This window comes from Allobosea sp. 05T433 (assembly GCF_056396065.1).
The window spans coordinates 1-56,879 of sequence record NZ_JBFTKS010000016.1; the positions used below are offsets into that span (position 1 = coordinate 1).

The 56,879-nt window shown below is 64.4% G+C and carries 49 protein-coding genes, 1 tRNA gene and 1 pseudogene (1 of these 51 running past the window's edge); 27 read left to right on the forward strand and 24 right to left on the reverse strand.

The window, feature by feature from the left end:
* Nucleotides 1-72 precede the first annotated feature (72 nt).
* Nucleotides 73-1,152: an IS630 family transposase gene (locus AC1DGP_RS21020; RefSeq protein WP_441509221.1), complete on the forward strand. Its 1,080-nt coding sequence runs from the start codon at nucleotides 73-75 to the stop codon at nucleotides 1,150-1,152.
* Here the strand turns inward: AC1DGP_RS21020 and AC1DGP_RS21025 are convergent.
* The 3 genes and pseudogenes from AC1DGP_RS21025 to AC1DGP_RS21035 all read right to left on the reverse strand — a co-directional run.
* Nucleotides 1,152-2,324 (reverse strand): annotated as a pseudogene (locus tag AC1DGP_RS21025) (O-acetylhomoserine aminocarboxypropyltransferase); the annotation flags it as partial. The gene AC1DGP_RS21020 and the pseudogene AC1DGP_RS21025 overlap by 1 nt on opposite strands.
* Nucleotides 2,325-2,391: 67 nt before the next feature.
* Nucleotides 2,392-3,621, reverse strand: a complete 1,230-nt coding sequence (locus AC1DGP_RS21030) for an FAD-dependent oxidoreductase (RefSeq protein ID WP_476776356.1) — start codon at nucleotides 3,619-3,621, stop codon at nucleotides 2,392-2,394.
* 25 nt (nucleotides 3,622-3,646) lie between these two features.
* Entirely contained in the window at nucleotides 3,647-4,177 is a 531-nt protein-coding gene (locus AC1DGP_RS21035; protein ID WP_476776357.1) for a CoA-binding protein, read from the reverse strand.
* 149 nt (nucleotides 4,178-4,326) lie between these two features.
* Here AC1DGP_RS21035 and AC1DGP_RS21040 point away from each other — a divergent pair, with 149 nt between their 5' ends.
* Complete coding sequence (locus AC1DGP_RS21040; RefSeq protein ID WP_441508359.1) at nucleotides 4,327-4,758, forward strand: hypothetical protein; 432 nt, start codon at nucleotides 4,327-4,329, stop codon at nucleotides 4,756-4,758.
* A gap of 103 nt (nucleotides 4,759-4,861) precedes the next feature.
* Here the strand turns inward: AC1DGP_RS21040 and AC1DGP_RS21045 are convergent, their stop codons facing one another.
* Nucleotides 4,862-5,677, reverse strand: a complete 816-nt coding sequence (locus AC1DGP_RS21045) for an enoyl-CoA hydratase (RefSeq protein WP_476832498.1) — start codon at nucleotides 5,675-5,677, stop codon at nucleotides 4,862-4,864.
* Nucleotides 5,678-5,780: 103 nt separating this feature from the next.
* Here AC1DGP_RS21045 and AC1DGP_RS21050 point away from each other — a divergent pair, with 103 nt between their 5' ends.
* From AC1DGP_RS21050 to argC, 7 genes are all read left to right on the forward strand, one after another.
* On the forward strand, nucleotides 5,781-6,197 hold the full coding sequence (locus tag AC1DGP_RS21050) for a PaaI family thioesterase (RefSeq protein ID WP_476770806.1): 417 nt from the start codon (nucleotides 5,781-5,783) through the stop codon (nucleotides 6,195-6,197).
* A gap of 284 nt (nucleotides 6,198-6,481) precedes the next feature.
* A complete protein-coding gene (gene rplM, locus AC1DGP_RS21055; protein WP_113516586.1) occupies nucleotides 6,482-6,943 on the forward strand; it encodes a 50S ribosomal protein L13 in 462 nt (153 codons plus the stop codon).
* A 2-nt stretch (nucleotides 6,944-6,945) separates the two neighbouring features.
* Nucleotides 6,946-7,425, forward strand: a complete 480-nt coding sequence (gene rpsI, locus AC1DGP_RS21060; RefSeq protein WP_043232079.1) for a 30S ribosomal protein S9 — start codon at nucleotides 6,946-6,948, stop codon at nucleotides 7,423-7,425.
* A gap of 96 nt (nucleotides 7,426-7,521) precedes the next feature.
* Nucleotides 7,522-8,280: an SDR family oxidoreductase gene (locus AC1DGP_RS21065; RefSeq protein ID WP_476832499.1), complete on the forward strand. Its 759-nt coding sequence runs from the start codon at nucleotides 7,522-7,524 to the stop codon at nucleotides 8,278-8,280.
* Between the two features lie 71 nt (nucleotides 8,281-8,351).
* Nucleotides 8,352-8,672, forward strand: a complete 321-nt coding sequence (locus tag AC1DGP_RS21070; RefSeq protein ID WP_162768255.1) for a hypothetical protein — start codon at nucleotides 8,352-8,354, stop codon at nucleotides 8,670-8,672.
* Nucleotides 8,673-8,693: 21 nt separating this feature from the next.
* Complete coding sequence (gene speB, locus AC1DGP_RS21075) at nucleotides 8,694-9,653, forward strand: agmatinase (RefSeq protein WP_476776359.1); 960 nt, start codon at nucleotides 8,694-8,696, stop codon at nucleotides 9,651-9,653.
* Between the two features lie 347 nt (nucleotides 9,654-10,000).
* Nucleotides 10,001-10,933: an N-acetyl-gamma-glutamyl-phosphate reductase gene (gene argC / locus AC1DGP_RS21080; RefSeq protein WP_476770802.1), complete on the forward strand. Its 933-nt coding sequence runs from the start codon at nucleotides 10,001-10,003 to the stop codon at nucleotides 10,931-10,933.
* 372 nt (nucleotides 10,934-11,305) lie between these two features.
* On the opposite strand, the gene AC1DGP_RS21085 is transcribed toward argC, so the two are convergent.
* Nucleotides 11,306-12,154: a fumarylacetoacetate hydrolase family protein gene (locus AC1DGP_RS21085; RefSeq protein WP_441508362.1), complete on the reverse strand. Its 849-nt coding sequence runs from the start codon at nucleotides 12,152-12,154 to the stop codon at nucleotides 11,306-11,308.
* A gap of 431 nt (nucleotides 12,155-12,585) precedes the next feature.
* Here AC1DGP_RS21085 and AC1DGP_RS21090 point away from each other — a divergent pair, with 431 nt between their 5' ends.
* Nucleotides 12,586-13,947, forward strand: a complete 1,362-nt coding sequence (locus tag AC1DGP_RS21090; protein ID WP_476832500.1) for an OmpP1/FadL family transporter — start codon at nucleotides 12,586-12,588, stop codon at nucleotides 13,945-13,947.
* Between the two features lie 81 nt (nucleotides 13,948-14,028).
* Here the strand turns inward: AC1DGP_RS21090 and phaC are convergent, their stop codons facing one another.
* Nucleotides 14,029-15,852, reverse strand: a complete 1,824-nt coding sequence (gene phaC, locus AC1DGP_RS21095) for a class I poly(R)-hydroxyalkanoic acid synthase (protein ID WP_441490927.1) — start codon at nucleotides 15,850-15,852, stop codon at nucleotides 14,029-14,031.
* 116 nt (nucleotides 15,853-15,968) lie between these two features.
* On the opposite strand from phaC, the gene AC1DGP_RS21100 reads away from it, so the two are divergent.
* The 6 genes from AC1DGP_RS21100 (at nucleotide 15,969) to glpX (ending at nucleotide 22,008) form a co-directional block, all read left to right on the forward strand.
* On the forward strand, nucleotides 15,969-16,319 hold the full coding sequence (locus tag AC1DGP_RS21100; protein WP_441490926.1) for a hypothetical protein: 351 nt from the start codon (nucleotides 15,969-15,971) through the stop codon (nucleotides 16,317-16,319).
* 198 nt (nucleotides 16,320-16,517) lie between these two features.
* Nucleotides 16,518-17,354, forward strand: coding sequence for a class D beta-lactamase (gene blaOXA / locus AC1DGP_RS21105; RefSeq protein WP_476770309.1), 837 nt, complete (start codon nucleotides 16,518-16,520; stop codon nucleotides 17,352-17,354).
* A gap of 188 nt (nucleotides 17,355-17,542) precedes the next feature.
* Complete coding sequence (locus tag AC1DGP_RS21110; protein ID WP_441490925.1) at nucleotides 17,543-18,763, forward strand: LL-diaminopimelate aminotransferase; 1,221 nt, start codon at nucleotides 17,543-17,545, stop codon at nucleotides 18,761-18,763.
* Between the two features lie 77 nt (nucleotides 18,764-18,840).
* A complete protein-coding gene (locus AC1DGP_RS21115) occupies nucleotides 18,841-19,272 on the forward strand; it encodes a hypothetical protein (RefSeq protein ID WP_476770311.1) in 432 nt (143 codons plus the stop codon).
* Between the two features lie 330 nt (nucleotides 19,273-19,602).
* Nucleotides 19,603-20,949: a homoserine dehydrogenase gene (locus AC1DGP_RS21120; protein ID WP_441508366.1), complete on the forward strand. Its 1,347-nt coding sequence runs from the start codon at nucleotides 19,603-19,605 to the stop codon at nucleotides 20,947-20,949.
* A gap of 63 nt (nucleotides 20,950-21,012) precedes the next feature.
* On the forward strand, nucleotides 21,013-22,008 hold the full coding sequence (gene glpX / locus AC1DGP_RS21125) for a class II fructose-bisphosphatase (protein ID WP_069881040.1): 996 nt from the start codon (nucleotides 21,013-21,015) through the stop codon (nucleotides 22,006-22,008).
* A gap of 227 nt (nucleotides 22,009-22,235) precedes the next feature.
* Here glpX and AC1DGP_RS21130 read toward each other — a convergent pair whose 3' ends face one another.
* Complete coding sequence (locus AC1DGP_RS21130; protein WP_476832501.1) at nucleotides 22,236-23,129, reverse strand: LysR family transcriptional regulator; 894 nt, start codon at nucleotides 23,127-23,129, stop codon at nucleotides 22,236-22,238.
* A gap of 120 nt (nucleotides 23,130-23,249) precedes the next feature.
* On the opposite strand from AC1DGP_RS21130, the gene ilvD reads away from it, so the two are divergent.
* Together ilvD and AC1DGP_RS21140 are read left to right on the forward strand one after the other, a co-directional pair.
* Complete coding sequence (gene ilvD / locus AC1DGP_RS21135; RefSeq protein ID WP_441490921.1) at nucleotides 23,250-24,923, forward strand: dihydroxy-acid dehydratase; 1,674 nt, start codon at nucleotides 23,250-23,252, stop codon at nucleotides 24,921-24,923.
* Between the two features lie 176 nt (nucleotides 24,924-25,099).
* Nucleotides 25,100-25,654 carry a hypothetical protein gene (locus tag AC1DGP_RS21140; protein ID WP_441490920.1) on the forward strand — a complete coding sequence of 185 codons (555 nt, stop codon included), beginning with the start codon at nucleotides 25,100-25,102 and terminating at the stop codon, nucleotides 25,652-25,654.
* 268 nt (nucleotides 25,655-25,922) lie between these two features.
* Here AC1DGP_RS21140 and AC1DGP_RS21145 read toward each other — a convergent pair whose 3' ends face one another.
* The 3 genes from AC1DGP_RS21145 to AC1DGP_RS21155 form a co-directional block, all read right to left on the reverse strand.
* Nucleotides 25,923-27,368, reverse strand: coding sequence for a bifunctional aspartate transaminase/aspartate 4-decarboxylase (locus tag AC1DGP_RS21145; protein ID WP_476832502.1), 1,446 nt, complete (start codon nucleotides 27,366-27,368; stop codon nucleotides 25,923-25,925).
* Complete coding sequence (aspT, locus tag AC1DGP_RS21150; protein WP_476832503.1) at nucleotides 27,254-28,927, reverse strand: aspartate-alanine antiporter; 1,674 nt, start codon at nucleotides 28,925-28,927, stop codon at nucleotides 27,254-27,256. The genes AC1DGP_RS21145 and aspT overlap by 115 nt, the downstream gene beginning before the upstream one ends.
* 225 nt (nucleotides 28,928-29,152) lie before the next feature.
* Entirely contained in the window at nucleotides 29,153-30,808 is a 1,656-nt protein-coding gene (locus AC1DGP_RS21155) for an FAD-binding dehydrogenase (protein WP_476832504.1), read from the reverse strand.
* A 116-nt stretch (nucleotides 30,809-30,924) separates the two neighbouring features.
* Here AC1DGP_RS21155 and recJ point away from each other — a divergent pair, with 116 nt between their 5' ends.
* Nucleotides 30,925-32,727, forward strand: a complete 1,803-nt coding sequence (gene recJ / locus AC1DGP_RS21160) for a single-stranded-DNA-specific exonuclease RecJ (protein WP_476832505.1) — start codon at nucleotides 30,925-30,927, stop codon at nucleotides 32,725-32,727.
* Between the two features lie 131 nt (nucleotides 32,728-32,858).
* Nucleotides 32,859-32,933: transfer RNA gene (locus AC1DGP_RS21165), tRNA-Glu, on the forward strand.
* A gap of 311 nt (nucleotides 32,934-33,244) precedes the next feature.
* Here the strand turns inward: AC1DGP_RS21165 and AC1DGP_RS21170 are convergent.
* From AC1DGP_RS21170 to AC1DGP_RS21190, 5 genes are all read right to left on the reverse strand, one after another.
* The gene (locus AC1DGP_RS21170; protein ID WP_476832506.1) at nucleotides 33,245-33,919 is read right to left on the reverse strand and encodes an RraA family protein; all 675 of its coding nucleotides are present in this window, start codon (nucleotides 33,917-33,919) and stop codon (nucleotides 33,245-33,247) included.
* A gap of 212 nt (nucleotides 33,920-34,131) precedes the next feature.
* Entirely contained in the window at nucleotides 34,132-35,646 is a 1,515-nt protein-coding gene (locus AC1DGP_RS21175) for a tripartite tricarboxylate transporter permease (RefSeq protein ID WP_476832507.1), read from the reverse strand.
* A 3-nt stretch (nucleotides 35,647-35,649) separates the two neighbouring features.
* Nucleotides 35,650-36,105 (reverse strand): tripartite tricarboxylate transporter TctB family protein, encoded by a 456-nt coding sequence (locus tag AC1DGP_RS21180; protein ID WP_441490913.1) that lies wholly within the window; start codon nucleotides 36,103-36,105, stop codon nucleotides 35,650-35,652.
* Between the two features lie 350 nt (nucleotides 36,106-36,455).
* Nucleotides 36,456-37,424, reverse strand: coding sequence for a Bug family tripartite tricarboxylate transporter substrate binding protein (locus AC1DGP_RS21185; RefSeq protein ID WP_441490912.1), 969 nt, complete (start codon nucleotides 37,422-37,424; stop codon nucleotides 36,456-36,458).
* Nucleotides 37,425-37,473: 49 nt separating this feature from the next.
* Nucleotides 37,474-38,478 carry a hydroxyacid dehydrogenase gene (locus AC1DGP_RS21190; RefSeq protein ID WP_476832508.1) on the reverse strand — a complete coding sequence of 335 codons (1,005 nt, stop codon included), beginning with the start codon at nucleotides 38,476-38,478 and terminating at the stop codon, nucleotides 37,474-37,476.
* Between the two features lie 127 nt (nucleotides 38,479-38,605).
* Between AC1DGP_RS21190 and AC1DGP_RS21195 the strand changes: the two genes are divergently transcribed.
* The 5 genes from AC1DGP_RS21195 to AC1DGP_RS21215 all read left to right on the forward strand — a co-directional run bounded on the left by AC1DGP_RS21195 (nucleotide 38,606) and on the right by AC1DGP_RS21215 (nucleotide 43,491).
* Nucleotides 38,606-39,505, forward strand: a complete 900-nt coding sequence (locus tag AC1DGP_RS21195) for a LysR family transcriptional regulator (RefSeq protein ID WP_476832509.1) — start codon at nucleotides 38,606-38,608, stop codon at nucleotides 39,503-39,505.
* A 613-nt stretch (nucleotides 39,506-40,118) separates the two neighbouring features.
* On the forward strand, nucleotides 40,119-41,288 hold the full coding sequence (locus AC1DGP_RS21200; protein ID WP_476832510.1) for a DUF937 domain-containing protein: 1,170 nt from the start codon (nucleotides 40,119-40,121) through the stop codon (nucleotides 41,286-41,288).
* Nucleotides 41,289-41,343: 55 nt separating this feature from the next.
* The gene (locus AC1DGP_RS21205; protein ID WP_476832511.1) at nucleotides 41,344-41,841 is read left to right on the forward strand and encodes a hypothetical protein; all 498 of its coding nucleotides are present in this window, start codon (nucleotides 41,344-41,346) and stop codon (nucleotides 41,839-41,841) included.
* Nucleotides 41,842-42,052: 211 nt separating this feature from the next.
* On the forward strand, nucleotides 42,053-42,553 hold the full coding sequence (locus tag AC1DGP_RS21210; RefSeq protein ID WP_441490907.1) for a hypothetical protein: 501 nt from the start codon (nucleotides 42,053-42,055) through the stop codon (nucleotides 42,551-42,553).
* Nucleotides 42,554-43,026: 473 nt separating this feature from the next.
* Nucleotides 43,027-43,491 carry a L,D-transpeptidase gene (locus tag AC1DGP_RS21215; RefSeq protein ID WP_441491071.1) on the forward strand — a complete coding sequence of 155 codons (465 nt, stop codon included), beginning with the start codon at nucleotides 43,027-43,029 and terminating at the stop codon, nucleotides 43,489-43,491.
* Nucleotides 43,492-43,574: 83 nt separating this feature from the next.
* Here AC1DGP_RS21215 and AC1DGP_RS21220 read toward each other — a convergent pair whose 3' ends face one another.
* The 9 genes from AC1DGP_RS21220 to AC1DGP_RS21260 form a co-directional block, all read right to left on the reverse strand.
* The gene (locus AC1DGP_RS21220) at nucleotides 43,575-44,285 is read right to left on the reverse strand and encodes a hypothetical protein (RefSeq protein WP_476776365.1); all 711 of its coding nucleotides are present in this window, start codon (nucleotides 44,283-44,285) and stop codon (nucleotides 43,575-43,577) included.
* 871 nt (nucleotides 44,286-45,156) lie between these two features.
* Nucleotides 45,157-45,744 (reverse strand): protein-S-isoprenylcysteine O-methyltransferase, encoded by a 588-nt coding sequence (locus AC1DGP_RS21225; RefSeq protein WP_441490905.1) that lies wholly within the window; start codon nucleotides 45,742-45,744, stop codon nucleotides 45,157-45,159.
* Nucleotides 45,741-46,970, reverse strand: coding sequence for a hypothetical protein (locus tag AC1DGP_RS21230; RefSeq protein WP_476832512.1), 1,230 nt, complete (start codon nucleotides 46,968-46,970; stop codon nucleotides 45,741-45,743). Before AC1DGP_RS21230 ends, AC1DGP_RS21225 begins: the two co-directional genes overlap by 4 nt.
* Nucleotides 46,971-47,304: 334 nt before the next feature.
* The gene (locus tag AC1DGP_RS21235) at nucleotides 47,305-48,033 is read right to left on the reverse strand and encodes an IclR family transcriptional regulator (RefSeq protein ID WP_441490903.1); all 729 of its coding nucleotides are present in this window, start codon (nucleotides 48,031-48,033) and stop codon (nucleotides 47,305-47,307) included.
* A gap of 346 nt (nucleotides 48,034-48,379) precedes the next feature.
* Nucleotides 48,380-50,578, reverse strand: coding sequence for a glycoside hydrolase family 5 protein (locus AC1DGP_RS21240; protein ID WP_441490902.1), 2,199 nt, complete (start codon nucleotides 50,576-50,578; stop codon nucleotides 48,380-48,382).
* A gap of 47 nt (nucleotides 50,579-50,625) precedes the next feature.
* Nucleotides 50,626-51,309 (reverse strand): class I SAM-dependent methyltransferase, encoded by a 684-nt coding sequence (locus AC1DGP_RS21245; protein ID WP_441507054.1) that lies wholly within the window; start codon nucleotides 51,307-51,309, stop codon nucleotides 50,626-50,628.
* 42 nt (nucleotides 51,310-51,351) lie between these two features.
* A complete protein-coding gene (locus tag AC1DGP_RS21250) occupies nucleotides 51,352-52,362 on the reverse strand; it encodes a glycosyltransferase family 2 protein (RefSeq protein WP_441507055.1) in 1,011 nt (336 codons plus the stop codon).
* Nucleotides 52,363-52,396: 34 nt separating this feature from the next.
* The gene (locus AC1DGP_RS21255) at nucleotides 52,397-53,467 is read right to left on the reverse strand and encodes a GNAT family N-acetyltransferase (protein WP_441507056.1); all 1,071 of its coding nucleotides are present in this window, start codon (nucleotides 53,465-53,467) and stop codon (nucleotides 52,397-52,399) included.
* A 76-nt stretch (nucleotides 53,468-53,543) separates the two neighbouring features.
* Nucleotides 53,544-54,866, reverse strand: a complete 1,323-nt coding sequence (locus AC1DGP_RS21260; RefSeq protein WP_441507057.1) for a lipopolysaccharide biosynthesis protein — start codon at nucleotides 54,864-54,866, stop codon at nucleotides 53,544-53,546.
* Nucleotides 54,867-55,055: 189 nt separating this feature from the next.
* Here AC1DGP_RS21260 and AC1DGP_RS21265 point away from each other — a divergent pair, with 189 nt between their 5' ends.
* Nucleotides 55,056-55,787, forward strand: coding sequence for a N5-glutamine methyltransferase family protein (locus AC1DGP_RS21265; protein WP_441507058.1), 732 nt, complete (start codon nucleotides 55,056-55,058; stop codon nucleotides 55,785-55,787).
* Nucleotides 55,784-56,879, forward strand: partial view of a hypothetical protein gene (locus tag AC1DGP_RS21270; RefSeq protein WP_476776370.1) — the 5' portion only. It continues 20 nt past the right edge of the window; the window shows 1,096 of its 1,116 coding nt (coding positions 1-1,096); its start codon is at nucleotides 55,784-55,786; the stop codon falls past the right edge of the window. The genes AC1DGP_RS21265 and AC1DGP_RS21270 overlap by 4 nt, the downstream gene beginning before the upstream one ends.

A 56,879-nucleotide genomic window follows, 5' to 3' on the forward strand; every position in this document is an offset into this window, starting at 1 on the left:
CTAGTGGTCTCTGCCTGACGGAAGAGTCCTGCTTGGGATTCCCCTCGGTCGGCGCGTATGCGAGTCTGGCGCATGCGCACCGGGGTTTCGATCACCATCACGCCGTCTGATCGCCACCGCCTTGAGGCGGTGGCCAAGGACCGCAACGCCGCCCAGAAGCATGCGTGGCGGGCGCTGATCGTGCTGCTGAGCGCGGACGGCATCGGCACCAACGAGATCATGCGCCGGACCGGCAAATCGAAGACCTGCGTCTGGCGTTGGCAGGAACGGTTCATGACGGCTGGCGTCACTGGGCTCTTGCGCGATAAGACCCGGCCCTCCCGGGTCAAGCCGCTCGGACCCGCGGTGGCGGAGCGCGTGGTGGCTCTGACGCTGACCGACCCGCCGGTCGAGGCGACGCACTGGACGGCGGATATGATGGCCAAGGCGGCCGGCATCAGCGCCAGCGCGGTGCGGCGCATCTGGAAGGCGCACGGGCTGCAGCCGCATCGCTGTCGGCAGTTCAAGTTGTCCAACGATCCGAACTTCGTGCCGAAGCTGCGCGACGTGGTCGGCCTCTACGTCGATCCGCCAGCCCACGCCATCGTGCTGTCCGTCGACGAGAAGAGCCAGATCCAGGCGCTCGACCGCACGCAGCCGGGCCTGCCGCTGAAGAAGGGCCGGCTCGGCACCATGACCCACGACTACAAGCGCCACGGCACCACGACCCTGTTCGCCGCGTTGAACGTCCTCGACGGCACCGTCATCGGCCGCAACATGCAGCGCCATCGCCACCAGGAGTTCATCCGCTTCCTCAACGCCATCGAGGCCGAGGTGCCGGCCGGCAAGAGCGTCCACGTGATCCTCGACAACTACGCCGCCCATAAGCACCCGAAGGTCCGCGCATGGCTCAACCGGCACGAAAGGTTCGTCTTCCACTTCACGCCGACCTCATGCTCCTGGCTCAATGCGGTCGAGGGCTTCTTCGCCAAGCTCACCCGACGACGGCTGAAGCGCGGCGTCTTCCGCTCGATCGTCGACCTCCAGGCCGCCATCAATCGCTTCCTGGCCGAGACCAACGCCGATCCCAAGCCCTTCTCCTGGACCGCTGACCCCGACAAAATCATCGCTGCCGTCAGGCGTGGGCACCAAGCGTTAGATTCCATCCACTAGTCCGAGAGCTGGCGATGCGTCGTCGAGGCGGGGTGGATCACCAGCGAGCGCGTATCGCCGATATTGGCGAGATGCGAGAACAGCTGCAGGTTCGAGACCAGCTTGACACCCGCATCGTAGCCGCCCTTCAGGCCGATGGTGAAGACCGCGCCCGCTCCCTTCGGCGAGTAGCGCTTGGCGAGGTCGTGATACTTATCGCCGTCCAGGCCGGGATAGCTGACCCATTCCACCGCCGGATGCGTCGAGAGGTGCTTTGCGACGGCGAGTGCGCTCTCGCAGTGGCGCTGCATGCGCAGCGGCAGGGTCTCGATGCCCGTCAGGATCATGAAGGCATTGAAGGGCGAGAGCGCCGGGCCCATGTCGCGCAGGCCGAGCACGCGGGTCGCAATGGCGAAGGCAAAATTGCCGAAGGTCTCGCCAAGCACCATGCCGTTATATTCCGGCCGCGGCTTGGACAGCATCGGGTAGCGCTCGTCGCCCACCCAGTTGAACGAGCCGCCATCGACGATCAGGCCGCCGATCGAGTTGCCGTGCCCGCCCAGGAACTTGGTGGCGGAATGCACGATGATGTCGGCGCCGTGCTCGAACGGGCGGATCAGGTAGGGGCTCGCCATCGTGTTGTCGACGATGAGCGGAATGTTGTGCTTCTTGGCGATGGCCGCGACGCCGGCAATGTCGACGATCACCCCGCCCGGATTGGCGATCGACTCGATGAAGATCGCCTTGGTGCGCGGGGTCACCGCGGCGGCGAAGCTCTCAAGATCGTCGGAATCGGCCCAGATCACATTCCAGCCGAAATTCTTATAGGAATGGTTGAACTGGTTGATCGAGCCGCCATAGAGCTTGCGCGCGGCGACGAACTCGTCGCCCGGCTGCAGCAGGGCGTGGAAGCAGAGGAACTCGGCGGCGTGGCCGGATGCGACGGCGAGCGCCGCAGTGCCGCCCTCGAGCGCGGCGACGCGCTCCTCGAGCACCGCGTTGGTCGGGTTGCCGATCCGCGTATAGATGTTGCCGAAAGCCTGCAGGCCGAACAGCGATGCGGCGTGGTCGACATCGTCGAAGACGAAGGATGTCGTCTGGTAGATCGGCGTGGCGCGCGCGCCGGTGGCTGCATCAGGCGCTGCACCGGCATGAATGGCGAGCGTATGGAAACCCGGTGAGCGGTCTGACATGGCGTGCTCCCTGCAAATTCTGATCGTGAAACGGTCCCGTTCGATTTAACGAACGCTCTGTGCGGCGTCAATTCGGCCGGACGGGCCTGAGAGCGGGGCCGATATGCTCCGGCCTGATCCCCAGGCCGATCAGCCGTGCCGGCAGGCGGCGCAGCAGCGGGAAGCGCTGCAGGAGGCGCAGCGGCAGCGGCGGCGCCACCGGTCCGCGGCTGGCGAGCAGCGGCGTGATCACCCGGTTCTGGATGGCGATCTGCATGGATTGGGTGAGTTTTGCCGGGAATTCACGGCGATGCTGCACGGCTGCGAGCGCGGTATCCGTCAGCCGCCTCTCGCGGAGCGGCGCTGCCAGCAGGTTGGCCGTTGCGACGGCATCCTGCACCGCCAGATTGATCCCAACACCGCCGATCGGGGACATCGCATGCGCAGCGTCGCCGATGCAGAGCAGGCCGGGCTTCCACCAGCGCGTCAGGCGATCGACCGCGACCGAGAGCAGCTTGATGTCGTCCCAGCTGCGCAGCTCCGCTATCCGGTCCTTGAGAAAGGGCGAGAGCGCGACGACACCGTCCCGGAAGGCCCGCATGCCCCGGACCTGCAAGGATTCCAGCGAACCCTTGGGGATGATGAAGGCGCATTGCCAGTAGTCGCCGCGATTGAGCATGATGAAGAACCGGCCGCCCGCGACCTGGCCGAATGTCTGGTTGCGATCACTCTTGCTGCGCGACAGCCGGAACCAGAGCACGTCCATCGGCGCGCCGAGCACTTTCACCGGGAGGCCAGACGCCGCGCGCAGATCGGAGCTGCGCCCGTCGGCCGCAACCACGAGATCGGCCCTGATCGAAAGCGGGCCGTCGGGCGCCATGGCCGCGACGCCGGCCACACGCCCGTTCTGCTTGATCAGTCCCTCGGCCTTCGTCTGCATCCGCAGATGGAAGGAGGGCTGCTCGCGTCCCCGTTCCGCCAGGAAATCGAGAAAATCCCATTGCGGCATGAAGGCGACATAGGGAGCCTTGACCGGCAAATGGCTGAAATCGGCGAGCGTGATCTCGTCGTCTCCGAAGCGGGCGACGATATGGTCTTCCTTGCTGTGCGGCAGCTTCAGGAAGGCCTCGAGCAATCCGAGTTCATGCATCAGCTCGAGTGTCGAAGGGTGGATCGTGTCGCCGCGGAAATCCCGCAGGAAATCGGCGTGCTTCTCCAGCACGGTGACTTCGATTCCGGCTCGCGCGAGCAGGAAACCGAGCATCATCCCGGCGGGGCCGCCTCCGGCGATGCAGCAAGTGGTCGTTTCCTCGCGCATCGCCGTTCTCCTGGGGATGGCCTGGTCAGGTCCCGGGCCGGTCGATCGACAATTTCTGGAAGCCCTTGCCGGCCAGTTGCGGCTTCTTGTTCGAGATGATGCGCGAGTTGATGCCCTGCCAGCCGATCTCGCCGGAGAGCCGGCCATACTCGATCTTCGGGCAGCGGTTCATGATCACGGTAAGGCCCTTGGCCTCGGCGCGAGCGGCGGCCGCGTCATTGCGGACGGACAGCTGCATCCAGATCACTTTCGGCAGGGGCGAGAGCGCCAAAGCCTCGTCCGTGATCGGCCCGGCGGCTTCCGAATTGCGGAAGATCTCGACCATGTCGACGGGAACCGGAATCTCCTTCAACGCACCGTAGACCGTCTTGCCGAGCAGCGTCTGGCCGGCAAGGCCGGGATTGACGGGGATGACGTCATAGCCGCGATCGAGCAGATACTTGGTGACGATCCAGCTCGGCCGCGCCTCGTTGGCCGAGGCGCCGACCAGGGCGATGGTTTTCACCTCGCGCAGGATGCGGCGGATTAGCGCATCTTCATAGGCCTCATGATTCAAGGTGCTGAATCCTCACGAGAAATACGCGGCGATCATGCCCCAGCATTTTGGCGCCGAGGGGCTGAACCACAGCTTTGCCACTCTTATCTGATTCAATGGAACACAGGGCGAACAACCCCGGTTGTTCCGTCATGAAAGGAGGGTCTACCATGTGCGACTATAGCCTGCACAATGTGATGTCCACTCCCGCCAAAGTGGGCGACGAACTGACGACCACCAGCTTCCCGAATTCGAGCACGCGCGGGTTCTGCACCTCGGCACAGCCGGAGGTTGCGGTCTGCGTGCTGCCCGGCACGGAGCTGGCGTTCGCGAGCGAGATCGAGTGCGATAGGGTGGTCGGCTTCCTGCCGCATCGCAAGATGGCAGCGACGATGGCCCGCTTCCGTCAGATCGATCTCGACAAGCCCTATGCGCATCACGATGCGCTCGAGCTGCCCGACGGGCAGGTCATTCTGCTGACGAACCTGTCTACGGGACAAAAGGCGACCGTTTTGCAGTTGCCAGCCGTGCCGCAGCCGGAAGAAGAGACCAAGGAGCACCTGCAAACCGAGATGCCGGAGCACTTCCCCGCGATCCTCTGAACAGGCGCCTGATGGATAGCTGCACGCGGCGTGTCACGGTTGTCGCCGCGTGCGGCGCTGATTCCGGATTGATGGAGAGGGCCCGACTGAGGCTCCTGAGCCGCTAGTTGCCGTTCCAGACCGGCTGGCGTTTCCCCATGAAGGCGCCGATCCCTTCCTCGGCGTCGCGGGCGAGCATGTTCTCGACCATGACCGCCGATGCGTGATCATATGCTGCGGCGAGGCCCATCTCGCGCTGCTGGTAGAAGGCGCGCTTGCCGACCTTCACCGTGGCAGTCGATTTCGATGCGATCACGCCCGCCAGTCGCAAGGCCTCCGCAAGCGCTGCGCCCGCCGGAACGACCCGGTTGACCAGCCCCATCCGGGCCGCCTCCTCGGCCGGGACCATCTCGCCCAGCAGCAGCATCTCCAGCGCATGCTTCCCCGCGAGGTTGCGCGAGAGCGCCACCATCGGCGTCGAGCAGAACAGCCCGATATGGACCCCGGGCGTGCAGAACCGCGCCTGCGCGCCGGCGACGGCGAGATCGCAGGTCGCGACGAGCTGGCAGCCCGCAGCGGTCGCCGTGCCTTCCACCGCTGCAATGACGGGCTGGGGCAGGGCGGTGATTTGCTGCATCATGGCCGAGCAGCGGCCAAGGATATCGGTGAAATAGGCGCGGCCACGGTCTGGATCGGCGCGATGCGCGCTCATCTCCTTGAGGTCGTGACCGGCCGAGAAGACCGGGCCGGCGGCCGTCAGCACGACGGCGCGCACCGTATCGTCTGCCGCAATGGCCCCGAAAGCCTCGCTCAACGCGGCCAGCATCGCTTCGCCAAGCGGATTGCGCGCCTGCGGACGGTTCAGCGTCAGTGTCGCGATGCCGTCCTGGTCTGCGCGCAGCAGGACCGGGGCGGTGCCGGGCTCGATATGGGCATTCATGGCATGGCCTTTCTCATCCGTGGCTATTGTCGGAGCCCAACCGTCATGCTGCAAGGGGAGGAGTTTCCCGCTGGCATCCGGTTTCCCGCACATGACACCCCGCATGACGATCTCAGAGGTGGAGACCTATCTCGATCAGGTCTTCCCGCAACTCCATTATGGCGGGCGCACTCATTTCATCGAAGATGTCGGCCCGCTGACGGCGCGCATGCGCTGCGACTATCACGAGCGGCATTTGCGCCCGGGGGGCACGATCTCCGGTCCGACCATGATGGCGCTGGCTGATCTCGCCCTCTATGTCGCGATCCTCGGCCAGATCGGCCCGGTCGGCCTCGCTGTGACGACGAGCCTCAACTACAATTTCCTGCGCAAGCCGGGGCCGGTGGCGCTGATCGCGGACGCCAGGCTGCTCAAGCTCGGCAAGCGGCTCGCCGTCGGAGAGGTCGCGCTGTTCTCGCAGGGCGACAGCGAGATGGTCTGCCATGCGACCGGCACCTACTCGATTCCGTCGGAGCGCTAGGAGTCGAGCGCTGGTCCTGGCCGCAGAACCGTCTCCGTGGGGGAATCGGAGCGTCGGGAGAAGCGCAGGGAAAGGGATGATCCTGCCGGACCTCGCAGGATCGCTGGAACGGAATGCGGTATCTAAATACCGTTTTTGCCATTGCACTGAAAACAATGCGATTTTTCGCCTTGGACCGTGATCGTGGTGCTTGACAGTACGGCAGCTTGCCCCTATCCACCGCCCCACACCGCCGCCGGCCTTCCGGCGGCTTGTCCTTTTTCAAGCAACCGAAGGGTGCCGCGATGAAGACCGTCTCGCTCAAGCCCGCCGACGTCGAGAAGAAGTGGGTTGTGATCGATGCCTCCGGGCTGGTCGTTGGTCGTCTCGCCTCCGTTGTGGCGATGCGTCTGCGCGGCAAGCACAAGGCCGCCTACACCCCGCATGTCGACTGTGGCGACAACATCATCGTCATCAACGCCGAGAAGGTGGTCCTGACGGGTCGCAAGCGCGACCAGAAGGTCTACTACCATCACACCGGCTTCCCGGGTGGTATCAAGGAGCGTTCCGCCAAGTTCCTGCTCGAAGGCCGCTTCCCTGAGCGCGTCGTCGAGAAGGCTGTCGAGCGCATGCTGCCGCGCGGCCCGCTGTTCCGCCAGATCCTGGGCAACCTGCGCGTCTACAAGGGCGCTGAGCACCCCCACGCCGCCCAGTCGCCGGAGGCGCTCGACGTCGCCGCGCTCAACAGCAAGAATGCGAGGCTCTGATCATGGCTGAGGTTCTTCAGTCTCTCGAGCAGCTCGGCCAGGTCGCCAAGACGGCTCAGCCCGACGCTCCCGTTCACGTCAAGAAGGTCGATGCGCAGGGCCGCGCCTATGCCACCGGCAAGCGCAAGAACGCCATCGCCCGCGTCTGGATCAAGCCGGGCTCCGGCAAGATCACGGTCAACACCCGCGACCAGGAAGTCTACTTCGCTCGTCCGGTGCTGCGCCTGATCCTGCAGCAGCCGCTGATGATCGTCGACCGCATGACCCAGTACGACGTCGTCGTCACGGTCAAGGGCGGCGGTCTCTCCGGCCAGGCCGGCGCTGTGCGCCACGGCATCTCCAAGGCCCTGACCTTCTACGAGCCGGAACTGCGCGGTCCGCTCAAGAAGGAAGGCTTCCTGACCCGCGACTCGCGCGTCGTCGAGCGTAAGAAGTTCGGTAAGGCCAAGGCCCGCCGCAGCTTCCAGTTCTCGAAGCGCTGATCCGGCTCACGCAGTCTGGCTATGCTTACAGGGCGGCTCGCAAGAGCCGCCCTTTTCGTATTGGCTGCAGCTCCGCACCAGCTGGAGTCGCCGCCGATGAGCGCTACCCGTCCCGTTCTTCTCGTTACCGGAGGCAGCCGCGGCATCGGCGCCGCCATCTCAGTCATGGCGGCCGGTCGTGGCTATGATGTCGCCGTCAACTACCAGCGCGACGCGGCCGCGGCCGCAACGGTTGTCGCGGCCTGCAAGGCCGCGGGCGCAAGCGCCGTTGCACTCCAGGGCGACATGTCTGGTGAGGCGGATATCCTGCGCGTCTTCGCCGAGGCGAAGGGGAAGCTCGGGCCCATCGCCCAGGTCGTCAACAATGCAGGCATCACCGGTAAGTCGGGCCCGCTGGCCGAGGCGGACGCAGAGGTCATTCGCAACTGCATCGACGTGAACGTCACCGGCGCGCTGCTGGTCGCGCGTGAAGCGGCACGGGCGCTGCTCGCTCAGCCGGAGCGGAAGGGCAGGGCGATCGTCAACATCTCCTCGGCTGCGGCAACGCTCGGCTCGCCCGGCGAATATGTCTGGTACGCCGCCTCCAAGGGAGCGATTGATACGTTGACGGTTGGTCTGGCGAAGGAGCTTGCTCCAGCCGGCATCCGCGTCAATGCGGTTGCGCCCGGCATTACCGAGACCGAGATCCACGCCCTGTCGACGGGCGAAGCGAGCAGGGTCGAGCGCATCGCGCCGCTCGTTCCCCTGCAGCGGGCGGCGTCTCCGGACGAGATCGCCGAGGCCGTGCTGTTCCTGCTGTCCGAGGCTTCCGCCTATACGACAGGCGTGGTTCTGCGGGTGGCGGGCGGGCGCTGATAGCGCCGGGGCCCTGAACGACAGATTCGGCTGTGACTGCCGCCCGGCGCGGCTGGATCAGGGCAGCGGCCATGCTAAACCGCAGGCTCACGTCTCCGGTTCCAGCCTCCGCCATGCGCATCCTGCTCGTTCTCATTGCTTTCGGAATGATCGCAGTTCCCGCGCTGCTCGCGCTTGCGCGGACGGGGGAGCCGACCGGGCGTCGGGTCGGACGGGCGTTGATCATCTTCCTGACGCCGGCCTTCGCGCTCGGCCTGATCCATGGCGTGCCTGAACTCGATGGCCGCGCCCTGCAGAACCCCATCGCCTGGACCACGTTTCGGCTGGTCCTGACCGGCCTCGCCCTGATCCTGCCCTGGTGCCTCTATGTCTGGCTCACGGGCAGGCGCTGACTTCATTCACGGATTGCTGCCATGACCGAACCCGTCGACACCCCCTCCATCGACCACGCCTTCACCGGCGATCGGCGCGGCCCGGCGCAGGACCCGACCTATGCCGGCGCGCTCTCCTTCATGCGCCGCCGCTACAGCAAGGATGTCGCCGGCTGCGATCTGGTGATCTGGGGCGTGCCCTTCGATCTCGCGGTCTCCAACCGGCCGGGCACGCGCTTTGGACCGCAATCGTTGCGCCGCGTCAGTGCGATCTTCGACGGCGATGCCCAGTATCCGTCGCGCATCGACCCGTTCGAGCATCTCTCGGCCGTGGATTACGGCGACTGCTCGCTGCCGCGCAGCGACCTGCTGGGCTGCGCCAAGGCGATCGAGCGCGAATCCGCCGCGATCATCGCCACCGGCGCCCATCTGGTGACGCTCGGCGGCGACCATTTCATCACCCTGCCGCTGCTGCGCGCCCATGTCGCCCGCCATGGCAAGCTGGCGATCGTCCAATTCGATGCGCATCAGGACACCTGGGACGATGGCGTCGGCGCTGTCTCGCATGGCACGTTCATGCTGGAGGCGGTGCGCGAGGGGCTGATCGATGTCGATCGCTCGATCCAGGTCGGCATCCGCACGGTTGCGCCCCGGGATTGCGGCATCCAGGTGCTTGGCGCCTATGAAGCCCATGAGCTCGGCGTCGATGGCGTCGTCGAGCGCATCAAGCAGCGCGTCGGGCAGGGCCCCGCCTATCTCACCTTCGATATCGACGCGCTCGATCCGGCCTTCGCGCCGGGCACGGGCACGCCCGTTGCCGGCGGCTTTACTGCGGCGCAGGCACTGCGCATGGTCTGGGCCATCCGCGATCTCGATTTCCGCGGCATGGACATCGTCGAGATCTCCCCGCCCTATGACCATGCCGACGCGACGGCGATCGCCGGTGCCGCCGTGGCCCAACACTACATCCAGGCGCTGGCGCTGAAGAAGAAGGCCGGTTGAATCGCTGTGCGAGCGGGCTGAATCGACTTACGAGCCGCGTGCACCAAGCGATTCAATCTGTTGGCAAATCTGGCATGACGCAAGCCTTCGCCCCGTCGGGCGAGAGGCTTGCCGTGCCCCGCAGGGCAACGTCGCGCCACATGCCGATTGACAGGGGCGGCGCCCTCCCACATATCAGCGTCATGTTCATGTGCTCGATCCGACGTCGCACCAACCAGGCCGCCCCGGCGCGCCCGCGATGACGCTCGGCTGAACCCCGAATTGTCCGCGAACCGCGCCCGGAGCGCGGTTTTTTTATGCCTGATGCTGACCTATCAATGAGCGCGAGCGCGCTTTCGGAGGCCCTGATGAGCCAGAATCTGAAATCGATCTTCATCGACGGCGAAGCCGGCACCACCGGCCTTGGCATTCGCGACCGGCTGGCAGAGCTGCCGGAGGTCGTCGTGAAGAGCATCGATCCCGACAAGCGCAAGGATCCGGCCGCCCGCAAGGCGATGATGGCCGGGGTTGATCTCGTCGTGCTCTGCCTGCCTGACGAGGCAGCGAAGGAATCGGTGGCGCTCGCCGACGAACTCGGCGCGGACGCTCCCAAGATCGTCGATGCCGCGACTGCCCATCGCGTCGCGCCGGGCTGGGTCTACGGCTTTGCCGAACTCGCCCCCGGCCATGCCGCGGCAATCGCCAATGCCAACCGCGTCTCCAATCCCGGATGCTACCCCACCGGCGGCATCGCCCTGCTGCGGCCGCTGGTCGATGCGGGCCTGCTCGCGCAGGATCATCCGGTGACGGTCAATGCCGTTTCCGGCTATTCCGGCGGCGGCAAGAGCATGATCGAAGCCTATGAGGCGGGCGTCGCCCCGTCCTTCGAGCTCTACGGGCTGGGGCTCAAGCACAAGCACCTGCCGGAGCTGCAGGAATACGCGCGCCTGACCCGGCGGCCGATCTTCGTGCCGTCCGTGGGCAATTTCCGCCAGGGCATGCTCGTCTCGGTACCGCTGCATCTCGACACGCTTCCGGGCAAGCCGAAGGTCGCCGACCTGCACGACGCGCTGGCGGCGCGCTATGCCGGCTCGACCTATGTGAAGGTGGTTCCGGCCGAGGCCGGCGGCAAGCTGGAAGCGGAGTCGCTCAACGACACCAACCAGCTCGAATTGCGGGTCTTCGGCAATGAGGAGCTGCGGCAGGCGGTGCTCGTCGCCAAGCTCGACAATCTCGGCAAGGGCGCCTCGGGCGCTGCGGTCCAGAATATCCGCCTGATGCTCGGGCTCGGCGAAGCTTAGATCATCGAGCCGGATATCGTCCGCAAAGGCGAAAGGCCCGGCCCCAAGCGGGGCCTTCTCCGTTGAGGCAAGGGGAGCAGCGCGGGCAATCCGCTGCGGTCATGACCTATGGTCAGCTGACGGGGTCGTGATGACCCTTTGCCTTGACGTCCCCCAAATGGGGGTAGCCGATATGGGGAGGGATGGCCTCTATCGGGGGATCGGTTGTGCGTAATGTCACGTCGCTGCGGCGACTGGTGGCTTTACGACACGAGACCCGAGACTAGTCCCCGCCGCTTTGGCTGCCTCCATGGCAGCTGTGAGCGACATTATTTGCGGTGTGGGCAACGCCGCCATGGTTGGGTCAAGCAGCCATGGCGGCGTCTTTTTATCTCAGCCCTTGTAGGGGACGAAGTTCTGCTTCTGCGTGCCGAGGCCGTCGATGCCGAGAGCCACGACCTCGCCGCCCTTCAGGAAGCGCGGCGGCTTGAAGCCGAGACCAACGCCGGGCGGAGTGCCGGTGGTGATGACATCACCCGGATCGAGCCGCATGAACTGGCTGATATAGTGCACGAGATAGGCGGCACCGAAGATCATCGTCTTGGTCGAGCCGTTCTGCACGCGCTCGCCATCGACCTCGAGCCACATGCCGAGATTCTGGATATCGGCGATCTCGTCGGGGGTCACCAGCCAGGGGCCGAGCGGGCCGAAGGTCGGGCAGCCCTTGCCCTTGGCCCATTGGCCGCCGCGCTCGGTCTGGAATTCGCGCTCCGAGACGTCGTTGCAGACGCAAAAGCCTGCGATCGCGGCCATGGCGTCCTTCTCGGCGATATAGGAGCCGCCATCGCCGATCACGATCGCAAGCTCGACTTCCCAGTCGGTCTTCTTCGAGTTCTTCGGGATGGTGACGTCGTCATAGGGGCCGACGATGCAGTTCGGCGCCTTGTTGAACAGGATCGGCTCGGCCGGGATCGGCGCGCCGGTCTCAGCCGCATGGTCGGCGAAGTTGAGGCCGACAGCGATGAAATTGCGCACATCGCCGACGCAGGCGCCGATGCGCGGCGTCCCCTGAACCTCGGGGAGCGTTTCGGCATCGAGCGCCTTCAGTGCCGCAAGCGAGGCCGAGGTCAGCGCCTTGCCGGCGATGTCCGGAACCTTGCCTGACAGGTCGCGCAGCACGCCCTTGGAGTCCAGCAGCGCGGGCTTCTCTTGGCCGAAAGCGCCATAACGTACCAGTTTCACGTCGTTTCCCCCGTTTCAATCGATATGATCAAAGGTGCGCGATCCTGTGCGGACGGGGCGCCCGAGGCAAGCGGTTCCTGCGCATGACGCGACTGCACAGGGGGGCCCCGAAACTTGTTGCGGGAATGCAACGGCCGTCGCCAAAGCAAAGGCTTCTGCAACCATTAGACGTAGGCTCGTAGAACTGCCACCTGCGCAAAACTTGTGATAGTTCGCATATAAACGATCTTTTTCACGCGCTGACTTGATCGGCACTGCAGGAATCGGCGGATTTTTAGCCGATTCTGCCTGCTGCGGTGCAAGCACATGGAGAAGCATGGCGAAATTGTGCCGTTCAGGGCGGGATTGCGGCAGAAACGCGAGCGCGGCATGTTCGTCGGCGAAGCGGGTGATTTGCCCGAAAGAACGTCAATCCTAGGGATGGGTACTCGATGAAGAGCATGGTTCGCTACACCGCCGCTGCTACCGTTTCAGTCGCTGCTCTTCTGGTTTCCGGCGTCGCTTCGGCAAGTTCGTTTTCGCTGCGCAGTGGAACGAGTGCCGAGGGCCTCGGCATGGCATTTGCCGGCGCGGCCTCCGGCGGCATCGGCATGGGAGCCATGACCTTCAACCCGGCCACGATCACCATGTTTCCAGGCCGCAACAGCAATTGGAACTTCAGCTACATCGCCCCGAGCGCCAGCTACGATCCGACCTCGCCAACACGGGTGCGGCTGCCTAACGGCGCGATCGTCCCGATCGGCGCCGCTGGAGGAGGCAACCTCGGCACCGGCGAGATCGGCGGCGATGGCGGTTTCGTGCCGGCTTCGTATTCAGCCTGGCAGCTGACCGATCGCCTCTGGATCGGCATGCACACCGGCGTGCCCTTCGGATTGCGCTCGAAACCCGAAAACCAATTCAATGCGTCTCAGATTTACGGCCGCTCGGCGCGCGTCGCGACGATCAACGTTACGCCGACGGTCGGCTACCAGGTGAATGACTGGCTCGCCGTGGGCGCAGCGCTCCAGGTGCAGTATTTCAAGACCAATCTGAAGCAGGCAGCTGGCATCACGGCTACGGCGGCCAACACCATCCTCGAAGGCGACTCGATCGATTTCGGTTACAAGCTCGGCGTGACGCTGACCCCGTGGCAGGGAACCAATATCGGCCTGGCCTACCGCTCGATGATCCATCATTCGCTGGAGGGCACGTTCAAGACCCCGGCCGCGGTCCCGCCGATCCTCGCTGCGGGTTCGAACCCGATCAAGGCGAACCTGAATCTGCCCGATTCGGTCGTATTCGGCCTCTCCCAGGTCATCAACGACCAGTGGCAAGCTCACCTTGGTGTCGAATGGACGAACTGGAGCCGTTTCCGTCGCATTCCCGTGGTCGCCAGCAATTTTGGCGTTCCTTTCACCAGCCTGAACTTCCAGTATGACGACAGCTGGTACTTCGCGGCGGGTCTCGAATACAAATACAACCGCGATCTGACCCTTCGCGCCGGTGTCGGTTACGAGCTTTCGGCCGTGAACGACGAGAACCGCACGGTCTTCATCTCGGATAATGACCGCCTCTGGTTATCGACAGGCTTCAGCTATCAGGTCTCGGATAGGATCAAGTTCGACCTGGGCTATACCTACCTCCACGTCCAGAATGCGAGCGTGAACTATTCCGGAGCGCATCCGCAGCAGGGCGCGGTTCTCTACACGGCCGAGGCCAAGCCGCATGTTCATGTCGTTTCCGCCGGCATCACCTATCGTTGGGACAATCCGCAGGAGACGATCCCGATGCGCCCGGTGGTGCGGAAGAACTGATCGACGTACCCAATTCTGCGAAAAGCCGGCCCTTGGGCCGGCTTTTTTGTGATCCGGAAGGTCATCCGGCTCCGAAGGGGCTCAAACCCTGATCTTGACGTAGCTTCCAGGCGCGTCCTCGAGCGGCGCCAGTGCGCCGTCGCCCGGCTCGCGCGCCGGCAGTGTCTTCGGCGCCTGCGAAGTCAGCCAGCCGAGCCAATGCGGCCACCAGGAACCGGGGTGTTCGACGGCGCCCTTGGCCCAATCGGCGAACACGCCCTCGGGTTTGCCCCCGGTCCAGTACTGGTACTTCACCTTGCCAGGCGGGTTGATCACCCCCGCGATATGGCCGGAGCCCGCCATGACATAGTCGACCGGCCCGCCGAAACATTGCGAGCCGATGAAGACGGACTGGGCCGGAGCAATGTGGTCTTCCTTGGCGGCGAGGTTGTAGACGGGAATCTTCACCGCCTTCAGATCGAGCGTCTTCCCGCCGATCGTCATCTCACCCTTGGAGAGCCGGTTCTCCAGATAGCAGCCGCGCAGATAGAAGGAATGGTTGGCGGCCGGCATGCGCGTCGAATCGGAGTTCCAGTAGAGCAGGTCGAACGCGGTCGGGAGCTTGCCCTTCAGGTAGTTGTTGACGGCATAGGACCAGATCAGGTCGTTCGGCCGCAGCATGTTGAAGGCTCCGGCCATGCGCGCGCCGTCGAGATAGCCGCGCTGGGCCATCTGCTCCTCGACGGCGCGGATCTGATCCTCATCGACGAAGACTGAGAGTTCGCCGGCCTTCGAGAAATCGACCTGCGTCGTGAAGAAGGTCGCGCTCTCGATGCGCTTGTCCCTGGTCGCAGCCATATAGGCGAGGGTGACGCCAAGCAGCGTGCCGCCGACGCAATAGCCGATGGCGGTCACGCGCTTTTCGCCGGTCGCCTGCTCGACCGCGTCAAGGGCCTCGAAGATGCCCTCGCGCATATAGCTCTCGAAATCCTTGGCGGCGTGGCGCTCGTCGGGGTTGACCCAGGAGATGCAGAAGACCGTCAGTCCCTGCGCCACGCACCAGCGGATAAAGCTCTTCTCGGCATTGAGATCGAGAATGTAGAACTTGTTGATCCAGGGCGGCACGATCAGCAGGGGGCGCTTGAAGACCTGCTCGGTCGACGGTGCGTACTGGATCAGCTCCATGATCTCGTTGCGATAGATGACCTTGCCGGGCGTCGTGGCGATATTGACGCCGACCTCAAAGGCACGCCCGTCCGACTGGCGGATCTTGAGTTCGCCGCCTCCGGCTTCGACATCCTCGGCCAGCATCTTCATCCCGCGCACGAGATTCTCGCCGTTCTGCTTGAGCGTCTCGCGCAGGAGTTCGGGATTCGTTGCGACGAAATTCGAGGGCGAAAGCGCGCTGGCGATCTGCTTGACGTAGAAGCGCGCCTTCTCACGGGTATGCGGGTCAAGGTCCTCGGCGCGATCAACCATAGACTCGGCCCAGCGCGAGCCGATCAGATAGGCCTGCTTGACGAAATCGAACATCGGGTGGGCCGACCAGTCCGGATCGGCAAAGCGCGCATCGCGCTTGTCGGGCTCGGCGACCGGAGCTGCTTCCTCGCCGCTGGCCCGCTTCAGGGTCGAAGCCCACAAACTCATGAAGTCGCTGGTCAGCGAAGCTTGTGCCTCGATGATCTTGCGCGGGTCCGTGACCCAGCGTTCTGCGACGCGGCCAATGGTCTTGACCATTTCGCTGACCTCGTCGGCGGCGCCGGTCTTCGCCTCGCCGCGCTCGATCGGCTTCAGATAGGCAGCGGTCACCTTCCCGGCCTCTTCCATGAAGCGCCCCATGTTCTGGGCCAGCAGGTCGAAATCCGGCACAGGCGCTTCGTCCGAGCCAGCGGGACCCTTCGGCTTGTCGTCGGCTGGCGGGCACATGAATCGTCTCCCCTTGCCACGTCTTTTGCGGAAGCCCTTGCTTCCTATTTTGGTCCCATTAAGGACGTAAACGATATGGTGTAAAAAGATAATTCTGCAACGCGCCGGACCTGCTCATGTCACTCAACAATCCTACGACAAGGTTCCTGGCGCTGCTGCTGCTCTGCGCCCCATTTCTTGCCGGCTGTGCGGGGGATGGCGTGAAGGGTGTCGCCGAGGCTGCGGGACTGGCGACCACGCCGCAGGAATCGAAGCCCTTCGTCAAGGAGAGCCGCTCGACGGAGCGGGATTACATCTCGGTCGGCACGTCTGCGACGCGCGCTGCACCGCGCAAGCCCGTGGCGGATTTCAAGACGCTCGAAACCAACCTCGAAGCCAAGCGCCTCTCGAATGAGGCTGCCGGCGAACAAGCCAAGTCCCTCGGCGCGACCGCGCCGCCAGCGCCGGCCGTGGTTCCGACCAACTAATCGGCGATTCGATTAGCCGCCTATTCTATTGGGCGGAAGTCGGCTCGGCTGGCTCGTCCCGTCTGGCTCCTGCAATCTGCCGGGCAGGGCAGCCTTCACCAATCGGTTAGGTTAATTCGAGTTAGTCGGAATCGCGCCATATCCCGGACGGGCCGGCTCGCTAGGGCAGGGGCGTTGCCGTTCCGGAGACCGTGCCCCATGGCGCAAGCGGACCATCGTTCATTCTCCTTCGCCGCAGCCATGCTGATCGCGGGCGCAATGCTGCCCAATTCTGCGCAGGCTCAGACTGTCCCCGTGAAGCCGTATCTCGATTGCACGCTCATTCTCGAGGCGGCATCGGGAAAGACGCTCCACCGCGAAGGAACCTGCGACAAGCGCTTCAGCCCCGCATCGACCTTCAAGGTGCCGCTTGCTGCGATCGGTTACGACGCGGGCATTCTCGAAGACCAGCACAAGCCCCTCTGGGACTATCAACCGCGATTCAACGCGGTGGCGCGGGATCGCAAGCCGGTCGACCCGACGATCTGGGAGGCGGATTCGGTTATCTGGTACTCGCGCGAAATGACCGCCCGGCTCGGGCCCAGGAGCTTCGCAGCCCATGTCGCGAAGCTCGGCTATGGCAACGGCGATGTCTCGGGTGATCGCGGGCAGAACAATGGCCTGACCCATTCCTGGATCTCGTCGTCGCTGACCATCTCGCCAGAGGAGCAGACGGGCTTCCTGAGGCGCCTCCTGTCCGGCTCGCTGCCGGTTTCCGGCAAGGCCCATGAGATGACCAGGGCGATCCTTCCCAGCTTCAGCGCCGGAGACTGGACGGTGAAAGGCAAGACCGGCAGCATCTGGCTTCGGAACGCTGCAGGCGAAATCGATCGGAAGCGGCCTCTCGGCTGGTTCGTCGGCTGGGCCGACAACAAGGACAGGCGCGTCGTCTTCGCGCGCCTGCTGATCGGCGCGGAACGCACGGATGGCATACCCGGCCGGAAGCTCCGCGACGCCTTTCTGAAGGAACTGCCGGTTCTGATGAAGGCCAAATGAGCGGCACGAAGGCTGCGGCCGGAAGGGGCATGCCGCTAGGAGAGGCCCGAGCCGCCCCTGCCACGCTGGCGTCTTTCGTCGAAAATTGCGTCTTACGGCCTGTCCTGACCGAAGATGCGATGCTAAGGGCAGTCAACGCACAATTGTGACGAGCCGGTTCTCGCGGCGCGTCCAGGGACATGTTCGAAATGACCGATTTTCATCGCATCAAACGCCTGCCGCCCTATGTTTTCGAACAGGTCAACAAGATCAAGGCGGCCGAACGAGCCAAGGGCGTCGATATCATCGACCTCGGCATGGGCAATCCCGATCTGCCGGCGCCGAAACATGTCATCGAGAAGCTGGTCGAAACCGCCGGCAAGCCGCGCACGGACCGTTACTCCGCTTCAAAGGGCATTGCCGGCCTGCGCCGCGCCCAGGCGCATTATTACGCGCGCCGTTTTGGCGTGAAGCTGAACCCCGACACCCAGGTGGTCGCGACACTGGGCTCGAAGGAAGGCTTCGCCAATATGGCGCAGGCGATCACCGGCCCCGGCGACGTCGTGCTCGTGCCGAATCCGAGCTATCCGATTCATGCCTTCGGCTTCCTGATGGCAGGCGGTGTCATCCGCTCCGTTCCCGCAGAGCCGACTCCGGCCTTCTTCCCCGCCTTGGAGCGGGCGATGATCCACTCGGTGCCGAAGCCGATCGCACTCGTGACCTGCTATCCGGCGAACCCGACCGCCTATACCGCCTCGCTCGATTTCTACCGCGACCTCGTCGCCTTCGCGAAGAAGCACGAGCTGATTCTGCTGTCCGATCTCGCCTATGCCGAGGTCTATTTCGACGAGAACGACCCGCCGCCCTCGATGTTGCAGGTGCCGGGCGCCATGGACGTCACGGTCGAGTTCACGTCGATGTCGAAGACCTTCTCGATGGCCGGCTGGCGCATGGGCTTTGCCGTTGGCAACGAGCGCCTGCTCGCGGCGCTGGCGCGGGTCAAGTCCTATCTCGACTACGGCGCCTATACGCCGATCCAGGTTGCCGCAGCCGCCGCCCTGAATGGCCCGGACGATTGCATCCGCGAAATGCGCGAGATCTATCGCAAGCGGCGCGACGCGCTTGTCGAAAGCTTCGGCAAGGCCGGCTGGGACTTCCCCGCACCGCAGGCCTCGATGTTCGCCTGGGTGGCGATCCCGGAGAAGTTCCGCCATCTCGGCTCGCTCGAGTTCTCGAAGCTGCTGATCGAGAAGGCGGAGGTCGCCGTCGCGCCCGGCATTGGCTTTGGCGAACATGGCGACGATTTCGTCCGCATCGCCATCGTCGAGAACGAGCAGCGCATCCGGCAGGCGGCCCGGAATATCGGCCGCTTCCTCAAGGGCGCGGATCAAACGCTTCACAACGTCATCCAGATATCCAAAGCTGGGTAAGCTGAGCTAAGACGAGTGCGCGATGGCCGGCGCAGACGCGCCGCCATCGGTCTTGCAGTTGAGGGCAGGGGCTCGGCATGTTCAGCAAAGGCCGTTTGATCGGCATCGGTTTTGGCCTGTTCGCGCTGGTCTGCCTCGTCGTCACCTATGATTACTCGCGCGGACGCAACACGCAGACGAACTCGCCGCTGGTGTCCGATATTCTCACCGCGACTCGCTCCAACGAATGCGGCCGGGACGCGACGGAGATTGCCGCGCGCTATTTCCCCCTGGGGCTGGAACAGGCCGAAGCCGAACAGCGCCTGGGCACGATCAGCATTGTGCCGCCTGCCGCCTGGTTCTGGCGCCCCGTAGTCGAGAACGCGACGACCTGGACCGGACCGACGCTGGAAGCGCTGCACACCATCAAGACCACGGCCTTCGGCAATCAGCTGCTGCGGCTGCATCTGACCTTTGCCGATGGCAAGCTGAAACGGCTCGCAGCCGAGGTCGTCTGCCGGTTCGACTGACCAGCGACCCAAGCCCGCACCAGCCTCCAGCCGTTTGATATCCGTTTCGCAGTCACGCGCTCCAGCGTACGGTTCTTCAGCCTGGATACGCGCTGAATGACCGGATGCGGCTCGATCCAGCCCCAGATCGAACGTCCTGTCTTACAGGAGCGCGCCATGGCATCGACCGACGAGCTCGAAGGGCGAATCAGCGCACATGTTGTGTCCGCCGTGAGTCCTTGATCGCTTCCCGTTCCTGAGCTGAGAAACTGCGCGCGTCGCGCCAGGCTTCGTACCGAACCGCGCATCCGCTCCGTTGACTCGCCCGTTGTCGCGTGCGACCCCGACGGCATGACGACGCTCGCTTCCTCACCCGGTCCTGCTCCCTTGCGCGTTGGTGTCGCCGGCCTTGGCACGGTCGGCGCTTCGGTGCTGCGCATCCTCAACCGCCAGGAAAACGCCATTGCGGCCCGCTGCGGCCGCGCCGTGCGTGTGACGGCCGTTTCGGCCCGCGACCGAACCCGTGATCGCGGCATCGATCTCACCGGCTACACCTGGTTCGACGATCCGGTCGAGCTGGCGCGCTCGTCGCAGATCGATTGCTTCGTCGAACTCGTCGGCGGTTCGGACGGCGTCGCCAAGGCTGCGGTCGAGGCCGCTCTGTCCTCCGGCAAATCGGTGGTGACGGCGAACAAGGCGCTGCTTGCGCATCACGGCGTCGCGCTTGCCGCGCTGGCTGAAGAGAAGGGCGTGGCGCTTGCGTTCGAAGCCTCCTCCGCCGGCGGTATTCCGGTGGTCAAGACGCTGCGCGAGGCGCTCTCCGGGAACAATGTTTCGCGGCTCTATGGCATCCTCAACGGCACCTGCAATTACATCCTCTCGCGCATGGAGCTGGAGGGGCTGACCTTCGAGGCCTGCCTCAAGGATGCCCAGCGTCTCGGTTATGCCGAGGCCGACCCGACCTTCGATGTCGAGGGTTACGACACAGCCCATAAGCTCGCCATTCTGACCAGCCTCGCATTCGGGGTGAAGATCGACGCCGAAGCGATTCATGTGGAAGGCATTTCCTCGATCGCGCCGCTCGATCTGAAGATGGCCGACGAGCTCGGCTACCGCATCAAGCTGCTCGGTGTCGCCGAGCGCACTCGCACCGGAATCGAACAGCGCGTGCACCCGACAATGGTGCCGAAATCCTCCGCCATCGCGCAGGTCATGGGCGTTACCAATGCGGTGACGATCGATGCCGACGCGGTCCGTGAACTGACCCTGGTCGGTCCCGGTGCCGGTGGCGATCCCACGGCGTCTGCCGTCGTCGCCGATATCACCGATGTCGCGAGCGGCACCTCGGGCTTGCCCTTCGGCCTTCCGGTCTCGCGGCTCGAGCAGCCGGCGCGCACGCCGATGCAGCGTCATGAGGGCGGCTATTACATCCGCCTCGCGGTTGCGGATCGGCCGGGTGCCGCCGCAGCCATCGCCACCCGCATGGCGCAGGCCGATATCTCGCTCGAGAGCATCGTCCAGCATCGTTCGGAAGCCGCCGCCACCCGGGACCCGACGGGGCGTTCCGGAGCGCCGGTGCCGGTCGTACTCATCACCTACGCCACCAGCGAGTCGGCGATCCGCGACGCGCTCGAAAAGGTCACCGCCGACGGTCACATTGCTGAACCGCCGCAGGTGATAAGGATTGAACGGGAATAGGCCTTCGGCGCCTGCGTGTCCGACCTGCCGATTGCCGACTGCTGAATAGTTCGAGGGAGCCTCATGTCCGAACTCACCATCGCCTCATCCCATATCATCGAGCGCTATCTGTCGATGGAACTGGTCCGCGTCACCGAGCGTGCAGCGGTCTCCGCAGCGCGCCTGCGCGGCCATGGCAATGAGAAGGCAGCCGACCAGGCAGCGGTCGATGCCATGCGCCGCGAGCTCAACCGCCTGCCCATCGATGGCGAGATCGTCATCGGCGAGGGCGAGCGCGACGAAGCCCCGATGCTCTTCATCGGCGAGAAGGTCGGCAACCGGCACGGGCCCAAGGTCCACATCGCCGTCGATCCGCTCGAAGGCACGACGCTTTGCGCCAAGGACATGCCCGGCGCCATCGCCGTCATGGCCATGGCTGAAGCCGGCAAGCTGCTCTATGCGCCCGACGTCTACATGGACAAGATCGCGATCGGCCCCGGCTATGCGCAGGGCGTCATCGATCTCGACGCGTCGCCGACCGACAACATCCATGCGCTCGCCAAGGCCAAGGGCGTGAAGCCGCATGAGATCAGCGCACTGGTCATGGACCGTCCGCGCCATGCCAAGCTGATCGAGGAGATCCGCAAGACCGGTGCGTCGATCCGCCTGATCACCGATGGCGACGTCGCCGGCGTGATCTTCTGCACCGAGCCTGCCAAGACCGGCATCGACATCTATATGGGCATTGGCGGCGCGCCCGAGGGCGTGCTGGCGGCGGCTGCGCTGCGCTGCGTCGGCGGCCAGATGCAGGGGCGCCTGATCCTCGACACCGAGGAGAAGCGCAAGCGCGCCCATGGCATGGGCGTCCTGGATCCGAACAAGAAATACGACATGTCCGAAATGGCCTCGGGCGACGTCATCGTGTCTGCCACCGGCGTTACCGACGGCGGCATGCTGTCAGGCGTGAAGTTCGGCAAGGACGTGATCGAGACCGAGACCATCGTCTACCGCTCGATCACCGGCACCGTCCGCCGCATCTATGGCGAGCACCGCGAATTCGGCAAGTTCAAGCTCGATTGAGACGGCGAGGCCGAGCGCCCCGCCAGGACAGGATTTCGAACGACGGCCGGGCATGTCCCGGCCGTTGCTGTTTGGGGGGCAGCTTAGCCGCGCCGCGGGAGCAGGCTCATCCTTGCAGGAACGGCGCCTGGACCATCGGGCCGGGTATCGTATCCGGCCGATGATCCAACCTTCCGTGGCTGCATCGGCCTTCCCGAAAACCGAAATCCACTTTTCGGGCCAATGCGTTAGGACGCGATCTCGAGGAAGCGCTGCAGCGTCGGCGAGCTGTTGGCCGCGCGCCAGACCAGGCCGGTTTCGATCTCCGGAGCGGAATCCTGCAGAGGCAGGTAATGCGCCCCGCGCCGGCGCAGGTTGGTCATGGATTGCGGCACCAGCGCGATTCCCATGCCGGCGGCGACGAGCCCGATGATCGTCTGCATCTGGATCGCCTCCTGATGGACGGCAAGGGGCGCGCCATGCACGGCGAAGTAGCCCGACACGATGTCGTGGAATGCAGGCGCGATATGGCGCGGAAACAGGATGAGCGGCGCGGCCATGATCGCCTCGGCGCGCAAGGTCTCGGCGGTGAAACCCGGGCGGCGGGCCGCGATCCAGGCCTCGGGAACAGCGGCGACCAAGGGCTCGCGCAGGAGCGGGCGATAATTGAGCGTGGCCTGCAGGGCCTTGCGGTCGGGGGCGATGATCATGCCGACGTCGATCTCGTCGGTCAGCACCGCCTCGATCTGGATGTCGCTGGTTGCCTCGCGCAGCGAGACCGCGACATGAGGAAAACTCTGCCGGAACCGGCTGACCATCCCGGGAAGCACGCTGTAATCGGCCGTGCTGACGAAAGCGAGGCGCAGGCTGCCGAGTTCGCCGCGCGAGAGGCGGCGGGCGGTTTCCGGCAACCCCGCGGCCTTGTCGAGAGCGGCACGTGCGTGAACAAGCCATTCCTGGCCGACGGGCGTCAGGGCGACGCTGCGCTTCGTCCGCACGAAGAGTTGCACGCCCAATTCACTCTCCAGGGCCTGGATCGACTGGCTCAGGGGCGGTTGCGTCATGCCCAGGCGCTCGGCAGCCCGGCCGAAATGCAGCTCTTCTGCGACGGAGAGAAAATGGCGGAGCTGACGGAGGTCCATGGGATCCTCTAATATGCCCTGCGACCTAATGGCGATAGAAAAGTATATTTCTCATTAGATTGGAGTGGCTTTAAAACTGCCTCGTCACCTCTGACTGCCGCCGACCGGGAGCACACGCCCATGCCCTTCAACGAACGTTCCAAGAATATCACCCAGGGCATCGCCCGCTCGCCGAACCGCGCGATGTATTACGCGTTGGGTTACGAGAAGGCCGATTTCGACAAGCCGATGATCGGCATCGCCAACGGGCATTCGACGATCACGCCCTGCAATGCCGGCCTGCAGCCGCTGGCGGACGCCGCGATCGCAGCGATCAAGGCAGCCGGCGGCAATCCGCAGGTATTCGGCACGCCGACGATCTCGGACGGAATGTCGATGGGCACCGAGGGCATGAAATACTCCCTGGTCTCCCGCGAGGTCATTGCCGATTGCGTCGAAACCTCGGTGCAGGGCCAGTGGATGGACGGCGTGCTCGTCCTCGGCGGCTGCGACAAGAACATGCCGGGCGGCATGATCGGCATTCTGCGTGCCAATGCGCCGGCGATCTATGTCTATGGCGGCACCATCAAGCCGGGAAAATGGAAGGGTGAGGATCTGTCGATCGTCTCGGCCTTCGAGGCGGTCGGTGCCTTCATGGCCGGCAAGATGAGCCAGGAGGACTTTGACGGGATCGAGCGCAACGCCTGCCCGACGACCGGTTCCTGCGGCGGAATGTATACCGCAAACACGATGAGCTCTTCGTTCGAAGCGCTCGGCATGTCGCTGCTCTACTCCTCCAACATGGCCAATCCCGATCAGGAGAAGGTCGACAGCACCGCTGAATCGGCCCGCGTTCTGGTCGAGGCGGTGAAGAAGGGCATCAAGCCGCGCGATATCGTCACCCGCAAGTCGATCGAGAACGCGGTCGCGCTGATCATGGCGACCGGCGGTTCGACCAATGCCGTGCTGCATTATCTGGCGATCGCCCACGCCGCCGAGGTGGAGTGGACGCTGGACGATTTCGAGCGCGTTCGCCGCAAGGTTCCGGTGATCTGCGACCTCAAGCCCTCCGGCAAATACATGGCTGTCGATCTGCATCAGGCCGGCGGTGTCCCGCAGGTGCTGAAAGTCCTGCTCACCGCCGGGCTCCTGCATGGCGATTGCCTGACCATCACCGGGCGCACCATGGCGGAAGAGCTGGCCGATGTGCCGGATGTGCCGCGGGCCTCGCAGGAGGTGATCCGCCCGATCAGCGGGGCGCTCTACAAGGAAGGCCACCTCGCCATCCTCAGGGGCAATCTCGCGGAGGGCGGAGCGGTTGCCAAGATCTCGGGTCTGAAGAGCCCCGTCATCAGCGGTCCTGCTCGGGTGTTCGAGGACGAACAATCGGCGATGGAGGCGATCCTTTCCGACAAGATCCGCCCCGGCGACGTTGTGGTCCTGCGCTATCTCGGGCCGAAGGGCGGGCCGGGCATGCCTGAGATGCTGGCTCCGACCTCGGCGATCATCGGCCGTGGCCTCGGCGACAGCGTCGGCCTGATCACGGATGGCCGCTTCTCCGGCGGCACCTGGGGCATGGTCGTGGGCCACGTCACGCCCGAGGCGTTCGAGGGCGGCACGATCGCGCTCGTCCACGAAGGCGACCAGATCACGATCGACGCTCACAAGCTGCTCCTGCAGCTCGATGTCGACGCGGCCGAGATCGAACGCCGGCGGTCTGCCTGGACGCAGCCGGAGCCCCGCTACAAGCGCGGCGTGCTGGCAAAATATTCGGCGCTCGCACGCTCCGCCAGCGAGGGTGCGGTGACGGGATAATTCCGAAGGAGGTTCCGAAGGAACGCCTTTGATGATGGCCGGGCTCGTCCCGGCCATTCTTCATTCAGCCTGCTCGCCGCGTATTCGTGCAATCGCTGAAACGTGTGCCGTCCGAGGGATCCCCGGCCACCTCCTTCGCGCTATGATTGTGGTGTGTTCCGTCGCGGGAGCGTGCCATGCGCCACATCCTACTTCTTGCGGCTTCAGTCCTTCCCCTTGTCACTGTCGCTGTCGACGATGCATCCGCCCAGGGACGATACGGCGGAGGGGGCTTCCATGGCGGCGGCTGGCATGGTGGCATGCGCGCCGGCGGTTGGTACGGGCGGGGCGTCGGGTTCCGGCCTGGAGGGTACGGATATCGCGGCGTCGGCTGGAGAGGCGGCTGGAACCGACCCTATATGCGGGCAGGAAACTACTGGGGCTGGCGTCGCGGCTGGGGTTACTCCCGTTACGGCTATGGCTGGGGCGCGGCCGGTCTCGTTGCCGGCACGGCGATCGCGGCCTCGGCTGCCTACCCGTATTACGGATACGACTATTCGTATCCGTACGAGTCTCCTTATGCTTACTCCTATAGCTACCCTGCCTATTCCACGCCCGTCTCGAGCGATGTCGGCGGCTATTGCGCGACGCCGGTCAGGACCTGCGCGCTGATCGACGCGGGATTGGTCGGCACGGGCTGCTCCTGCCGCGTCTCCGGTGGCCGGGCCCGGGGAACCGTGATCGGCCCTTGATCGCTGACTCGGCTGGCGCTGCGGTTCGCCGTGAGGCCCCGTCTCCGATCGGCGTTCCCGAACAGGAAAACATCACGGAATTTATCCGGACCCATCCGGCCGCATCATCCAAAACCGAACGTTGCGGTGAGGGATGATGCGGCCGATGGCCTAAAGCATCGGCCCGAAAAGTGGATTGCGGTTTTCGGGAAAGCCTATGCAAACGCAGAAGGTTAGATCATCGGACCGGATACGATATCCGGTCCGATGATTTAGCGTGCGATCGGGTTCAGGATTTCTTCTTCTTGCCTGGCTTCTTCGCGGCTGAATCCTTGGCCTTGGCTGGTTTCCCGCCCTTCTTCTTGAACTCCGCATAGAATTCGTCGGCCATGCCAAGCAAGGCGTGGCCGATCCGGGCGTATTCGAACTCGTTCAGATTGGCGAGCGAGACGCGACCTGCCGGTTGCTGCGTGCCGAAACCGCGACCGGGCAGGAGCACGATGCCGGTCTCGTCGGCGATGCGGAAGAGAAGGTCGCCGGCGCTCGCGCGATCCTTCACCCAGGCCGCGAATTCGGGGCCGTGCAGCTTGCGCGCGATGTCTTCGAGATCGAGCAAGGTGTAGTAGTCGACGGCATTCGGCCCGGTTTCAGGCGGAAGCCCGAGCTCGCGGTAGAGCGCCGCTTCGCGCCGCCTGATCAGCGTCTTGAGTTCGGTCTTGTAGTTATCGCCCTCGTCCATCAGCGCGAAGAGCGAGAACAGCACCATCTGCACCTGCTGCGGCGTCGACAGGCCGGCCGTGTGGTTGAGTGCAACGGTGCGGCTGTCGGCGACGAGCCGATCGATGAACTTGAACGAACGCACATCGGGAAGCAGCGAGCCGTAGCGCTTGTCGAGCGCGACCTTGGTGGACTCTGGCAAACCTGCGAGCTGATCGTCGAAGATGTTCTGCTTGTGCGTCGCGATCACGCCGAGCCGCCAGCCGGTCGCACCGAAATATTTCGAGAACGAGTAGACCAGCATGGTGTTCTGCGGGCAGATCGCAAAGAGCGAGCGGAAATTATCGGCGAAGGTCCCATAGACATCGTCGGTGAGGATGGTGAGGTCGGGCCGGTGATCCCGAACGATGCGCGCGACCGTATCCAGGCTACGGTCGTCCATCTTGACGGAAGGCGGGTTGCTCGGGTTGACGCAGAAGAACACCTTGATCGCCGGGTCCTTGAGCTTCTCGAGCTCCTTGTCCGGGTATTGCCAGTCCTGCTTGGGGTCGGCGTTGATCGCGACTTCTTCCAGCCCGTATTCGTCGAGTTCCGGGATCTCGATATAGGGTGTGAACACGGGCAGGCCGATGGCGACCTTGTCGCCGCGCTTGAGCAGGCCGTTCTGCTTCAGCGTGTTGAAGATATAGGTCATCGCGGCGGTTCCGCCTTCGACGGCAAAGAGATCGATGCTCGCCGCCGGCAGGAAGCCGCCGATCATCTCCTTGACGATGTATTGCCGGACGATGTCCTCGCTGACCTTCAGCATCCGCGGCGGCACGGGGTAATTGCTGCCCAGGATGCCTTCGACCATCTCATGCAGGAAATCCGAGGCTGAAAGACCGAGCTGGTCGCGGACATAGCTCAGCGCGCGCCCGAGGAAGACGACGCCCTGCTGATCGCGATGCTCGGCCGTGAAGCGCTCGAAGCGGCCCTCGATGCCCGCGATCTTGGGCAACCCGCCAACGCCGTTCTGCATGTAGGAATAGCTGAGCCGGAAAGGGCACCGGCGAAAATGGCCGTGTTGTCGTAGCGAAGGATGTAGCGGCCAACCAGCATGGTGATGATCAGCGGCAGGATCGTCACGATGACCCCGGCGATGAAGATCGAGACGCCGCTTTGTAGGACCGTGCTGACCGCCTGCAGGCCCGATTGCAGCCCGACGACCGCGACGAACCCGGCGAGGCCGAGATCCCGCAGCAGGGTCGAGGCCGGCGTCGGCATGTTGCCGACCGTCAGGTTGCGACTGCGATACCAACCGAAGGCGAGGCCGGAGAGCAGGGCGCCGCCGCCGCTGCCGAGCGTCAGCGGGATCGAGCCGATGCGAACGACCAGAAGACCGATCAGCAGGCCGACGACGAGGCCGAAGCCGTGGAAGACGAAATCCGTCTTGTCGCTGGGCAGGATGATGCTGCCGACGATCCGTGCCATGCGCTGCACATCGTCCGACGTGCCGTAGAGGGTGACGACGTCGCCAGGCTCGATCATCGTGTCGCCTTTCAGGACGATCGGCTTGCCGGCCCGCTTGACCTCGATGACATAGATGCCGTGGCGGAGCTGCCCCGCGGTGGCCGCATTGATTTCGGCGACTGTCTTGCGCACGAAATCGGGATTGGTGATCGCGACGTCGCGCGTGACGACGATGACATCCATGCCTTCCGAGGATTGCAGCTCGGGCCCCAACTTGGGAGCCAGCCCGACGACGCCGACCCGTCGGCCGATGACGAGGACGATGTCGCCGGCCGTCAGCGGCAATGAAGGCTGCACCGCAATCAAGGCGCCGCCGCGCTTGACGCGTTCGATGCTGACGGGGGACGGGGCGCTCGCCTCCAGGTCTTCGACGGTCTTGCCGGCTCCGGCCTCGATGCGGAAGATCCGTCCGACGAGATCGGGAGCAGCGGCATGTTCGCCGGCTCCATAAATCTTGGCGCCGGCCAGAAGCTCGGTCTCGGCCTTGATCGCGTCGTCGCGGATGGTCCGTCCCATCAGCCAGGGCAGGACGTTGACGCAGACGATGATCGCGCCGAACGAGCCGAAGATATAGGTGACAGCGTAGCCGACCGCGACATTGCCTTGCAGCCGCTGCACCTCTTCCGCTGCGAGGCCGAGCTTTCCGATGGCGGCGCTCGCGGTACCGATGATGGCCGACTGGGTCAGTCCACCGGCCGCGATGCCGGCAGCGAGGCCCTTGTCCAACCCCATCACCCGCGCCAGCACGACGACGGTCGCCAGGCCGGTGAGGGCGAGGACCGCCGCCATGACGATCTCGCGGATCGATTGGCGGCCGAGCGAGCGGAAGAATTGCGGTCCGCTTTCGAAACCGACCGCGTAGATGAACAGGGCGAAAAGGACCGATTTGATGCCGTTGTCGATGGAGACGCCGACCTGGCTGATCACGACCGCCACAAGCAGAGAGCCGGCGACGCCGCCGAGCTGGAATTTCCCGAACTGGAACTTGCCGATCCAGTATCCGATCGCCAGCGACAAGAAGAGCGCGATCTCGGGGGATTGGTTCAGGACAGAGTGAACCCAGGACACGGAGCCTCCTTGGTATCGACAAAGTCTTCCGCTGAGGAACTTCGCAGCTTCGACTACGGTTGCAAGCTAAAAGTGCCGGAACGGCATGAGGGCCCTGCATCTGCCCTATGTTTGCGGAACGACATGTCTAAAGAGCGAGGAATGTCGCTGTTCTTCTCGCTTTTCTCTAAATTTGGCCGGGACGCTGCTGACTCATGTCGCTCAGGGCGAGGTCGCCGGCGCTACTCAGCGAACCGCGCGCGCTGCTTCCTGTCCGGCAATCCTGCCCGAGAACAGGCAGCCGCCAAGGAAGGTTCCTTCGAGTGCACGATAGCCGTGTAGCCCGCCACCGCCGAACCCGGCCGCTTCGCCAGCCGCATAGAGGCCGGCCAGAGGCGATCCATCGTCTCCGAGCACGCGCGAAGACAGGTCGGTCAAAAGCCCGCCCAGCGATTTGCGCGTCAGGATGTTGAGGCGCACAGCAATCAACGGGCCGTGCCGTGGATCGAGGATGCGGTGCGGCCTTGCGGTTCGGATCAACCGGTCGCCGATATAGGCGCGTGCGCCGCGCAGAGCCGTCAGCTGCAGGTCCTTGCCGAAGGCGCTGTCGGCCTCGCGGTCGCGTGCTTCGATCTCGGCGCGAAGACGCGCCTCGTCGATCAGGTTGTCGCCCGTCAGGGCATTCATGCGCGCGACGAGGCGCGAAAACTCCGCCTCGACGATGAAATCCTCGCCCTTGTCCATGAACGCCTGAACCGGACCCGGAATGCCGGCAGTGGCGCGCTCGATCACCTTGCGCCAGCTCTTGCCGGTAAGGTCGGGATTCTGCTCCGAACCGGAAAGCGCGAACTCCTTGGCGATGATGCTCCGGTCGAGCACGAACCAGGAATAGTCGAAGCCGGTCTTCATGATGTGCTCGAGCGTTCCGAGCGTGTCGAAGCCGGGAAAGAGCGGCACAGGCAGTCGGTTGCCGCGCGCGTCGAACCAGAACGGGGAGGGGCCGGGCAAGATGCGGATGCCGTGCTTCGGCCAGACCGGGCTCCAGTTCCGGATGCCCTCGACATAGTGCCACATCCGGTCGCCATGGATCAGGCGCGCGCCGGCCGCTTCGGTGACCCCGAGCATCTTGCCGTCGACATGCTCCGGTACGCCCGACAGCAGGCGCTTCGGCGGCGTACCCAGTCGCGCAGGCCAGTGTCGCCGCACGAGGTCATGATTGCCGCCGATGCCACCCGAACAGACGATCACGGCCTGGGCCTTCAGCGTGAACTGGCCCACCATGCCGCGGGAACTCGCCTCTCCGCGTCTGACCCCGCTCGTCTCCAGGATTTCGCCCTCGACGCCGTCGATCGCGCCTGCACTCTTCGTCAGCCCGGTGACGCGATGGCGGAAGCGCAGCGAAGCCAGCCCGCTTGCCGCAGCCTCGCGCGCGCGTCGAAGGAAGGGTTCGAGCAGACCGGGGCCGGTGCCCCAGGTGACGTGGAAACGCGGCACCGAATTGCCATGCCCGGTTGCGAGATAGCCGCCGCGCTCGGCCCAGCCGACGATGGGAAACCAGCGGATGCCCTGGCGGTGCAGCCAGCTGCGCTTCTCGCCGGCTGCGAAATCGACATAGGCTTTTGCCCAGCGCCGCGGCCACTCGTCCTCGTCGCGATCGAAGCCGGCCGAGCCGAACCAATCCTGCAGTGCAAGCTCACGTGAGTCGTGAATCCGTAACCGGCGCTGCTCCGGCGAATCGACCAGGAAGAGCCCGCCAAAGGACCAGAAGGCCTGCCCGCCGAGCGACTGTTCCGGCTCCTGGTCGAGCAGGATGACCCTGCGCCCGGCATCGGCAAGCTCTGCCGTGGCGACGAGGCCGGCGAGGCCTGCCCCTATGACGATGACATCTGCATCGAGCGGCATGATCAGCCCCTTCGCCAGGCCATTTCCCCCGCAACCACTATGGCGACACCGTCTGCGGCGACAAGGCGGCCCGGCCCCGGTTGACGAATGGCCCGGGCTGCGCGAACCCCTTGGGTATGAATATGATTGCCCAGCGCCCTTTTCTCGGTGTCACCAGCTCGGCGCTCGGCCGCATCTGGCGTGATCGGCTCGATGCCGCAGGGCTCGGCCGTGCCGAGGCCCTCTCGCAGGTCGAAGGGCTCCCCGATATCGTGGCACGCGTGCTTGCCGGCCGCGGCGTCGAGGCTGCCGATGCCATGCGCTATCTCGAGCCGAAGCTGCGCGATCTCCTGCCCGACCCCTCGACCCTGGTCGGCATGGATGCGGCTGCCGCGCGCCTGGCAAACGCGGTTGCAACACGAGAGGCCGTCGCGATCTTCGGGGACTACGACGTCGACGGCGCCTGTTCCTCCGCCCTGCTGGCGGGTTTTCTGCGCGATGCCGGCGCCCGGCCGCGCATTCACATTCCGGACCGGCTGATCGAGGGGTACGGCCCCAACAGCGAAGCCATCCGCATGCTGGCCACCGAGGGGGCGACGCTGCTCGTCACGGTCGATTGCGGCACGACCAGCCATGAACCGCTGGCAGAAGCGCGCCGGCTCGGCCTGGATGTCGTCGTGCTCGACCATCACCAGGCGCCTGAACAGCTTCCGCAGGTCGAGGCGCTGGTGAATCCGAACCGGCAGGACGATCTCTCGGGGCTCGGCCATCTCTGCGCCGCCGGGGTCGTTTTCCTGACGCTGGTCGCGACCGCCCGAGAACTGCGTCGGCAGGGCTTCTGGGCGCAGCGTGGCGCCGAGCCGGATCTGCTCGCCTCGCTTGATGTCGTCGCACTTGCGACCGTTGCCGATGTCGTGCCGCTCAAGGGGTTGAACCGCGCCTTCGTCCGGCAGGGCATCGCGATGCTGCGCGGCCGCACGCGGGCGGGCCTCGCGTCCTTGCTCGACGTCGCCGGGCTCGATGGCCCTGTCCAGCCCTGGCATCTCGGGTTCCTGCTCGGGCCGCGCATTAATGCGGGTGGACGCATCGGCGATGCCGGCCTTGGCGCGCGGCTGCTGATGACTGCCGACGAGATCGAGGCGCGCAGCATCGCCGCCGAACTCAACCGCCTGAATCAGGAGCGGCAGGAGATCGAGAAGCTCGCCGTCGAGGAGGCGGTGGCGCAGGCCGAGTACGCCTTGACGAAAGCTGAGGACCTGCCGGTCCTGCTGGCGCGTTCGGCCGACTGGCATCCCGGCATCGTCGGTCTCGTCGCGGCGCGCCTCAAGGAGCGTTTTCGCCGCCCAGCCTTTGCGCTGGCGCAGAACGGGGAGGGCGGCGCGACCGGCTCGGGCCGTTCGGTCGCCGGCGTCGATCTCGGCCGCGCCGTCAGGCAGGCGGTGGACGCGGGGCTTGCGGTGAAAGGCGGCGGCCACGCCATGGCAGCCGGCGTCACGCTGGCCCCGGGGCAGGATACGGCCTTCCATGCCTTTCTCGCCGAACGTCTCGCTCCGGAGGTCGCCCAGGCGCGCGAATCGGAATCGCTGCTCGTCGATGCGGCGATGAGCGCGGGCGGCGCCAATCCCCGCCTGCTGGCGGAAATCGAGAAGGCCGGCCCCTATGGCGCCGGCTGCCCCGAGCCCGTCTTCGTCTTTCCCTCGCATCGCCTGGTCGATGCCGTCGAGATCGGCAGCGGCGGCCATGTCAGGATCAAGCTCCGCAGCGGCGATGGCGCCACGATCGGCGGTATTGCCTTCCGCGTGGCCCAGGAACCGCTGGGCCGTGCGCTACTGGCCGCACGCGGCGAAAGCGTGCATCTGGCCGCAAGCCTCACCCTTAACCGCTGGGGCGGCAAGGAAACCGTGGAAGTGCGGGTGATCGATCTTGCCCGGGTGGTGTGAGCCCATCTGGCCTGTGCATGACTGCTATCTGGCGTCGAGAATTTGCCAAACTCAGGCTTGCCGATCCGGGAATGTCGCACTATAGCTCGCCCCGCTTCCGATGGGTTGCAACGAATTGCAACCGAAGCCTTGCGGCCTTCGTCTATCGGTTAGGACACCAGCCTTTCACGCTGGGGAGACGGGTTCGACTCCCGTAGGCCGCGCCACACTCCTTATGGGGTGTTAAATATCTGAAAAATCGGGATATTCGCTGAAGGGCGGCCGGGATGTGCCTACGATGCCCCCTTGCACCGTGCTGCAGAGGCATCGTGTCAGGTCGCCGACGCAGCGCGTGGGCAGCAGGAGAGGGCCGTGCCGTCGCTTCCCCTTCGTGAGACGATTCTATTGTTGATCTCAGATACGAGCCACTGAGCCCGTCCTCGTGACCATCGGCTCGTCGCCGGGAACGAACGGCGTCATCTCCCCAGGCGGACGAGCCGACCGCGGGGGATGACGACGCGGGTGCAGCTTGCCGCTGTCAGGCTTCGATGGCGCATCCCAGGCGGGCAAGAGTTGCATCGATCCAACTCCGATCGTCCTTGCCCTCTTTGATCGCCAGCATCTTCTTTTCTTCCGCCTCGTGCTTCTTGCGCGCGGCTTCATAGATCGCGTCGGCGTGGTCGAAGGGCACACAGAGAATGCCGTCGTCATCGCCAATGACGAGATCGCCGGGCTCGATCACCATGCCCTCGATCGAGATCGGAACGTTGATCTCGCCCGGCCCGTCCTTGTAGGGGCCGCGATGGCTGATGCCCGCTGCGAAGATCGGCAGGTCGTTCTCGCGGATCCAGGCGGCATCGCGCACTGCTCCGTGGAGCACGATGCCGGCGATGCCACGCGTCTGCGCATGCGAGATCATGAGTTCGCCGATCAGCGAGTTCGTGAGATCGCCACCCGCATCCACGACGATGACATCACCGGGGGCGGCGAGATCGAGCGCCTTGTGGATCATCAGGTTGTCGCCGGGGCGTGTCTTGACGGTGATGGCCGGCCCGGCCATGACGCCGCCGCGATGAAGCGGGCGAAGCGAAGCGCCGCCCGCCGTCATCCGCGACATCGAATCGCTGACATTGGCCACCGGCAACGCGCGGAAACGCGCGACGAGGCTGCTGTCGACCTGGCGGCGACGCTTGAGAATTCGAAATCCGAGCATGAGCTTTCCTTTGCTGTCCGCGCCAGCCAGCCGGGTCGATATGCATTCGTGGTGGCGCCGAGGGATTGCCCCATTCGGGGCAATGACGGGTGAGGCCGGCGAGATCACGCTGCGTTTGGACGAAATCGTCCAAACGCAGAAAACGTGATCGAATCTAATAGTTTAGAGCATGCATGCTGCGAAAAACCGTTGCTACTTTTTCGCGGCTTGCTCTATGTGGCGCCGGCCTCTTCGCGGTCGACGCGCTCCTTGCCCCGGCGGATCGCGGGTAAGACCATGCTGCCGAGAAGCAGCATCGTCACGATGAGGAAGCCGAGGCTGATCGGGCTGGTGAGGAAGACCGTGAAATCGCCTTGCGACAGGAGCAGAGCGCGACGGATGCTCTCTTCCATCAGGGGGCCGAGCACGAAGCCGAGCACCAGGGGCGCAGGCGGGCAGTCGAGCTTGGCCAGGACGTAGCCGAGCACGCCGATGCCGGCACAGAGATAGACGTCGATCGCGCTGCCGTTGATGCTGTAATTGCCGACCGCGCAGAACATGATGATCGACGGGAAGAGCCAGCGATAAGGCACGCTCAGCAGCCGCACCCAGATTCCAACCAGCGGCAGGTTGAGCGCCACCAGCATGACGTTTCCGATGAACATGCTGGCGATGACGCCCCAGAACAGCTCCGGGTTGCGGGTCATGACCGTCGGTCCCGGCTGGACGCCGTTCATCACGAGCGCGCCAAGGATCAGCGCCATCGTGGCGCTTCCGGGAATTCCCAGCGTGAGCGTCGGTATGAAGGCCGTCTGGGCGGCGGCATTGTTCGCAGCCTCGGGAGCCGCGACGCCCTCGATCGCACCCTGACCGAAGCGCGAGGGATCCCGTGCCAGCTTCTTCTCGAGCATATAGGCCGAGAAGGACGAGATCGAAGGGCCGGTACCCGGCAGGATGCCGAAGAACGAACCGATCGCGGTCCCGCGCAGGGTCGGCAGGGTGATCGCCTTCAGATCGGACAGGCTTGGCATAAGTCCGGCGATATTCGCCTTGAAGATGCCGCGCTCTTCCTTTTGCTCCAGATTCATCACGACTTCCGACAAGGCGAATATGCCGACCGCCAGAACCGTGAAGCCGATGCCGTCGGCAAGTTCGGGCAGGCCGAACGTGTATCGTTCCATGCCCGAGTTCACGTCAGTGCCGATAAGGCCGAGGAGCAAGCCCACGACAACCATGGCAAGCGCCTTGAGCATGTCGCCATGCGACAGCACCGATGCCGAAACGAGCCCCATCACCATCAGCGAGAAATAGTCAGGCGCGCCGAACTGCAGCGCCCATCCCGCGAGCGGCGTACCGAGCAGCACGATCAGCAGCGTGCCGATGCAGCCGGCAACGAAGGACGAAATAGCAGCCGTGGCGAGCGCTGCCCCGGCCCGGCCGTTCCGCGCCATCTGGTAGCCGTCGAGACATGTCACGGCCGACGACGTTTCACCCGGCAGGTTGACGAGGATGGCGGTGGTGGACCCGCCATACTGGGCGCCATAATAGATGCCCGACAGCATAATCAGCGCCGAGACCGGGGGGAGCCCGAAGGTTATCGGTAGCAGCATCGAGATCGTGACCAGCGGCCCGACCCCAGGCAGCACGCCGATGAGCGTTCCGAGCGCGACGCCCAGAAGGCAATAGGTCAGGTTCTGGACCGTCATGGCGACGCCGAACCCGAGCGCGAAATGTTCGAGCATCTCCATGGCTCAGAAATTCCAGGCGAAGAGCGGATAGGGCAGCTTCAGGCCCCAGATGAAGACGATCACGGCGAAAGAGCTCATCACGGCGGTCAGCACGAAGACTTCGCGCAGCCTGAACTCGTTGCCGGCATAGGCCGCGACCAGGAACATGAGCGCCAGCGCGGGCAGGAACCCAAGGCGCTCGATCGTGAAGCCGAACAGCACCATGGCCAGGGTCAGGAGGAAAAGCGGAGCCCAGGACCATGGACCGGCCAGGTTTCCGCCCTGCCTCAATCCCTTGATCAGGATGGCGACGCCGAACGCGATCAGCAGGCCGCTCAGGATTTTTGGGAAATAGCCCGGCCCCATCCGCACCGTGCTGCCGAAGCGGTAATCGAGCGAGATATGGAGCGCGATCGAACCCAGGCCCATGAATAGGAGCCCGGACAGGACATCCTTGTTTCTCATCACATCCGATTTCATCAGGATCTCCATGCTCCGGCATCGGGGTCGCAACGAGCGGGCTTTCGGGGCCACGCCTTGGCGCAAACCCGGCAGCCAAAGGCCTCATTCCCGGATGGTCCCGGCCCTATATTGCCGGGCGAGCCAATCCGAGGATCTTGGTCTGGCTGCAGAGTGTCACGGCAGTTCAGGCCCGACCTTCAGGACCTCGCAATGGCTGCTTCACCGCGCCGATTGCGACCTGCCAGCCCCTGAACACCGGAACAGGCGCTGATCGATGCCGCAGTGAGCCGCCTTTCGGGCAGGCGCCCGAGAGTGCAGGCGGCGCCGGCAATCCCGAGCGCAAGGCAATGGCCGCCGCCAACCCGGCCCTAGTCGTCAGCCTTGACGTCGGCGGTTTTGATGACCGCGGTCCATTTCGGCACGTCCGATTTGATCAGGGCGGAGAACTCCTGTGCGGTGCCGCCGATCGCCTCGGCGCCAGCCGCCCTGAGCTTCTCCTTCGTGTCCGGCATCTGCAGGATCTTGTTGATCTCGGTGTTCAGGCGCGCGACGATCGCGTGAGGCGTGCCGGCGGGGGCGGCCACGCCCCACCATGTCACGGCCTCAGAATCCTTGACGCCAAGCTCCTCGAAGGTCGGAACCTCCGGCAGGTCGGAGCTGCGGGCCTTCGCGAAGATCGCGAGCGGGCGCATCGTGCCCTCCTTGATATGAGACATCGCCGAGGGCACCGAGGCGACATAGACGTCGACGCGCCCGCCGAGGAGATCGGGAACGGCCTGCCCTGTGCCCTTGTAGGGCACGTGCAGGAACTTCACCGCAGTCCGCTGCTGCAGCAACTCGCCGGCAAGATGCGAGCTGGTTCCGACGCCGGGCGTCGCGAACTTAATGGCGTTGGGCTTGTCCTTTGCCGTGTTCAGGAGATCCCTGACCGACTTGATCGGCGAATCCTTGGCGACGACCATCACCTGCGGCGCCGACGCGGTGAGCGCGATCGGGGTGAAATCCGCGATCGGGTCGTAGTTCGCCTTTCCGAGGATTGGGTTGATGACCATGTTGGCGTTCTGCGCCAGCACGATCGTATAGCCGTCGGGCTTGGCCTTGCCGGCCAGGCCTAGGCCGACGCTGCCGCCGCTGCCGGGCTTGTTCTCGGGCACCACCGTCCAGCCGGTCGTTTCGCTGAGCTTGGCCGCCACGACCCTGGCCACGACATCGGTCCCGCCGCCGGGAGGAAATGGCACGATCATCCGGATGGCCTTGTCCGGATATTGCTGCGCATGCGCCACCGACGTCAGCGCCGATAGCGCCAGTCCCGCGAGGGCTTTGTAGGCAATCCTCATGTTCGTCTCCTCCCGGTTGTTTCTGTTTGCCCGGCTTCGTGCGCCAGGTTCATTCCGCAGCGAGTTCCGCGAGCCTTGCCAGGCTGCGTGCATCGGCTGCGTTGCCGTCCAGCACGGAAATGACGTGCTGGGCCGCGATTTCTGCCATGGCTTTGGCCGAACCCTGTGTCACGCCGGCGATATGCGGGGTCACGATCAGGTTGGGCAAAGTCCAGAGCGGATTGTCCTTGGCTGGCGGCTCGAGCGCGAAACTGTCGAGACCGGCCCCGGCGATCTTGCCCTCGCGCAGCGCCTCAAAGAGAGCCGGCTCACTGATCAGGCCACCGCGCGCCGTGTTGACGACGAAGGATGTCGGCTTCATCAGGCCGAAGCGCTCCGCATTGAGGAGATTTCGCGTCGCGTTGGTCAGCGGGCAATGCAAGCTGACGATATCGGCTTCCGCGACCAGGCTTTCCAGATCACGATTGCCCCCGTTTCCAAACTGCGCGATCTCGCGTTGGGCATGGGGGTCGTGCATGATCACGGGCATGCCAAGCCCGGTGGCGATCCGCGCGACCTCCTGGCCGATCGCGCCGAAGCCGACAAGGCCCATCACGGTGCTGGCGATGTCCCGCCCCAGGAAACTAGGCTTCGGCCACTCGCCACCCTTCACGGCCCGATCGAGGCGAGGAATGTCCTTCAACAACGCCAGCGACAGCGCGATAGTGTGTTCGGCAACGGCGCGCGAATTCGAGCCCATGGCGCGAATGACGGGGATATTCCGCGATGCCGCCGCGTGAAGATCGATGTTGTCGACGCCGACACCGTGCTTGGCGATGACCCTGAGCCTGGGCGAGGCGGCGATGATCGTGTCATCGACGCGGCCCTGTCGGACGATCAGCGCATCGACCTGCAGCTCGGCAACCCGCTGGGCCACGAGATCCGGCGCGGCATAGGCGGGCGAGAAGAAGACATCGACGTCATGGGCGTTGAGAAGCTGGATGGCGCCTTCGGCCAATCGGTCATGCGTGACAAGCACGCGTCTGCCACGCGTGGCGACACGGGTATCGATCATCGGTGCGTTTCCTCGTGGCGCTTTCTGTCCCCGGGTGATGCCAGGTGCCGCGCCTTCCCCAACACTATTGACCGATGGGCAGCCACTCGTATGCTGAAATAATGACATATATCGATGATCTTTCCGCATGAAACATCCGATCGACGGGGTCGAGGCGTTCATCCAGATCGCCGAGCTCGGCAGCTTCAACAAGGCGGCCGAAAAGCTGCATGTCACCCAGACCGGGCTGACGCGCCGCATCCAAAGGCTCGAGAGTCATGTCGGCCTCAAGCTGCTGGACCGCACGACCCGCACGGTGGCGCTGACGAGCATCGGCCGGGAGTTCCTGCCGGAGGCCAAGCGCATGGTCGACGAGGTCGGCCGATCCTTCGACCGGCTGAAGTCGATCTCGCGCTTTTCTACAGGCGACATCGCGATCGCCTCGGTACCGTCGCTGATGTATGGGCGCCTGCCGCGCATTCTGCGGACCTATGCCGTGCAGCATCCGCATAATCGCGTCGAGATCCTCGACCGGACCAGCATTCTGGTCATCGAAGCAGTGCGCCGACGCCAGGCGGAGTTTGGCCTGCATGTGCAGCCGCCGAACCAGCCGGACCTCCATAACGAGGTCCTGGTTCGCGATCCCTTCGTCGCCTATTGCCGCACCGACCACCCGCTCGCCGGAAAAGCGGCCATAGCCTGGGCAGAACTTGCGGATTTCGACCTGATCACGCTCGGCGGCAGCAGCGGCAACAGGCTGCTCATGGAAGCCCAGCTCGCCCGCTCAGGCATCGAGGTCAGGACCAAGTTCGTCGTCGAGTACTTCTCGAGCGCGATCGGGCTGGCGTCCGAAGGTCTGGGCGTGGCGATCCTGGTCGCCTCGATCGTCGAGAACCTGCGCCCGGACCTCGCCCAGATCCCGCTGGTGGACCCCGTCATCGACCGGCCAGTCTCCGTGATCCGGCGGCACGGGGAAACGCTGACCCCGGCGGCACAGGCGCTCTATAGCCTGATCGCGCGCGACCTGGGCCCTCTCGGCGGCGCGTGAGGGGAACGCCATTCGTGCGGCACTCATTCCGATCGGTCTCATCCGGGTGCCGAAGGGAGCCTCCGCTGCGAGGGGGCTAGACCGTTGGACGTGGCCGCATCTCACAGTGACTGACTCACGTGGAGGCGCATTCCGCGACGACCGGAGTGACACCCGAGGTTATGCGTTCATGAACGCTGGGGGAACTCGCCCCACTGCTGGCCGCTGGTCCGCTGCGAACCGATCAGCGAGCAGTCAGGTCTTCTTAATTGCGGCCAAGCCTGCAAGGGTGTAATCTCGCCGAGCGCTGATACTGCTGCGCAGTTGCCATTCCGCGTGCCTGTTGCCGATTGGAATGACGCTTGAGCGATACTTGTGCCGTAAGTTCTCATCAGAGAAAAGAGCACCCTCATTCTGTAATAACATCCCTGCCGAGCTGCTCGTCCGGGATCAGGCGCAGTGCCTTTTCTCGGTAGTGACGATCGTTTATCGGTCTCAATTCCGTATCCATACTTCGCTTGAGGCCAAATTTCCGACAGTAAATTGAAATAATTCAATCTTATACGACGATATAACCTGCAGAAATTTCTCGTATTGGCGTGTTCATGCGCCTACTTCAGCGGAGTAACCCGCCATGAGCATCAATCTCGTATCAATCATCATGCAGTTCCTGTCGCCTGATCTGATGTCCAAGCTGGCTGCATCATTGGGCGTGGACCAGTCTTCGGTTGGCAAGGCGACCAACGCCGCTGTCCCCGGCTTGCTGGCGACGCTTACGGGTGTCGCATCCACGCCGGAGGGATCACGCAAATTGTTCGACACGGTTTCGCAGCAGAAGCCGGGAATGCTTGACAGTCTCGCCAGCATGATCGGCGGCTCTGACCAGAAGACAGTCGCCGACAGCGGTACGAATATGCTCTCCTCGCTCCTCGGAGGTTCGGTGATGTCCGGACTTGCTGGCGCGATCTCGAAATTCGCGGGCCTCGGCGGCGGGGCAAGCTCCTCGTTGCTTGGCCTTTTGACGCCGGTCGTGATGGGAGCACTGGGGCAACAGAAGTCGGCGGCGGGATTGGATGCCTCAGGCCTCGCCCAGATGTTGACTTCGCAGAGGGCGAACATCTCGGCTGCCTTGCCCGCGGGCTTTGCTGACATGCTTGGCAAAGCTGGCCTTCTCGGCGCTGTCGGCAGTGGCGCGAGCACTGTCGCGGACACTGCAAGGTCGACAGCGTCCACGACCGGCGCCATGGCCGATCGTGCAGCGGCACAGGCGAGAACCGGTGGGATGCCGGGGTGGCTGACATGGGCCTTGCCGATCCTTGCAGTGCTTGCGGTTGGCTGGTGGTTCTTCGGGCGTCATGCGCCCGTCGTCGTTGAACAGCCCAGGCCTGTGGCAACTCAGCCGGTGCTGCCGGCTCAAACCACTATTGGACAGGCAGGCGCCGTGGCAACACAAGCGCTGCAGTCCCTGCAGAACGTGACTGCCGGCGGCGTAAACGTGGGGACCGAGATTCAAACGGCGATTGATGGGCTCGCAAGCACGCTCAAGGGCGTTACGGACGCGGCCTCGGCAAAGGCGGCGCTGCCACGGTTGCAGGGCGCGGCAGCCCAGTTCGACAAGGTCAACGGCGTGGCCAGTCAGCTACCTGCCAGCAGCCGCTCCGCGCTGACGGCCTTGATCGGCGCCGTCAGGCCGTCGCTGGAGGACCTGTTCACCAAGGTGCTGGCGATCCCCGGCGTGGCCGAGATCGCCAAGCCGACGATCGATGGTGTGCGGGCGAATCTCGACGCGCTGGCGCGGGCCTAGCGCGAGGCAGGCCGTTTGTGATGTTTCGATAGCGCGCCGAGCGCAGGAGGCCGTGATGGCGATCAAGGCGAACTTTGGAGCAGATGAATGGAAATTGATCCTGGGCAGCCCGCTATTGGCCGGCATGGCGGTCACGCTTGCCGAGCCTAACGGGCTGTGGGGCGTGTTCAAGGAGAGCCTGGCCAGCGGGCGTGCGCTTCTGAGCGCCAGGAGCGACGCGGACGCGGGCGAGCTTGCGAAAGCCATTGTTGCCGACATGGAGAGCTCGGAAGGGCGCGGCGAGGCACGCGCGTCGCTTCGCGCCGAACTGGCAGGAAAGACCCCGGCAGATGCGAAGCAGAGCATTCTGGCAATGCTGACGCGCGTAGCGCAAATCGTCGACGCCAAGGCCCCGACCGAAGCTCCTGCATTCAAGACATGGCTCTCGCATGTGGCAGAAACGGTGGCGGAGGCCTCGAGCGAAGGCGGCTTCATGGGGTTTGGGGGAACCCAGGTCAGCGCGGCGGAGAAGGCCACCCTGACCGATGTGGCAAAGGCGCTGAGCGCCGCTTGAGTGAGACGCATCACACAAGCGCATGCGTGAATGAGATAGGAGATTGACTGAGTTGCCAGGGAGCGCTGCACGGCGGCGCAGCCCATGAGCCCTTTCGAAGGGCGGGAGAGTTGGCCTGGGTGCAATCCGGCCCGCGGCGCAATGAGTCGAAACCGTCGTCGCAGGCTTGGGGTGCACCGTGCCCAGGCGATCAGTTCGCGAGGATGGGCCTATGAAACTTGCGCGAAGCTGTAGGCTGCTCATCATTGGCATGACCAGCTTTCTTGTGGCCCAGCCCGCCCAATCCGCCGGTCTCCTGGATGACTTGGCGCGCGCGCTGTTCGGGCAACCCCGGCCGCCCCCGCAAGTCTATTTCGTTCCACCCGCGCCGCTGAGCGTGACCGTCCACCCCAAGCGGCGGCAGCAGCCGCGCAAACTCGTGGCGTCCAAGCCGACCGCGCCGGTGGTCAAACTCGATCCGGCCGTTGATCCATACTGGTATCTGGATGACCCGACCTTGCGGCGCGGCGATATCGTCGTGACCCATGCGGACGTGCTGGTCTTCGAGGGCCGCGCCAGCCAGAGCCATCGCGCCAGCGATTTCACGGCCCTCAACCGATCCCGGCTCGTGTCGAAAGCGACGCAGCAGCGGGTTGGCGCGGCTACCGGCGCCCACACGTCCGTGCCGCCAGCGGGCGTTCAAACGATGGCGGCTCGCGACCCGGCAAACTGATCCGCAGTCACTCGTGGCGTTGTTCGCAGTCGGTCCCGGCGCGCTGAATATCCTGCTGCGCAGTTCGTGCCCCGCGCAGACCACTGAGGCCCCGTATCCGAGCCGCCGCGTGCGGTGACTGGCTGGCGGGCAGTCACAAAGCTGCGACGGTGCGGAAGGTGTCGTCCTGGCTCCGCCGCCGGGGGCGCTGCCCTGGCATCGAAAACAATGTAGAATGCGACCGTGTCCACCCCGGCATGACACTCTTAACTGTCATCATGCCGCGCATGGGTGAGAGCCCGTCACTCCGACCTCATTGGTTCCCCGGGAGCGTGGGTAAAACTGCGCGTTACACTTCCTCTGGAGTAAACCCAAATCATGCACTAATAATCAACCAGACCTTGGTATGAACCGATCGTTGAAGTCGTCGCGACGCAGACGATCTGAGTGCAGGAAGCTTGGCAGTGCTCCGGACATGCATCGTACTCGCGGCCATGATGGTCGCAATCCCAGTCAGTGCTCGCGAAACCGTTACATATAAGGGAGATGGGACGCCAGGCGCCATCGTCATCAAGACAAAGGAACGGCGGCTTTACCTGGTGCAGGGAGACGGAACCGCCATTCGCTACAAGGTGGCGGTCGGGAAGTCATCCAAGCAATGGCTCGGAGCGGTCGAGGTCGAGGGTAAGCATGTTGCGCCTGCCTGGTCGCCTCCCGATGAGATCAAGCGGGACAACCCAAGTCTGCCGGACGTCATCCCGGGAGGCTCCCCACGAAATCCGATGGGAGCGCGCGCGCTCACATTGTCCGGCGGAGGTCAGTACGCGATTCACGGCACTAACAGGCCGGATTCCATAGGCACCTTCGCGTCCTATGGCTGCTTTCGCATGTTCAATGACGACATCGTCGATCTGTTCGACCGCGTCGCCGTCGGTACGCCGGTTATCGTCCTGCGCTGACAGGCACGCGTGCAGCGCTTTTCGGCGTTGCCACCCGCTGCTCGTCGCGCATATGCGAATGAACAGCGGGATGACCTCGCGGCTTACTGCTGAAGGGATGCCGGCATTGCGTCGTCTCTGGCGCGCCCGGCGTTGACCGCGCGCAGGCTGGCGATGTACTCAGCCGGGTAGAGCATTGTATTGTCAGGGGCCTTCAGGCCCATGTACTGCGCAACTTCGCCAACCCATCTGTTGCAGTTATAGAGCACGGCATGCCAAGCCGTCGGCTTCCGCTGCTTCTGCCTGATATAGGCCGCTACCCGTTGATACTGGGCTTCGGTCAACAGAACCCGGTACCGCGCCGAGATGTATTCATCCTCCAGGTCGCCGTCGCTGGGGCCTGTCTCCGCTGGAACGGGAAGGACGTGCCCGACAGACCAGAGCTGCGGGCCTTCGCCGGCCGGATGCAGGCCGGCAACCTGATCTGCCCGAACCTGGCCGACTTCGCCCCGTGCGTTCAGCCGGCCATAGACGAGAAAGGTATGGCCGTAGCTCAGTGCATAGCGCGACCGAAACTCGACGAAGTACTGACCGCTTCGCTGGTCAGCCTGCCGTCGGGAGTGCCGGGATGTCGTCCTGCCGACCGAGCCGGTCGCCCGTGGGTCGGGCGCGATAGCCTCATCGCTGGCCTCGGGAGGAGGCAGGTAGCGATCCTCCTGGGCACTGGCAGGAGCCAGCCAGAGAGGCAAAGAAATGGCAGCAGCACAAGCAAAGAGAATGCTGGCGCGCGCCAGATTGTTTGATTTGTTCCGCATCGCAGAGCTCCGGTTTCCGGAAGAAGAACAGCCTCGGCGATAGGCACGACAACAGCAGTAGCCGTGTCATCAAACTCCCGGAAGAGTTTCTAATCAAATGAAGAAAACGGCCGGATTGTTCCGGCCGTTTTCAGAATATCGAGCGTCAGCCCTTCGTAACGATCGGAGAAGCAACTGGAGGGGGAGCCTTCCCCTTGCCCTTGCCAATACCATAAGTGGTGCAGCCACCAACGCCCACCAACGCAACGGATACAGCCAAGATCATAAGCTTTTTCATTGATTCGCCCTCGTTGAGAACATTGCAACTATGACTGAAACAAGTTCGGCTACTAGTGCGGATGCGCAACACCAAACCCACTTCCTTGCCCCGGATCGCGGCAGTGCGGCACAACGTCGAGTATTCCAAATATCCTCAGCACTTTCAATCGGCTAAGGCCGGGTTTTGCTGGAGCGAAGACGTTCGTGGTTTCCGGGGGCTGAACCGTCCGAAGGTGCTCTAGCGTCCTCGATGCTTCGCTCATTGTTCCCGAGCAACGCCCTTAACCGCTGGAGTTCATTCTTCGTCCAGGCGAAGTCGAGTCATGCAAGGTCGAAGCTAGAGAACTCTTAGCCCGCCGCCAGAATAGACACGGATCCTTCGCCGCACAGCGTACTGGTAGCGACAATATCGCCACCAACGCGCGACGAGCGCATCGGTATGTCACCTGACCTTCATCACTCGGTTGACCGGGCCGATCGCAAAGGCGGTTCCCTTGCGGAGTACTTGGCAAAATGCCTGGGCAGATCCGGCGTTCTCCGCCGCTTCACCCTCTTGGGAGCCAGAGCGACGGAGCCCTCTGCGCGCGCAGGTCGCGAGACTGTGACCTTGCCCTCAGGCGTGGAACCTTGGCATGACGCGCCCGGTCCGCGCCATGTAGTCGCCATATTCCGCACCGAACGCATCGAGCATCAGGCGCTCTTCCTGGCCGACGCGGAAGAAGTACAACGTTCCAAAGCCGACCAGGCCGGACAGCCCGGCGATAAAGTTGGGCAGCAGAAGAGCCTGGGCAATCGCCCACAGCCAGAACGCCGAATACATGGGGTGCCGGACATAGCGGTACACGCCCTCCGTCACGAGCCGATGGCTCTCGCGGAGATCCAGAGACACGGACCAGTTGCGGCCGAGAGCCCGGTGCGTGAGGTGGAACAGGATGAGCGCCGCGATCGTGGCGAAGGCTCCGAGCCAGGCGAGAGCCGGCTGGAACGGGTAGTTCGCAACGCGCGGGAATCCGGTCGCGACATAGATGAACGGCAAGAGTCCAAGGCCCGTGAACGAAATGCTCAGCAGGATGATTTCCCGCAACCCGCGGGCGCTCCGGGAAACCGGGGTCCGGCGGGCGCGTCGCTCATGTGGAATGCGGATGATGTACCAGCCAACGGCAAGCAGGGCGTAGATCGCTTTGGCGATGCTCAGGGTCATCGCTTGGCGACCTCGGTGCTGTGATCGCCCGTCAGGGCCGGGGAGGGGGAAACGAGAAATCGACCGTCGGCATCGAGTGCTTGCATGGCACCTTCCTTGGCATTGACCTGTTGTTCTGCAAAGAGCGGCCCGCAGACGAACATGAAATAATCATACGGCGCGCGCCGATCATTGCCCCTGACGAACTGGCAATGCATCCGGTACCAGTTCTTGCGAATGCGGGGATAGCGGGCCGGATCAATCATGCGCCTGATGCTGACGCTGCGAATGATCGGTGAGCCCGTGGCGGCCAGACCCATCAGCGGCAGAGGATCGGCCCGGTAGAAATTCATCACGTCCGAGCGCGCCTGGTAGTCGGCCCAGAACACGGCGCGGCAGGCGCTCACGCGCTCGACCGCGGCGCGGAAACGACGGGCGGCGCGATGAAGCCCGATCTTGAGGGTCGACGATCCTACGGACAGAAACGTGAGGCGAGGACGGTCGTCCTGCTCCTCGAGCCCGAGCTCGATGGCGTGGTCGATGAGATCGATCGCAAGCACGGCTCCAAGGCTATGTCCGACGACGAGAATCTCGTCCACCGAGCCGCTGCGCCTGGCCTCGACAATATCGGCAGCAACGCGTCGCAGGCGCCCTTCGAGGATCGGATCGCCCCGCCGGATGTACTGGCGGGCAAAGATCCAGTCGTCAAAGAGAAGCCCCAGATAAACCCAACGATCGGCGGCGAGAAACAAGAGGAGGAAGGCGCCGATTGCTGCCAGTGCTCCAATCGCGCTGGAGTCGGTAGCTCGCGCCAGGGCCACCCCGCCAGCAAGCGAAAACGCAGCAATGATCGCCAGAATCAAGAATGGATAGAGGAAGAACATCGCGTAGCGCCAACTGGCGCGCAGATAGCCCCAGAGCGCTCCGGCCACGATAAAATCGACGAAGGCGAGGAGGCCCTGGGGAATGCGCCACCATATCGGGCGCCTGTTCGTGGCTTCCACCACATCGTCCCATCTGATTGCGCAATACTCGGTTTCGACCCGCCAGTTGGGGCCGGTCGTGAGCACTTGCCAGGTCGAGACGTCATCACTGTTGGTAGGCTCCGACGAAACCACGGAGGCCGCCCACGCACGCTCAAAACGTCGCGTTTCCCTGACAAAGCGACCATGCACGACCGCGGGCTGCGCATGATCGTAGCCGCCGATGTGATACACGCGACGCCTGAAAACATTCGAATCCGCCATCGCCGGCTATCCTGCTCCCAATGCGTGGCCTGCGCTGTTTGTTAGTGGATCGCCGGCACTTGCGCCAGCGAGCAGCGATTCAACCGAGGGCGCAAGTGGACGACGCAGACGACGTCACTTTGTGTTCGCGAAAGGCGATCGGCCCCTTCGTACGAGCAGAAGCTCCCATTTCCCAGGACGTAGAGGCTCTCCGCCGGGGTATGGGCTTATGGAATGAGTGACCGCGGATGAAGCGCTCGGCGAGGGCGTGCCGTCATGAGGCGGGCATGATCGGGCAGGCAGTCGCGGTCCTTCTGCCTGATTCGCTCGAACAGTGTCCGCTCCGTATAGGGTGCTACCGCCCGGTCCCAGAATAGCCGAGCCCGCGCGATATCTCGTCTGCGGCCTCCATGACCTGCTCCGCCATGAGCTTGATCATCTCGGGTGTCAGCCGGGTCGATGGCCCCGATACGCCAACCGCAGCCTCGACCACGCCGTCGGCGCGCCTGATCGGGGCCGCCAATCCATAGACGGCGCCGCGCCATTCGCCGAGGTTGACGGCATAGCCCTGCGAGCGGACCGCTGACAGTTCGTGCTCGAGCCCTTCAAGGCTATTGATGGTCCTTGGCGTGAAGGCGAGAAGATTTCGCCCAATCTCTTCGATGACATGCGAGGGTTGAAACGCGAGAATCGCCTTTCCGATCGCAACCGCGTGGGCCGGAGCCTTGCCGCCGACATCGGAGCTGGCATGAAGCGGCTCGGGGCTATCGATTTTATCGATATAGATCACATCGGCCCCAGCGAGGACCGACAGGTGCACGGTCTCGCGCGTGCGCAGGGCGAGTTCGGAGAGGTGGCGCTGCGCTTCCCGCTTCAGCTCAAGTCGGGCGAACAGGCCGACACCCAGCCCCCACAATTTCAGTGATAGCCCACACCGCCCAGTGTCGGGCTCGCGGGCGAGATAGCCCGCATGCTCAAAGACGGCCAAAGCGCTTTGAACGTGGCTTTCGCCCAGTTCGGTCTGCTCCGCCAGATCACGAACGCTCCTCGGCTGATCGCTCTTGGCCAAGGCTTCAAGAATCATCAGGCCGTCTTGAAGTGTTCTGTCCATAGGGCGGGGCACCAGACTCCCAGATCCGAACGGCATTCCAGACGTCAGGGCGCGTGTCGTTCACGCTCTCCTGCCGATTTCAGCCAGTATTCATGTCTGCAACACCATGAAACCTGCCCGAAACAACACTGAAGAGCAAGGGCAGCGACGGACCGCGCGAGCCTCCCGTTGCGAGGACCAGACGGTGCTTGTATGGCCGGTGCGTCAGGATGTCGTGGCCGGCTAAGTTGAGCCCGGCGAAGAGCGGTTTCAGGTCCGGGCGCCACTCTCGAACCAGAGAGGCGGCCGGCATCGAGGGCCAGCGGGCTCGGCAGCGCCGTCAGCTTTCCATGAGCTCCAGCAGGAAATAAGTCGTCGGGCCGGTCGGGAGATCGTTCGACAGGCGAAAGGAAACCGGGCCTGTGCCACGGGTGATCGGCGGTTTCACCGTTCCGTCGAGAGAGACAGGTGAGAGCTGCCATCGCGGCGCCGTCCTGTTGATCCGCAGATCGACCTGCCCCTTGCGGATCAGGACCGGAAGACGCCCGAAATCCTCGATGACCTTCTCCTGCCGGTCGCGGAAGGTCATGCCGGTGTTGCGGGCATCGGTGGCGAAGATCAGCAGGAAGCGGCTGCCCTTGGCGAGGGAGGCCGGCCTGTCGAGCGAGGCCAGGGCGACGAGGCCGTCACCTTCCGCGGCGTCGACGCTCATCGTTCCCAGCCTGGCCGGCAGGCTCTGCGCGGAGAAGGCGAGGGCCTCCGTCGCGGGCGTCGAAACGCGCAGCTGCCGGCTTGGGCGGCTCAGGACGATCTCGCCGGTGTCGCTCTGGTAGAGCCCCGCCGCGATATCGGTGGCATTTCCTTGCGGGAGCGCGCCGCTCTTCTTCAGCCTGTCGATGATCGCAGCCGCGCGATTGGCGTCCCGAGGCTGAAGGACTGCGATCTGTTCGCCGATGCGGTCGGCGGCCTGCAATCCGATCCGCCCGACCAGAGCCAGATCCGTCAGTTTCTCAGGCTCGCGGGCCTGCATGTCCGGGCCGAGATCATCCTCGCCGCGAACCGCGAACGGGATCGTGATCCGGGAGGTGGAGACATCGCCGCGCCTGAACAGGAGTGCGGAGAGGGTCTCGCCGGCGCGGGCCACGGGGTCGAGTGCGATCGCGTAGGGCAGCATGGCCCGCTTGTGCGGATAGGGCTCGCCATAGGCGAGAATGATCGGGCCGTGGGCGTGCCGGCAGAGCACGTCCCAGCCCTGCAGTGCGGCATAGGCCGGAAAGACGAGCCCGCCCTCGTAGCGATAGCGATTCCAGAACAGGTGATCGTATTCGCTGACGATGAACGGTTTTCCGAGCCAGCGCGCCGCCGCGATCATACGCATCGCATTGGCGCCGTCGCCGACCGAGCTCTGCTGGAGCAGCTTGCTGCCGGGCGCATAGCCCCCGATCCAGTCGTGATAGGTATTCATCGTCACGGCTTCGAGGCCACGCCTGCTGAGGGCAGTCTGGATCGTCGGCCAGTTATTGTAGGTGCTGATCAGGCCCTTGTAGCCAAGCGTGCGTAGCGCCTGGCTCATCCTTGCGGCGGATTCGGTCTCGACCTCGATGAAGAAGGCCTGCAGGTCGCGCATGCGCGCGCTATCGGCGTAACGGTTGCCGGGCAGTGCGATCGAGCCATTCTCCAGTCGCTCGGTCCAGCCGAGCCCGCCCCAGGCCTTCGAAAGAGCAGCCGTCGACGCATAGCGCTTCGCCAGCCAGCGATTGAAGGCCGTCCCGAGCATCGCGTCATACGGTGGCTTGCCGGGCCGGTCCTGCACGACGCCCTCGAACTCGATGCCGTTCTCATTGACCAGGATGACCAGCGCCAGCGCATCGTCATGGATCGGCGCGATGCCTGTATGGGGATTGACCCGTGCGAGGAATTTTTCGGTGAAGGTCTTCCAATGGGCGAGGGCGGCGTCGTCGAGATGCAGTGCGAGCTTGAGGTTGCCGGCTGGATCCCAGCGGTCGTCATAGCCGCCATAGGCGCCGCGCCACGAGGTCATTCCGTCAATGATCCAGTAGATGCCGTTCCGCTTCAGCGCGGCGAGCAGATAATGGATGCGGTCGAGCGTGTCGGGGTCGAAATCGAAATCCTTGCCGCGGCCAGACATCAGCGATGCGTCAAGGAAGGTTAGCCGGGCGATGTTGTAGCCGTGGCGCGCGAGCTGCTCTGCGTAGCGGTCGGCCCCGGCGCGATCAGGGAAGCCGCCCGAGGCAGGGCTCCATGCCAGAGAGGCGCAGAACAGGCGTTCCGGTTCTTCGGGCGCCTGGGCGAGGGCGAGACGGCCGTCCTGCCGCGCCACCACCCGCTGGCCCGCGCCGATGGAGCCCTTTGGCCCGATCGCCCGGCTGGGCAGGAGCGCGGAGAAGTCGAGCGGGCTGCCGGGGCGGATCTCCAGCGACACTTCGCGAACGGGCAACCATTGGTCGGCGGCGATGGCGCAAGGCGCGTTGGCGGTAAGCGCCAGCACCGCAGCCAATGAGGAAAGCAGTCTCTTCATCCCGACCAATCCCTATCCGGCGAACCCTGGACGATCCCGCTGCGCCTTCAGGGCCGCGACGGGCCGTGCAGGATGTAGGATTTGGTGAGGCCTGCGATCTTCTCCCGGACCAGATTCGCCCCAGGCGCATAGGAGCGGAACTCCTTCAAGGTCAGGATCTGAATCTCCTCGAAATACTCCCGGATGTGCTCCTCGGAGGGTTTGGACAGGAAGCGCCACGGCGACAGCCTGACGGCATGGCGGGCGAGCGGACGCGGCAGCCAGTGGAGGGCTGGGCAGAAGAAATGCGGTTCGATTGGGAAGACGAAGGCCGGCGTCTGGATGAAGTAGTAGTTCGAGACGCGGTTGATCTCGCGCACGAGATTGGCTCGTTTGGCCGGCGGCACGTGCTCGATCACCGAGTTGCACACCGCCACGTCGAACGACTTGTCCTCGAAGGGAAGGCGGTCTCCGTCATAGACGATGACCTTCACATCGCCGAACGAGCCGGTGAACGAGCGCGCCTGGCCGTCGTCGCGGATGTTGACCAGCGTCAGGTCCTTGGGAACGTCGGCCGGGTCGAGCTTTTCCCAGAAGTGCCTGGAGCCGCCGACGTCGCAGACCTTGAGCGAGGTGAATTCGGGGATGGTCTCCCGAAACAAGCCGCCGCGCCTCCTGCGGAAATATTCCGACGAGGAATGCACGATCCGGTCCCAGAGCGAAACGGTCTTCTCCACAGTGTCGTCGGTCATGAAGGGAGCTTTCCTGAGGTGTTCGTGGCTCGGCTGCGCCCGTCAGGCGGCCGTTCTCGCCGGTTCATGGATGATGCGGCTCTCGATCGGCGCGGCAGGGGGGCGCCGCCGCCGAAGGAAGCCCACAGGCAGCGCTGCGGCGTGGAAGAACCAGGCGACAACGGTGTAGAGCCCCATGCCGAGCCCACCCTTGCGAAGGCTCATCAACGCGACGATGCCGGCAAAGAGGGCGAGGACCAGCCCGAGAGCCAGCGCCTTGTCGGGCAGGAACAGCAGGATCGCGATGGAGAGCCCCCACCAGAGATAGACCGCGCTCCATAGCTTGAGCTCGGGGAGTTCCCGCAGGAGCTGGAAGAAATAGGGTTTGCCGAGCGACGCGCGCAGCAATTCGCCGACACCGTGCAGATACTTGTTCTTCCAGCGCCTCGTCAGGAGCCTGTAGGAATTGAGCGTATGGCCGAAATGCTGGACGAAGCGGCGGTCGAGCCGATGCAGTTTCCATCCGCGGCTCCGCAGGCGGATGCCGAGATCGATCTCCTCATGGCCATGCAGATTGCGGTCCGAGAGATAGCCGGCCTGCTCGATCGCGCTGCGCCGGTAGAGCCCGCCACCATTCATCCGGTCGATCGGGCCGGTTCTGTTCTCGGGTCCATTGCGCTGCACGCGTCTCGCATATTCGAGATTGGAGACCTGCATCTCCTCGACATGTCCGGTCACGCCGGCCACGGCAGGGTTCTCGACGAGAAAACGGATGGCAGCATCGAGGAAGCTGGCATCGACCAGCATGTCACCGTCGATCAGGCAGATGTACTCGTGGCGGGAATGCTGGAAGCCGAGCTGCGGCCCGATCCCGCAACTCGGGCGCGCCGGCGCGACGATCTGGGCGATCACGACCGGGTAGCCTGACGCGATCTCGACGGTGCGGTCGGACGAGCCGCTATCGGCGATGACCACCTCGCCCTGCAGGTCGCCAAGCGCCGCCAGTGCGCTCTCGATCGTCGCGGCGATGCGCTTCTCTTCGTTCAGGGTCTTGATGATGATCGAAACGGCCAATCGGGCCTCCAGTGTCGATACGAGCGCCACGACGTCAGAAATCGGTGAGCAGCCTGCTCCAGCTTTCCGATGCAAGGCCGCCGAAATAGATCTCGTTGCGGAGCGTGGCGTCCTTGATCTCGGCATGGCGCGTGACAAGGCAGAAATAGCCGCGGTGCTTGAAGGACAGCCAGCGCTGCCGCGATATTGCGTTCATCAGGAATGGCTGCGCCATCCCGTTCGCCTGGGCATAGCCCTCTGCGTCCAGATGCGCGAACATCTGGCCGGTGACGTCAAACTCGTGGCCCGCGGCGCATAGGAGGTTCAGGACGTTGGCTTCCCGACCCGTCTTGCCGAAGAAGAGGAAGGCGCCGATCACGCGGCCGTCCTCGGCGATTACGGTCCTGTACTGCAGGGAGCCGAGGCCCTGGTTCAGCGCGGCGACGCCGACGAGCCAGTCGAACTCGGGCTTTGACCAGACCGGCCGGATCGGAAAGCGTTCCATCATCGGGCCGGCGCAGCGGAAGAACTCGTCCGGACTGGCACTGATCGTCCGGCAGCCCGCCGCCGCGGCCGGGATCAGCGAGCGCCTTCCCCGGCGCAGCAGCCCATCGAACAGGCCGAGAAGGCGCAGGACGCCAGGGGACCGCAACAGCGGCACGTAGCGGCTCCACGCGATCGCCCCGGCAGCAAGCGGCCGGAACGTGCGCTGCCATTCGAGGCTCTGTACCGGCAGAACCACACCGCCTCCGGCAACCCAGTGATCGGCGCTGACCGGCGAGGCATTGTCGGAGAAGCAGAGATCCTGCCGGGCCGCGCGCATCTGCCGGGCAAGGCGCGCAGCTCCTGCCGCGCCCTCCTTCCCATCCGCCATGAAGGCGCAGAGAACCTTGGCGATGATCGGACGACCATGGACGGTGAATTCCATGGGAAGGGCAAGGATGGCGCTGGCAACGTTGCCGGCAGCACTGTCATAGACGATGCTGCCATGCTCCGGCCGGTAATGCGGGCTGCCGAAGAAGACCGTCTCGAGATATCCTTCCAGATCCGGCGCGACCTCGCTCTTGTGGCTACGGAAGGTCTTGCTGAACAGTCTTGCGATGATTGGGATATCGCGCTTCGTCATCGGGCGGACGCCACAACCGCGCGGAGGGCTCTCCTCGCCATTGGTCGGGCGGGATGACTGCAGATTCTGTTGCAGGTCAGCGTCCATGCGCGATCCCCGCAGAGAGACCTTGCTTGCGCGCCTCCTCCCTGTCCCTGTTCACGACATGCAGGAGTGCCCCCCAGGCCGCAGCCACCATGGCGATCTCGATCACGTAGAATGAAACGAAAGTCCCGGTGGGCGGGGCATACCAGGTCGCGCAGGCGGCAACCGCAGCGCCAATGACGCTGCCAAGTCCCATGACCGCGGCGCGGGTCGGCTGGTGGCCCGACGCTCCGAGCGCCTCAACCGCCACGGACCACATCGCCAGCGGTATCACCACCCAGCAGAGAGCCCTGACGAAGGAGACGAGCGAGACATAGTCCTTGCCGAACAGATAGGGCAGGACCGGCGCCAGCACGAAGACGGCGATCGCCGCCGCGATGCTGATCGCGGTGGCTGCAATGAGAACCTTCCTGACGCGGGGCAGGGCGTGCTGAAGGCCAGCCTCCGTCGCCTTGGCCGAACCCGGGTAGACCAGGCGATTGAGCGCCTCGACCGAGAGATAGCTGCTTTCCAGCATCCGTCGCGCCACGCTGTAGCTCGCCACGATTTCCGCTGTCGCGACGAGGCTGAGCACGAGCAGGTCGGCGTTCTGCCGGATCGCCCGCAGGATGAAGGGAATGCTGAAATAGAGCCCGAGCGGCAGCTCTTCGCGCACGATCCGGTATTTCGGCTGGCCCAGCCCGCGAATGGCGCGCCAGCATGCCAGCGCAACCAGTACATGGCAGGCAAACTGCCACAGCACCCAGGTCGCGAGCGTCGAAACACCGAAGACGATGCAGGCAAGGCAGGCGGCGATCGTCCGCGCGATGGCGAAGCTGACCACCACCGTGTTGGCCGAGCCGAAATCGGAATGGGCGATGAAGATCTGCTCGGCCAGCACGATGATGCGGACCAGCATGATATTCGTGACGAGCATCAGGGTGATCACTGCGACATTCGTCGCCGGATCGCTGGAGAGCGTGAAGAAGAAGGGCAGAGCCACCGCCCCGAGCAGGACCAGGAACACACCGCTGGCGGCCGTCAGGATGATGTTGTGGCCAAGCATGTCCGGATAGATCGCCCGGTCGCGCGCCACGCGGCGAACCAGGCATTCCATGGCACCGAGCCCGCACATATGGACCGCGATGTTCGAAATCGCGGTGATGGCGACGAAGAGGCTGAACTCATGGACGCCGAGCCAGCGGGCCAGGATGGCGAAGGTCAGAAGCTGTGCGGCGGAACTGATGACAAGGCTGCCGCCTGACGCGGCATAGGACACGAGCATAGGCAGAAACGCTCTGCGATGACTCGATCCTTTCGCGTTATCCGAAGCCATCCGGTCCTGCCTTTGACAACAACCGAGATAGCGGCACTCGGTGGCGTCCACCATCGACAATACGGCCAGTAACACGCAGAAATGATTGTGCGGTTAACACCCTCCGTTCACTTCATTTCAGCCTCCGTTTACCTGACCGCCATAGTTTCTCGCGGATGAATAAGGCGCTCAGCAAGGGAAGGGGCGTTCATGCCGCGCACAGTGTTGGATTTCGACGGCAAGCCCCGGCCCGGCCTGCATCGCTTCATGGGGGTGAGCCTGGAGCTGGCGCCTGACGTTCTCGTGCCGCGCCAGGAAACCGAACTCCTCGGCCAGAGAGCAGTCGCGATCCTTCGCGAACGGGCCGCTGCGGAGCCGATCGTGGTCGACATGTGCTGTGGCTCGGGCAATCTCGCTTTGGCGATCGCAGCCGAGATTCCGTCGGCGCGCGTCTGGGCCGCTGATCTGACCGACAGCACCGTCGAGCTCGCCCGCCGAAACGCTGAGCGCCTGGCATTTGAGCACCGTGTCACCATCAGGCAGGGAGATCTGTTCTCCGCTCTCGCAGGCGATGGCCTGGAGGGTGCCGTCGACCTGATCGTCTGCAACCCGCCCTATATCTCCACGTCGCGCCTCGAGGGGGAAAGCGCCCATTTGCTCGAGGCCGAGCCGCGCGAAGCCTTTGACGGCGGCCCTTATGGCATATCGATCCACCAGCGCGTGATCCGGGATGCCGTAGCCTTCCTCAAGCCGGGCGGCTGGCTGCTGTTCGAATTCGGCGAGGGCCAGGATAGGCAAGCGGCGGCGCTCATTGCCAGGACCAAGGCCTACGAATCCATGACCTTCGCCGCGAATGAGGCGGGAACGCCGCGGGTTGCCCTTGTCCGCAAGCTCCCGGAGTTCGGGCAGGCAACGTCCGAAGCGACAGGCCGACCGGCATGAGCGAGATCCGCCCGCTGGGCGCCGCCGATATCCCGGCGGTTACGGGGCTCTTTCAAAGGATATTCCGGGATCGCGGCGTGCCTCCGCCTCCCACGCTCGCGACCTATCTGCGTCGACACTATCTCGAAGCGCCGGGTTGCGATCCCGAGATCGCCCCCCTCGTCCATGTGTCTGGTGAGGGCGACATTTCGGGTTTCGTCGGCGTCAATGTGCTGCCGATGATTCACGGCCGCCGCAAGCTGCGCGCGGCGATCTGCGGTTCCCTGATGGTCGAGCGGCGGGTGAGCGACCCGATGGCCGGCGCGCGGCTGCTCAAGACCTTTCTCGCCGGGCCGCAGGATCTCTCGTTCAGTGAAACCGCCAGCGAGATCTCTGCGCAGATGTGGACGAGGCTGCGCGGGATCACCCTGCCGCAGTACAGCCTGGACTGGGTCCGCATCATCCGGCCATCGGCCTTCATGCTGGATCTGGCAGCGAGCCGGATCGGTGCGGTGCGGCTGCTGAACCCGGTCTCCCGGGGACTCGATCGCTATCTGCGCGGCAGGATGCAGGACAATGATCTGCGCTGGTCGGGCGTGCCGGAAAACTGGCATGTCAAAGGTGGTCTCAAGGTCGCCGAAATCGATCAGCCCGGCTTTGCCGCGCTTGTCGCTCCGCTGACGGAGCAGTTCGCGCTGCGTCCGGATTGGTCAGGCGAACAACTCGCCCATATCGTCGCCGAGGCGTCCGAGAAGCCCGATTATGGCGAGGCGGTGTATGCGTCGGTCACCTCGGCCAGCGGGGCGCCGATCGGCGCCTTTCTCTATCACGCCCGCCCGGGGCGGATCGCGCGCGTCCTTCAGGTTCTTGCCAGGCCAGGGCAGGCAGGCCCGGTCATCGATTGCCTGATCGGTCACGCGGCGACACGCGGCGTTGCCGGCTTGCGCGGCCGCACGCAGCCCGCGCTGCTGGAAGCCATGCTGGGCCGGCGCATTGCCTTCACCCACATCGCATCGACAGTCGTGCATTCGCCCGATGAGGAGCTCGTTCAGGCCTTCCGCAACGGGCAGGGCTTCCTGAACGGCTTGGCGGGCGAGCATTGGAACCGCCTGA

Coding starts and splice junctions, on each gene's coding strand:
- recJ (WP_476832505.1), top strand. CDS start 30,925: ATGAATATGATTGCCCAGCGCCCTTTTCTCGGTGTCACCAGCTCGGCG.
- AC1DGP_RS21185 (WP_441490912.1), bottom strand. CDS start 37,424: ATGAGGATTGCCTACAAAGCCCTCGCGGGACTGGCGCTATCGGCGCTG.
- AC1DGP_RS21200 (WP_476832510.1), top strand. CDS start 40,119: ATGAGCATCAATCTCGTATCAATCATCATGCAGTTCCTGTCGCCTGAT.
- AC1DGP_RS21115 (WP_476770311.1), top strand. CDS start 18,841: ATGTTCAGCAAAGGCCGTTTGATCGGCATCGGTTTTGGCCTGTTCGCG.
- AC1DGP_RS21195 (WP_476832509.1), top strand. CDS start 38,606: ATGAAACATCCGATCGACGGGGTCGAGGCGTTCATCCAGATCGCCGAG.
- AC1DGP_RS21220 (WP_476776365.1), bottom strand. CDS start 44,285: ATGCGGAACAAATCAAACAATCTGGCGCGCGCCAGCATTCTCTTTGCT.
- AC1DGP_RS21245 (WP_441507054.1), bottom strand. CDS start 51,309: ATGACCGACGACACTGTGGAGAAGACCGTTTCGCTCTGGGACCGGATC.
- argC (WP_476770802.1), top strand. CDS start 10,001: ATGAGCCAGAATCTGAAATCGATCTTCATCGACGGCGAAGCCGGCACC.
- glpX (WP_069881040.1), top strand. CDS start 21,013: ATGTCCGAACTCACCATCGCCTCATCCCATATCATCGAGCGCTATCTG.
- AC1DGP_RS21045 (WP_476832498.1), bottom strand. CDS start 5,677: ATGAATGCCCATATCGAGCCCGGCACCGCCCCGGTCCTGCTGCGCGCA.
- AC1DGP_RS21050 (WP_476770806.1), top strand. CDS start 5,781: ATGACGATCTCAGAGGTGGAGACCTATCTCGATCAGGTCTTCCCGCAA.
- AC1DGP_RS21210 (WP_441490907.1), top strand. CDS start 42,053: ATGAAACTTGCGCGAAGCTGTAGGCTGCTCATCATTGGCATGACCAGC.
- AC1DGP_RS21070 (WP_162768255.1), top strand. CDS start 8,352: ATGCTAAACCGCAGGCTCACGTCTCCGGTTCCAGCCTCCGCCATGCGC.
- AC1DGP_RS21215 (WP_441491071.1), top strand. CDS start 43,027: ATGATGGTCGCAATCCCAGTCAGTGCTCGCGAAACCGTTACATATAAG.
- AC1DGP_RS21170 (WP_476832506.1), bottom strand. CDS start 33,919: ATGCTCGGATTTCGAATTCTCAAGCGTCGCCGCCAGGTCGACAGCAGC.
- ilvD (WP_441490921.1), top strand. CDS start 23,250: ATGCCCTTCAACGAACGTTCCAAGAATATCACCCAGGGCATCGCCCGC.
- AC1DGP_RS21120 (WP_441508366.1), top strand. CDS start 19,603: ATGACGACGCTCGCTTCCTCACCCGGTCCTGCTCCCTTGCGCGTTGGT.
- AC1DGP_RS21180 (WP_441490913.1), bottom strand. CDS start 36,105: ATGAAATCGGATGTGATGAGAAACAAGGATGTCCTGTCCGGGCTCCTA.
- AC1DGP_RS21140 (WP_441490920.1), top strand. CDS start 25,100: ATGCGCCACATCCTACTTCTTGCGGCTTCAGTCCTTCCCCTTGTCACT.
- AC1DGP_RS21235 (WP_441490903.1), bottom strand. CDS start 48,033: ATGATTCTTGAAGCCTTGGCCAAGAGCGATCAGCCGAGGAGCGTTCGT.
- AC1DGP_RS21190 (WP_476832508.1), bottom strand. CDS start 38,478: ATGATCGATACCCGTGTCGCCACGCGTGGCAGACGCGTGCTTGTCACG.
- rplM (WP_113516586.1), top strand. CDS start 6,482: ATGAAGACCGTCTCGCTCAAGCCCGCCGACGTCGAGAAGAAGTGGGTT.
- blaOXA (WP_476770309.1), top strand. CDS start 16,518: ATGGCGCAAGCGGACCATCGTTCATTCTCCTTCGCCGCAGCCATGCTG.
- speB (WP_476776359.1), top strand. CDS start 8,694: ATGACCGAACCCGTCGACACCCCCTCCATCGACCACGCCTTCACCGGC.
- AC1DGP_RS21175 (WP_476832507.1), bottom strand. CDS start 35,646: ATGGAGATGCTCGAACATTTCGCGCTCGGGTTCGGCGTCGCCATGACG.
- AC1DGP_RS21020 (WP_441509221.1), top strand. CDS start 73: ATGCGCACCGGGGTTTCGATCACCATCACGCCGTCTGATCGCCACCGC.
- AC1DGP_RS21225 (WP_441490905.1), bottom strand. CDS start 45,744: ATGACCCTGAGCATCGCCAAAGCGATCTACGCCCTGCTTGCCGTTGGC.
- AC1DGP_RS21040 (WP_441508359.1), top strand. CDS start 4,327: ATGTGCGACTATAGCCTGCACAATGTGATGTCCACTCCCGCCAAAGTG.
- AC1DGP_RS21205 (WP_476832511.1), top strand. CDS start 41,344: ATGGCGATCAAGGCGAACTTTGGAGCAGATGAATGGAAATTGATCCTG.
- AC1DGP_RS21100 (WP_441490926.1), top strand. CDS start 15,969: ATGTCACTCAACAATCCTACGACAAGGTTCCTGGCGCTGCTGCTGCTC.
- rpsI (WP_043232079.1), top strand. CDS start 6,946: ATGGCTGAGGTTCTTCAGTCTCTCGAGCAGCTCGGCCAGGTCGCCAAG.
- AC1DGP_RS21260 (WP_441507057.1), bottom strand. CDS start 54,866: ATGGCTTCGGATAACGCGAAAGGATCGAGTCATCGCAGAGCGTTTCTG.
- phaC (WP_441490927.1), bottom strand. CDS start 15,852: ATGTGCCCGCCAGCCGACGACAAGCCGAAGGGTCCCGCTGGCTCGGAC.
- AC1DGP_RS21110 (WP_441490925.1), top strand. CDS start 17,543: ATGACCGATTTTCATCGCATCAAACGCCTGCCGCCCTATGTTTTCGAA.
- AC1DGP_RS21240 (WP_441490902.1), bottom strand. CDS start 50,578: ATGAAGAGACTGCTTTCCTCATTGGCTGCGGTGCTGGCGCTTACCGCC.
- AC1DGP_RS21090 (WP_476832500.1), top strand. CDS start 12,586: ATGAAGAGCATGGTTCGCTACACCGCCGCTGCTACCGTTTCAGTCGCT.
- AC1DGP_RS21255 (WP_441507056.1), bottom strand. CDS start 53,467: ATGACGAAGCGCGATATCCCAATCATCGCAAGACTGTTCAGCAAGACC.
- AC1DGP_RS21155 (WP_476832504.1), bottom strand. CDS start 30,808: ATGCCGCTCGATGCAGATGTCATCGTCATAGGGGCAGGCCTCGCCGGC.
- AC1DGP_RS21030 (WP_476776356.1), bottom strand. CDS start 3,621: ATGCGCGAGGAAACGACCACTTGCTGCATCGCCGGAGGCGGCCCCGCC.
- AC1DGP_RS21230 (WP_476832512.1), bottom strand. CDS start 46,970: ATGGCGGATTCGAATGTTTTCAGGCGTCGCGTGTATCACATCGGCGGC.
- AC1DGP_RS21065 (WP_476832499.1), top strand. CDS start 7,522: ATGAGCGCTACCCGTCCCGTTCTTCTCGTTACCGGAGGCAGCCGCGGC.
- AC1DGP_RS21145 (WP_476832502.1), bottom strand. CDS start 27,368: ATGCAGAACGGCGTTGGCGGGTTGCCCAAGATCGCGGGCATCGAGGGC.
- AC1DGP_RS21265 (WP_441507058.1), top strand. CDS start 55,056: ATGCCGCGCACAGTGTTGGATTTCGACGGCAAGCCCCGGCCCGGCCTG.
- AC1DGP_RS21130 (WP_476832501.1), bottom strand. CDS start 23,129: ATGGACCTCCGTCAGCTCCGCCATTTTCTCTCCGTCGCAGAAGAGCTG.